54 protein-coding genes and 1 tRNA gene (1 of these 55 running past the window's edge) are annotated in these 55,391 nt (G+C 69.0%); 36 read left to right on the forward strand and 19 right to left on the reverse strand.

The features are described 5' to 3' along the window. From lpxK to CS062_RS13110, 3 genes are all read right to left on the reverse strand, one after another. Positions 1-663, reverse strand: a 663-nt coding sequence (lpxK, locus tag CS062_RS13100; RefSeq protein ID WP_099862073.1) for a tetraacyldisaccharide 4'-kinase, incomplete at its 3' end; no start/stop codon positions are given. A 34-nt stretch (positions 664-697) separates the two neighbouring features. After that, positions 698-1,111: an ExbD/TolR family protein gene (locus tag CS062_RS13105; RefSeq protein ID WP_091732241.1), complete on the reverse strand. Its 414-nt coding sequence runs from the start codon at positions 1,109-1,111 to the stop codon at positions 698-700. After that, complete coding sequence (locus CS062_RS13110) at positions 1,108-1,809, reverse strand: MotA/TolQ/ExbB proton channel family protein (protein WP_099862074.1); 702 nt, start codon at positions 1,807-1,809, stop codon at positions 1,108-1,110. Before CS062_RS13110 ends, CS062_RS13105 begins: the two co-directional genes overlap by 4 nt. A gap of 328 nt (positions 1,810-2,137) precedes the next feature. Here CS062_RS13110 and xseA point away from each other — a divergent pair, with 328 nt between their 5' ends. Together xseA and CS062_RS13120 are read left to right on the forward strand one after the other, a co-directional pair. Then, on the forward strand, positions 2,138-3,502 hold the full coding sequence (xseA, locus tag CS062_RS13115) for an exodeoxyribonuclease VII large subunit (protein ID WP_099862075.1): 1,365 nt from the start codon (positions 2,138-2,140) through the stop codon (positions 3,500-3,502). Positions 3,503-3,616: 114 nt separating this feature from the next. Continuing rightward, positions 3,617-4,201, forward strand: a complete 585-nt coding sequence (locus CS062_RS13120) for a superoxide dismutase (protein WP_099862076.1) — start codon at positions 3,617-3,619, stop codon at positions 4,199-4,201. Positions 4,202-4,298: 97 nt separating this feature from the next. Here CS062_RS13120 and CS062_RS13125 read toward each other — a convergent pair whose 3' ends face one another. After that, on the reverse strand, positions 4,299-4,775 hold the full coding sequence (locus CS062_RS13125; protein WP_099862077.1) for a DUF192 domain-containing protein: 477 nt from the start codon (positions 4,773-4,775) through the stop codon (positions 4,299-4,301). 35 nt (positions 4,776-4,810) lie between these two features. On the opposite strand from CS062_RS13125, the gene CS062_RS13130 reads away from it, so the two are divergent. The 8 genes from CS062_RS13130 to CS062_RS13165 all read left to right on the forward strand — a co-directional run bounded on the left by CS062_RS13130 (position 4,811) and on the right by CS062_RS13165 (position 12,411). Next, entirely contained in the window at positions 4,811-7,195 is a 2,385-nt protein-coding gene (locus CS062_RS13130) for a heavy metal translocating P-type ATPase (RefSeq protein WP_233218040.1), read from the forward strand. A 42-nt stretch (positions 7,196-7,237) separates the two neighbouring features. Continuing rightward, positions 7,238-7,384 carry a cbb3-type cytochrome oxidase assembly protein CcoS gene (gene ccoS, locus CS062_RS13135; RefSeq protein WP_099862078.1) on the forward strand — a complete coding sequence of 49 codons (147 nt, stop codon included), beginning with the start codon at positions 7,238-7,240 and terminating at the stop codon, positions 7,382-7,384. Between the two features lie 76 nt (positions 7,385-7,460). After that, positions 7,461-8,921, forward strand: coding sequence for a cytochrome-c oxidase, cbb3-type subunit I (gene ccoN, locus CS062_RS13140; RefSeq protein WP_099862079.1), 1,461 nt, complete (start codon positions 7,461-7,463; stop codon positions 8,919-8,921). 25 nt (positions 8,922-8,946) lie between these two features. Next, positions 8,947-9,573, forward strand: coding sequence for a cytochrome-c oxidase, cbb3-type subunit II (ccoO, locus tag CS062_RS13145; protein ID WP_099862080.1), 627 nt, complete (start codon positions 8,947-8,949; stop codon positions 9,571-9,573). Between the two features lie 12 nt (positions 9,574-9,585). Next, a complete protein-coding gene (locus CS062_RS13150) occupies positions 9,586-9,762 on the forward strand; it encodes a cbb3-type cytochrome oxidase subunit 3 (RefSeq protein ID WP_199174236.1) in 177 nt (58 codons plus the stop codon). Next, complete coding sequence (gene ccoP / locus CS062_RS13155; protein ID WP_099862081.1) at positions 9,755-10,657, forward strand: cytochrome-c oxidase, cbb3-type subunit III; 903 nt, start codon at positions 9,755-9,757, stop codon at positions 10,655-10,657. Before CS062_RS13150 ends, ccoP begins: the two co-directional genes overlap by 8 nt. After that, on the forward strand, positions 10,644-12,071 hold the full coding sequence (ccoG, locus tag CS062_RS13160) for a cytochrome c oxidase accessory protein CcoG (RefSeq protein ID WP_233218041.1): 1,428 nt from the start codon (positions 10,644-10,646) through the stop codon (positions 12,069-12,071). The genes ccoP and ccoG overlap by 14 nt, the downstream gene beginning before the upstream one ends. Positions 12,072-12,138: 67 nt before the next feature. Beyond that, entirely contained in the window at positions 12,139-12,411 is a 273-nt protein-coding gene (locus tag CS062_RS13165; RefSeq protein WP_233218042.1) for a hypothetical protein, read from the forward strand. 24 nt (positions 12,412-12,435) lie between these two features. Here the strand turns inward: CS062_RS13165 and CS062_RS13170 are convergent, their stop codons facing one another. Beyond that, entirely contained in the window at positions 12,436-13,185 is a 750-nt protein-coding gene (locus tag CS062_RS13170; protein ID WP_099862083.1) for a cyclic nucleotide-binding domain-containing protein, read from the reverse strand. Between the two features lie 108 nt (positions 13,186-13,293). Between CS062_RS13170 and hemN the strand changes: the two genes are divergently transcribed. From hemN to icd, 3 genes are all read left to right on the forward strand, one after another. Further along, a complete protein-coding gene (gene hemN / locus CS062_RS13175; RefSeq protein WP_099862084.1) occupies positions 13,294-14,757 on the forward strand; it encodes an oxygen-independent coproporphyrinogen III oxidase in 1,464 nt (487 codons plus the stop codon). Between the two features lie 19 nt (positions 14,758-14,776). After that, the gene (locus tag CS062_RS13180; RefSeq protein WP_099862085.1) at positions 14,777-15,493 is read left to right on the forward strand and encodes a sulfite exporter TauE/SafE family protein; all 717 of its coding nucleotides are present in this window, start codon (positions 14,777-14,779) and stop codon (positions 15,491-15,493) included. A 107-nt stretch (positions 15,494-15,600) separates the two neighbouring features. Next, complete coding sequence (gene icd, locus CS062_RS13185) at positions 15,601-16,854, forward strand: NADP-dependent isocitrate dehydrogenase (RefSeq protein ID WP_099862086.1); 1,254 nt, start codon at positions 15,601-15,603, stop codon at positions 16,852-16,854. Between the two features lie 163 nt (positions 16,855-17,017). Here icd and CS062_RS13190 read toward each other — a convergent pair whose 3' ends face one another. After that, positions 17,018-17,302 (reverse strand): cold-shock protein, encoded by a 285-nt coding sequence (locus tag CS062_RS13190; RefSeq protein WP_099862087.1) that lies wholly within the window; start codon positions 17,300-17,302, stop codon positions 17,018-17,020. 178 nt (positions 17,303-17,480) lie between these two features. Between CS062_RS13190 and clpS the strand changes: the two genes are divergently transcribed. Next, positions 17,481-17,849: an ATP-dependent Clp protease adapter ClpS gene (gene clpS, locus CS062_RS13195; protein ID WP_099862088.1), complete on the forward strand. Its 369-nt coding sequence runs from the start codon at positions 17,481-17,483 to the stop codon at positions 17,847-17,849. Continuing rightward, entirely contained in the window at positions 17,846-20,167 is a 2,322-nt protein-coding gene (clpA, locus tag CS062_RS13200) for an ATP-dependent Clp protease ATP-binding subunit ClpA (RefSeq protein ID WP_099862089.1), read from the forward strand. The genes clpS and clpA overlap by 4 nt, the downstream gene beginning before the upstream one ends. A gap of 175 nt (positions 20,168-20,342) precedes the next feature. Here clpA and CS062_RS13205 read toward each other — a convergent pair whose 3' ends face one another. The 5 genes from CS062_RS13205 to CS062_RS13225 form a co-directional block, all read right to left on the reverse strand. Continuing rightward, positions 20,343-21,134, reverse strand: coding sequence for a M90 family metallopeptidase (locus tag CS062_RS13205; protein ID WP_099862090.1), 792 nt, complete (start codon positions 21,132-21,134; stop codon positions 20,343-20,345). After that, positions 21,131-21,994 carry a UDP-2,3-diacylglucosamine diphosphatase gene (locus CS062_RS13210; RefSeq protein ID WP_233218043.1) on the reverse strand — a complete coding sequence of 288 codons (864 nt, stop codon included), beginning with the start codon at positions 21,992-21,994 and terminating at the stop codon, positions 21,131-21,133. Before CS062_RS13210 ends, CS062_RS13205 begins: the two co-directional genes overlap by 4 nt. 23 nt (positions 21,995-22,017) lie before the next feature. Further along, positions 22,018-22,521, reverse strand: coding sequence for a peptidylprolyl isomerase (locus tag CS062_RS13215; RefSeq protein WP_091732316.1), 504 nt, complete (start codon positions 22,519-22,521; stop codon positions 22,018-22,020). A gap of 12 nt (positions 22,522-22,533) precedes the next feature. Then, positions 22,534-23,109 (reverse strand): peptidylprolyl isomerase, encoded by a 576-nt coding sequence (locus CS062_RS13220; RefSeq protein ID WP_099862091.1) that lies wholly within the window; start codon positions 23,107-23,109, stop codon positions 22,534-22,536. Between the two features lie 84 nt (positions 23,110-23,193). Continuing rightward, on the reverse strand, positions 23,194-23,679 hold the full coding sequence (locus CS062_RS13225; protein ID WP_158238779.1) for a tetratricopeptide repeat protein: 486 nt from the start codon (positions 23,677-23,679) through the stop codon (positions 23,194-23,196). 240 nt (positions 23,680-23,919) lie between these two features. Between CS062_RS13225 and cysS the strand changes: the two genes are divergently transcribed. From cysS to CS062_RS13260, 7 genes are all read left to right on the forward strand, one after another. Further along, positions 23,920-25,317: a cysteine--tRNA ligase gene (gene cysS, locus CS062_RS13230; protein ID WP_099862093.1), complete on the forward strand. Its 1,398-nt coding sequence runs from the start codon at positions 23,920-23,922 to the stop codon at positions 25,315-25,317. Further along, a complete protein-coding gene (locus tag CS062_RS13235) occupies positions 25,317-25,970 on the forward strand; it encodes a DNA-3-methyladenine glycosylase family protein (protein WP_091732327.1) in 654 nt (217 codons plus the stop codon). The genes cysS and CS062_RS13235 overlap by 1 nt, the downstream gene beginning before the upstream one ends. 2 nt (positions 25,971-25,972) lie before the next feature. Further along, entirely contained in the window at positions 25,973-26,944 is a 972-nt protein-coding gene (locus tag CS062_RS13240) for an acetyl-CoA carboxylase carboxyltransferase subunit alpha (protein ID WP_099862094.1), read from the forward strand. Between the two features lie 43 nt (positions 26,945-26,987). Next, positions 26,988-28,370 (forward strand): tRNA lysidine(34) synthetase TilS, encoded by a 1,383-nt coding sequence (gene tilS / locus CS062_RS13245; RefSeq protein WP_233218044.1) that lies wholly within the window; start codon positions 26,988-26,990, stop codon positions 28,368-28,370. An 87-nt stretch (positions 28,371-28,457) separates the two neighbouring features. Further along, entirely contained in the window at positions 28,458-29,729 is a 1,272-nt protein-coding gene (locus CS062_RS13250) for an aspartate kinase (protein ID WP_099862096.1), read from the forward strand. Between the two features lie 81 nt (positions 29,730-29,810). Continuing rightward, positions 29,811-29,903: transfer RNA gene (locus CS062_RS13255), tRNA-Ser, on the forward strand. A gap of 113 nt (positions 29,904-30,016) precedes the next feature. Next, the gene (locus CS062_RS13260) at positions 30,017-30,658 is read left to right on the forward strand and encodes an FMN-binding negative transcriptional regulator (protein WP_158238780.1); all 642 of its coding nucleotides are present in this window, start codon (positions 30,017-30,019) and stop codon (positions 30,656-30,658) included. A 128-nt stretch (positions 30,659-30,786) separates the two neighbouring features. Here CS062_RS13260 and CS062_RS13265 read toward each other — a convergent pair whose 3' ends face one another. Further along, on the reverse strand, positions 30,787-32,469 hold the full coding sequence (locus CS062_RS13265) for an electron transfer flavoprotein-ubiquinone oxidoreductase (protein ID WP_099862127.1): 1,683 nt from the start codon (positions 32,467-32,469) through the stop codon (positions 30,787-30,789). A gap of 288 nt (positions 32,470-32,757) precedes the next feature. On the opposite strand from CS062_RS13265, the gene CS062_RS13270 reads away from it, so the two are divergent. From CS062_RS13270 to CS062_RS13280, 3 genes are all read left to right on the forward strand, one after another. Next, positions 32,758-33,159, forward strand: a complete 402-nt coding sequence (locus CS062_RS13270) for an OsmC family protein (protein ID WP_099862098.1) — start codon at positions 32,758-32,760, stop codon at positions 33,157-33,159. A 79-nt stretch (positions 33,160-33,238) separates the two neighbouring features. Then, the gene (locus CS062_RS13275) at positions 33,239-34,021 is read left to right on the forward strand and encodes an SDR family oxidoreductase (RefSeq protein WP_091732344.1); all 783 of its coding nucleotides are present in this window, start codon (positions 33,239-33,241) and stop codon (positions 34,019-34,021) included. Positions 34,022-34,063: 42 nt separating this feature from the next. After that, positions 34,064-34,702, forward strand: coding sequence for a YceH family protein (locus CS062_RS13280; RefSeq protein ID WP_099862099.1), 639 nt, complete (start codon positions 34,064-34,066; stop codon positions 34,700-34,702). Between the two features lie 69 nt (positions 34,703-34,771). Here the strand turns inward: CS062_RS13280 and CS062_RS13285 are convergent, their stop codons facing one another. Continuing rightward, the gene (locus CS062_RS13285) at positions 34,772-36,148 is read right to left on the reverse strand and encodes an immunoglobulin domain-containing protein (protein ID WP_099862100.1); all 1,377 of its coding nucleotides are present in this window, start codon (positions 36,146-36,148) and stop codon (positions 34,772-34,774) included. Between the two features lie 325 nt (positions 36,149-36,473). On the opposite strand from CS062_RS13285, the gene CS062_RS13290 reads away from it, so the two are divergent. The 3 genes from CS062_RS13290 to CS062_RS13300 all read left to right on the forward strand — a co-directional run bounded on the left by CS062_RS13290 (position 36,474) and on the right by CS062_RS13300 (position 40,396). Further along, the gene (locus tag CS062_RS13290) at positions 36,474-38,447 is read left to right on the forward strand and encodes an ATP-binding protein (protein WP_099862101.1); all 1,974 of its coding nucleotides are present in this window, start codon (positions 36,474-36,476) and stop codon (positions 38,445-38,447) included. A gap of 105 nt (positions 38,448-38,552) precedes the next feature. Beyond that, positions 38,553-39,368 (forward strand): cyanophycinase, encoded by an 816-nt coding sequence (locus CS062_RS13295; RefSeq protein WP_099862102.1) that lies wholly within the window; start codon positions 38,553-38,555, stop codon positions 39,366-39,368. Further along, a complete protein-coding gene (locus CS062_RS13300; protein WP_099862103.1) occupies positions 39,365-40,396 on the forward strand; it encodes a hypothetical protein in 1,032 nt (343 codons plus the stop codon). The genes CS062_RS13295 and CS062_RS13300 overlap by 4 nt, the downstream gene beginning before the upstream one ends. A gap of 57 nt (positions 40,397-40,453) precedes the next feature. Here CS062_RS13300 and CS062_RS13305 read toward each other — a convergent pair whose 3' ends face one another. Then, positions 40,454-41,626: a patatin-like phospholipase family protein gene (locus tag CS062_RS13305; RefSeq protein ID WP_099862104.1), complete on the reverse strand. Its 1,173-nt coding sequence runs from the start codon at positions 41,624-41,626 to the stop codon at positions 40,454-40,456. Beyond that, complete coding sequence (locus CS062_RS13310) at positions 41,613-41,831, reverse strand: hypothetical protein (protein WP_099862105.1); 219 nt, start codon at positions 41,829-41,831, stop codon at positions 41,613-41,615. Before CS062_RS13310 ends, CS062_RS13305 begins: the two co-directional genes overlap by 14 nt. Before the next feature lie 111 nt (positions 41,832-41,942). Here CS062_RS13310 and CS062_RS13315 point away from each other — a divergent pair, with 111 nt between their 5' ends. Both CS062_RS13315 and CS062_RS13320 read left to right on the forward strand, forming a co-directional pair. After that, positions 41,943-42,182 (forward strand): hypothetical protein, encoded by a 240-nt coding sequence (locus tag CS062_RS13315; protein WP_099862106.1) that lies wholly within the window; start codon positions 41,943-41,945, stop codon positions 42,180-42,182. A gap of 185 nt (positions 42,183-42,367) precedes the next feature. Next, entirely contained in the window at positions 42,368-43,675 is a 1,308-nt protein-coding gene (locus CS062_RS13320; protein WP_158238781.1) for a cyanophycinase, read from the forward strand. 9 nt (positions 43,676-43,684) lie between these two features. On the opposite strand, the gene CS062_RS13325 is transcribed toward CS062_RS13320, so the two are convergent. From CS062_RS13325 to CS062_RS13340, 4 genes are all read right to left on the reverse strand, one after another. Next, the gene (locus tag CS062_RS13325) at positions 43,685-45,607 is read right to left on the reverse strand and encodes a B12-binding domain-containing radical SAM protein (protein ID WP_099862108.1); all 1,923 of its coding nucleotides are present in this window, start codon (positions 45,605-45,607) and stop codon (positions 43,685-43,687) included. Between the two features lie 97 nt (positions 45,608-45,704). Further along, complete coding sequence (locus tag CS062_RS13330; protein ID WP_091732368.1) at positions 45,705-46,046, reverse strand: HU family DNA-binding protein; 342 nt, start codon at positions 46,044-46,046, stop codon at positions 45,705-45,707. A gap of 194 nt (positions 46,047-46,240) precedes the next feature. Continuing rightward, positions 46,241-46,795: a LuxR family transcriptional regulator gene (locus CS062_RS13335; RefSeq protein ID WP_099862109.1), complete on the reverse strand. Its 555-nt coding sequence runs from the start codon at positions 46,793-46,795 to the stop codon at positions 46,241-46,243. 20 nt (positions 46,796-46,815) lie between these two features. Continuing rightward, on the reverse strand, positions 46,816-47,223 hold the full coding sequence (locus CS062_RS13340) for a PaaI family thioesterase (RefSeq protein ID WP_199174237.1): 408 nt from the start codon (positions 47,221-47,223) through the stop codon (positions 46,816-46,818). A 133-nt stretch (positions 47,224-47,356) separates the two neighbouring features. Here CS062_RS13340 and CS062_RS13345 point away from each other — a divergent pair, with 133 nt between their 5' ends. The 6 genes from CS062_RS13345 to CS062_RS13375 all read left to right on the forward strand — a co-directional run. Continuing rightward, the gene (locus tag CS062_RS13345) at positions 47,357-48,058 is read left to right on the forward strand and encodes a CoA transferase subunit A (protein ID WP_099862110.1); all 702 of its coding nucleotides are present in this window, start codon (positions 47,357-47,359) and stop codon (positions 48,056-48,058) included. Between the two features lie 10 nt (positions 48,059-48,068). After that, positions 48,069-48,707: a 3-oxoacid CoA-transferase subunit B gene (locus CS062_RS13350; protein WP_099862111.1), complete on the forward strand. Its 639-nt coding sequence runs from the start codon at positions 48,069-48,071 to the stop codon at positions 48,705-48,707. Positions 48,708-48,882: 175 nt separating this feature from the next. Next, the gene (locus CS062_RS13355) at positions 48,883-50,589 is read left to right on the forward strand and encodes a DUF1800 domain-containing protein (protein ID WP_099862112.1); all 1,707 of its coding nucleotides are present in this window, start codon (positions 48,883-48,885) and stop codon (positions 50,587-50,589) included. A 14-nt stretch (positions 50,590-50,603) separates the two neighbouring features. After that, positions 50,604-51,992, forward strand: coding sequence for a DUF1501 domain-containing protein (locus CS062_RS13360; RefSeq protein WP_099862113.1), 1,389 nt, complete (start codon positions 50,604-50,606; stop codon positions 51,990-51,992). A 616-nt stretch (positions 51,993-52,608) separates the two neighbouring features. Next, complete coding sequence (locus tag CS062_RS13370) at positions 52,609-54,138, forward strand: DUF1800 domain-containing protein (RefSeq protein WP_099862114.1); 1,530 nt, start codon at positions 52,609-52,611, stop codon at positions 54,136-54,138. A 41-nt stretch (positions 54,139-54,179) separates the two neighbouring features. After that, positions 54,180-55,391: the 5' portion of a DUF1501 domain-containing protein gene (locus tag CS062_RS13375; RefSeq protein WP_233218045.1), read on the forward strand. It continues 177 nt past the right edge of the window; the window shows 1,212 of its 1,389 coding nt (coding positions 1-1,212); it begins with the start codon at positions 54,180-54,182; the stop codon falls past the right edge of the window.

Consider the following 55,391-nt stretch of genomic DNA (forward strand, 5'->3'; position numbering starts at 1 on the left):
GACATAGCCGGGCAGGGCGGTGCTGGGGCGGCCCGTGCTGTAGAGCACCAGCGTGTCCGCGCTGGAGCCCGGCGGGGGCGGCAGCGTGCGCGACTGGCGCAGCGGGCCCGCCGGCAGCAGCCGGCCGTTGCCCAGGCCGCGCTCGTCGAAGACGAGGATGCTCAGTTGCCGCGGCAACCGCCAGTGCTGCAGGCCGTCGTCGGAGACCAGCACCTGGATCCAGGGGCAGGCCTCGAGCAGCGCGCGCGCCGCCGCGATGCGGTCGCGACCCACGGCCACCGGCACGCCGGCGCGCAGCTTGATCAGCAGCGGTTCGTCACCGACGTCCTCGGCGCGGTCGCCCTCGGCGATGACGCGAACCTGGGCCTCGTCCGCGCGGCCGTAGCCGCGCGAGATGACACCGGCGCGCAGGTTCATCCGCTGGAGCGTGTCCAGCAGCGCGAGGGTGGTGGGGGTCTTGCCCGCGCCGCCGACGACCCAGTTGCCGACGACGATGACCGGCACCGGCAGCGGCTCGCTGCGCTTCAGGCCGAGCCGGTAGAGCGCCACGCGCAACCGGATCACCGCGCCGTGCAGCGCGGCCAGGGGACGAAGCAGGTGAGCCAGGCGGTCGTCGTCGCGCCAGGCGCGCTGCAGCCGGTCCTCGAGTGCCGGCCGGGTCATGCGCGGGTCCGGCCGACCGCGGCGCCCACGGCGGTCATTGCGGCTTGTTGGCGGCGAAGGTCAGTCGCGTCAGGTTGGCGCGGCGCGCCGCGTCCATCGCGTTGACCACCGCCTGGTGCGGCGTCGCCGCGTCGGCGGAGACGATGACCACCGGCTCCTGCTTGCCTTGCGCAGCTTGCAGCAGCGCGGCGGTCAGCAGGTCGACGCTGCGACCCTCGACCGCATTGCGGTCGATCGCATAGCGACCATCCGCCGAGATCGCCACGATGATCTCGGCCGGCCGGTCCTTGAGCTGCTGGGCGTCCGCCGTCGGCAGCGTCAGCTGCAGTTCGGTGAACTTGGAGTACGTGGTCGACAGCATCAGGAAGATCAGCACGACCAGCAGCACGTCGATGAACGGGATCAGGTTGATCTCCGGTTCCTCGCTCTGGCGACGGCGGAACTTCATGCCTTGGCCTTGCCCGGCGCGGGCGTGGCGACCGGCGGCGGCACGGTCACCGGACCCGAGTTGGCCGCATGCGCGCCGGCGGGCATCGCGCGGTTCACCAGGTGCGTCAGCAGGCGCTCGCTGGCCTGTTCCATGTCCACGACGTAGGCCTCGATGCGGCCGCGGAAGTAGCGGTAGAACATCAGCGACGGGATCGCCACGATCAGGCCGAACGCGGTGTTGTAGAGCGCGATCGAGATGCCGTGCGCCAGCAGGCCGGGGTTGTTGCCGGTGGGACTCTGGCTGCCGAAGATCTCGATCATGCCCACCACCGTGCCCAGCAGGCCCAGGAGCGGCGCGGCCGCGGCGATCGTGCCCAGGGTGTTGAGGTAGCGCTCCATCTGGTGGATCGCATGGCGGCCGGCCAGTTCGAAGACCTGGCGCAGGCGGGCCTCGCCGGCACGCGGATCGGCCTGGGAAGCGCGCAGGCCGGCGGCCAGCACCTGGCCCAGCAGCGAGTTCTCGGCCAGCTTGCCGACGACCTCGCCGCTCGGGATCTGCAGCTGGGTCACGCCCAGCACTTCCTCGATCAGGCTGGGCGGCGCCACCCGGGCGGCGCGCAGGCTCACGACACGCTCGATGATCAGCGCCAGGGCCACGACGGAACACAGCAGCAGCGGCCAGATCGGCCAACCGGCGGCTTGTATGATCGAAAACAAGGCTTTCCCTCCGTTCGGGCATCTCCGGCCCGGCGGCGCATTATGGCGCCACGCCGCCTGCGCTTCGAGCGCCGCGGCCCCTCATCACAAGCCCTTACAAACATCCACCAAACCTGTGGATAACTTTGTGGGCAACTGGTCTCGGAACCGCGCCAGGGCCCGTGGCCAAACGGCAAGGATTGGCCTGCTCCAAAAACAGGCAGGAAAAAGCTTTTGAAAAACAAGCGCTTATCGATATGTGACGCGGGCATGACGGGCAATATGGCCCGCGGAGCCAGCATTGGCGCGGCTGTGGAGTTCCCGACCCGCGCCGTTGCTGGGTTTGCGCATGATTGACGCCCCGAAACCCGCATCGCCACGGATGGTCTGGGGCGTCGCGGCCCTGTTGACGGCCCTTTCCGACGCATTGCAGGCGAGATTCCCCGTCGTGACGGTGCAAGGCGAGCTGTCGGGCTTCACCCGCGCCGCCAGCGGCCACTGCTACTTCAGCCTGAAGGATGCCGACGGGCAGCCGGCGATGTTGCGCTGCGCGATGTTCCGGCGTGCCGCGTCGATGGTCGATTTCGCGCCGCGCGACGGCATGACGGTCGAGTTGAGAGGCCGGCTGGACCTCTACGGGCCGCGGGGCGAACTGCAGTTCATCGTCGAGGCCATGCGTCGTTCGGGCGAAGGCGCGCTGTATGAGCAGTTCCTGCGGCTGAAGGCGAGGCTGGAGGCGCAGGGCTGGTTCGACCCCGACCGCAAGCGCCGCCCGCCGCCCTATGCGCGCCGGATCGGGGTGATCACCTCGACCGGCGGCGCGGCCTTGCACGACGTGCTCACCGCGCTGCGTCGGCGTGCGCCGCATGCGCGGGTGTTCATCTATCCGACCCTGGTGCAGGGCAACGAGGCCCCGCCGGCGATCGTCCGCGCACTGGCCGCGGCGAACGCGCGCGCCGATGCCGAGGTGCTCCTGCTGGTGCGCGGCGGCGGCTCGCTGGAGGACCTCTGGGCCTTCAACGACGAGCGCGTTGTGCAGGCGGTGGCCGAGTCCGCGCTGCCGGTGATCTGCGGTGTCGGGCACGAGACCGACATCACCCTCGCCGACCTGGCGGCCGACCTGCGCGCCCCGACGCCGACCGCCGCCGCGGAACTCGCCACGGTCGCCCGCCAGCAATGCCTGGAGACGCTGGACGCGCTGGAGCGTCAGCTGCGGCGCCGCGTCGAGCAGCGCCTGGATGCGGCGGCGCAGCGGCTGGACCGGCTCGCGCTGCGGCTGGCACGGCCAGGCGACGCACTGGCGCGACAACGTCGGCGACTCGACCTGCTGTCCCAGCGGCTGGGACAGGTCGCGCCACGGACCGTGTCGATGGAGACGCAGCGGCTGCGCCATCTGGAGCAACGCCTGGCCCAGGTCGCCCCGCGTGCCGCCGCCATGGAGCAGCAGCGGCTGCGGCACCTGGCGCAGCGCCTGGACCGCGCCCTGCCGCAGCAGGCGCAGCGCGGCGCGCAACGGCTGGACACGCTGGCGGCGCGGCTGGAAGCGCTCGACCCACGCCAGGTGCTGGCGCGCGGTTATGCCTGGCTGGACGATGGCCAGGGGCGGGCGCTCGGGTCGGTCGACCAGCTCCATGAGGGTCAGGACTTGCGCGCCGTGCTGGCCGACGGCGAGGCCGACCTGCGGGTCGGACGCCTCGTTCGCCGGGTACGCTGAGGGGCGGCCGGCGCCTGGCGGTGGCGGGTACGCGTGCTCCCGGCAGGGGCATGATTTCGCTGCCTACAATCGCCCGCGACATCCGTCCCACCACCAACCCATTAGGAGTCCCTCATGGAACACGTCCTGCCCGAGCTGCCGTACGACAAGAAGGCGCTGGAGCCGCACATCAGCGCCGAGACCTTCGAGTACCACCACGGCAAGCATCACAAGGCCTACGTGGACAACCTGAACAACCTGCAGAAGGGCACCGAGTTCGAGAGCAAGACGCTGGAAGAGATCGTCAAGACCTCGACCGGTCCGATCTACAACAACGCCGCGCAGATCTGGAACCACACCTTCTTCTGGTCCTGCATGAAGCCCAACGGCGGCGGCGCGCCGACCGGCAAGCTGCTCGACGCGATCAATGCCAAGTGGGGCAGCGTCGACGCCTTCAAGGAAGCCTTCCAGAAGAGCGCCGTCGGCAACTTCGGTTCCGGCTGGACCTGGCTGGTGAAGAAGGCCGACGGCAGCGTCGACATCGTCAACACGGGCGCCGCCGGCACCCCGCTGACCACCGCCGACACCGCGCTGCTGACCATCGACGTGTGGGAACACGCCTACTACATCGACTACCGCAACGCGCGTCCGAAGTTCGTCGAGACCTTCCTGAAGAGCCTGGTCAACTGGGACTTCGCGCAAGCCAACTTCGGCAACTGAGGCCGCGGCGTCCGCCCGAGCGGGCGCCGGATGGACCAACGGCCCGGGATCGCTCCCGGGCCGTTGTCGTTTCAGGCGGCCACGCGGCGCCGCGGTGTCACTTGGGCCAGGGGCCGCCGCGCAGCTTCGAGCCGGCCTTCAGGCCGCGCTTGTCGAACCAGCCCTTGTTCATTTCCAGCACGTAGCGCACCGGCTTGGTGGAGCAGTGCGAAGCGTCGGACAGCGGCTGCATCTCGACGATGTTGACGATGGTGCCGTCGTCGGCGACGAACGCGGCCGACAGCGGGATCAGCGTGTTGCGCATCCAGAAGCACTGCTGCGCCGGCTGCTCGAAGACGAAGATCATGCCGGCGTTCGGAGCCATCTCCTTGCGGGCCATCAGGCCGATGGCGCGCTGCTCATCGGTGCGAGCGACCTCGGCATGGATCAGGTGCATGCCAGCGCCGAGTTCCACGACCGGCAGGCCGGTCTGCGGGATCTGCTGTGCGACGGCGGGCGTGGCTGCCGACAGCGCGGAAATCAACAGGGCGGTCGACAGGGCGACAGACGATGCAGCGCGTTTGATATTGAGCATGGCATGACCTCGAGGATGGGCGGATTATCGCGGCCATGTTGCCCGCCCCCGCCGCCTCGGCCGATGCCGGCGCCGTGGGCGCCGACATCGGGCCCGCCAATCGCCCGCGCCGCGACGCGTCGATGACGCCTCTCGTCCGCCCCGACCAGGGCGCACCTCGTTCACCGGGAGACGAAGGGCTCGACGAAGCGCTGCGCTCGATCACGGCGTGGCGTGTCGAGACGAGCGGCGAGCGCATCGCGCGCTCGCGGTTGCGCGTATCGGGCATGCATTGCGCCGCCTGCGCCGGGCTGATCGAGGCCACGCTCCTGGCGCGCCGCGGGGTTCGAGCGGCGCAGGTGAACGCCTCGACCCAGACCCTGGTGCTGGACTGGTCGCCGGCGGCCGTGCCGTTCCAGGCGCTGCGGCAAGCCGTGATGGCCGCGGGTTACGACCTCGCCCCAGATCTCGCCGGTCCCGCGCGCGAGTTGCGCCGGCGGGAGCACCGACAGGCCGTCTGGCGGCTGTTCGTGGCCGGCTTTCTGATGATGCAGGTGATGATGCTGGCGTGGCCGTCCTACGTGGCCGCCCCTGGCGAGATGGCGCCGGACCAGGCCGCGCTGCTGCGCTGGGGCCAGTGGGTGCTGACGCTGCCGGTCATGCTGCTGGCGGCCGGGCCGTTCTTCCGGGCCGCCTGCTCGCAGCTGCGACAGCGCCGGATCGGCATGGATGTGCCGGTGGCCCTGGGACTGGGGGTCGCCTTCGTCGCCGGCAGCGGCGCGACGCTGGATCCTGGCGGCCTCTTCGGGCACGAGGTCTACTTCGACTCGATCACGATGTTCGTGGCCTTCCTGCTGGGCGCGCGCTATCTGGAGCTGCGCGCGCGGCACCGCGCCGCGCAGGCGATCGAGGAGGCCGCCGGCGAGCTGCCGGAGCTGGTCGAGCGCCTGAAGCCCGACGGCACCGTCGAGTCTGTGCCGGTCGGGCAACTGGCGGCGGGCGACATCGTGCGCGTGGCCGCTGGCCAGCGCATCCCGGCTGATGGCACCGTGGAGGCCGGCGTTGGGGCCGCCGACGAGTCCCTGCTGACGGGCGAATCCAGACCGGTCGCGAAGGCGCGTGGCGACGAGGTCCTCGCTGGCAGCCTGAATCTCCACGGCGTGCTGACGCTGCGGGTGCGGCAGGTCGGTGAGGAGACCCGGCTGGCTGCCATCCGCCAGCTGATGGCGCAGGCCTTCCAGGACCGTCCGACGACGCTGCGCATGGCCGACCGGGTAGCGGGATGGTTCCTGGCGATGGTGCTTGTGCTGGCCGGCTTGGCCGCGCTCGCATGGCAACTCATCGACCCCTCCCGGGCGGTGGCCGTGGCGGTGTCCGTGCTGATCGTGACCTGTCCCTGCGCCCTGTCGCTGGCGGCGCCGGCGGCCTGGGTCGCCGCCGCCGGCACATTGGCGCGTCGCGGCTTGCTGCTGTCGCGGCTCGATGCGATCGAGACGCTGGCGGACATCGACACGGTGGTGATGGACAAGACCGGCACGCTGACCGACCCCTCGCCCCGGCTCCGGCGCCAATGGCCCGAGACACTCGACAGCGAGACGCGATCGGCGGCGCTCACGCTCGCAGGCGCATCGCTCCATCCGCTGGCGCGCGCGCTCGCGACAGCGATCGGCGCCGAACGCGACGCCACGCGCCCGGCGGAGACGGCGCGGCACTGGGCGATCGACGAGTTCAGCGGTCGAGGCCTGGAAGCGCTGGCCGACGATGGACGGCGATGGCGGCTCGGCGCGCCGCGCTGGGCGTTGGCCCAGGCCGACGGGGAGGCGTGGCGATCCGGTCTTGCCGATGCGCAGGTCGTGCTGTCCTGTGACGGCATCCCGCGAGCGGGGTGGGACTTCGACGAGGTGCTGCGTGATGACGCGCGAATGGCCGTCGCAGCCTGGCGCGAGCGCGGGCTCGATGTGGAACTCCTGTCCGGGGATGCGCCGGAGCGGGTCGCCGCGATCGCGGCCCGGGTGCACCTCACGCGATGGCGCGGCGGCGCCAGTCCCGAGGAGAAGCTGGCTCATGTGGCGGCCTTGCAGGCCTGCGGCCATCGCGTGCTGATGATCGGCGACGGCATCAACGATGCGCCGGTGCTCGCTCGTGCGCAGGTCTCCGTGGCGATGGGGCAGGGCGCCGACCTCGCCAAGTCGCGCGCGGATGCGCTGCTGGTCTCGGACCGGCTCGGTGCGATCACCGCCGCGCTCAGCCTGGCGCGACGTACCCGCCAGGTGGCGCGCCAGAACCTGGCCTGGTCGGCGCTCTACAACGCGGCTTGCGTGCCGATGGCGCTCGTGGGCTGGCTGCCGCCGTGGGCGGCTGGTCTGGGCATGGCGACGAGCTCGCTGCTGGTGGTGGCCAACGCTGCACGCCTCGGGCGTGACACGGCGATCCGCCGGTGACTCCACCCCGCGCCTTCTCGAACATCGATCCGGAGCCTCGCCATGGACATCCTCTACCTGCTGATTCCGTTCTCGGTCGTGTTGGTCCTGCTGGTGCTGATGGTCTTCGGCTGGGCGGTGCAGGACGGACAACTCGAGTCCCTGGACCGCGAAGGTCAACGAATCCTCGAGGACGACATCAGAGCTTGACCGCCATCAACACGCTCCCGAACCCGGCGCCGAACAATCGCCGCCAATCGCGCGATGAGCGCCTGGAGGAGCCAGCATGGCAAGCAAATCGGAGTCAACAGGAGCGCCCGCCGCCGCGCCCAGCTACGAGGACGGCGTGGTCCGCGCCTTCGCGCTGGCCGCAGTGCTGTGGGGCGTGGTGGGAATGCTGGTCGGCGTGGTCATCGCCGCGCAGCTCGCCTGGCCGGAGCTGAATTTCGGCATCCCCTGGCTCAGCTATGGCCGGCTCAGGCCGTTGCACACCAACGCGGTGATCTTCGCCTTCGGCGGCTGCGTGCTGATGGCCACCGCCTTCCATGTGGTCCAGCGCACCAGCCATGTGAAGCTGTTCGCCCCCGCCCTGGCGTGGTTCACCTTCTGGGGATGGCAGGTCGTCATCGTGCTCGCCGCGATCACGCTGCCGCTGGGCCTGACCACCGGCAAGGAATACGCCGAGCTCGAATGGCCCATCGACGTGCTCATCGCCGTGGTCTGGGTCGCCTACGCGATCGTCTTCTTCGGCACGATCGGCGTTCGTCGGGTGCGCCACATCTACGTGGCCAACTGGTTCTTCGGCGCGTTCATCATCGCGGTGGCGCTGCTGCACATCGTCAACAGCGCCGAGATCCCGGTGTCGCTGACCAAGAGCTACTCCGCCTATGCGGGCGTCCAGGATGCGATGGTGCAGTGGTGGTACGGCCACAACGCGGTCGGCTTCTTCCTGACGGCCGGCTTCCTCGGCCTGATGTACTACTACATCCCCAAGCAGGCGAACCGGCCGGTCTACAGCTACCGGCTGTCGATCGTCCACTTCTGGGCGCTGATCTTCACCTACATGTGGGCGGGTCCCCACCACCTGCACTACACCGCGCTGCCGGACTGGGCGCAGAGCGTCGGCATGCTGTTCTCGCTGGTGCTGCTGGCGCCGAGCTGGGGCGGGATGATCAACGGCGTCATGACGCTCAGCGGCGCCTGGCACAAGCTGCGCGACGACCCGATCCTGAAGTTCCTGATCGTCGCCCTGTCGTTCTACGGCATGTCGACCTTCGAGGGGCCGATGATGTCGATCAAGACCGTCAATGCGCTCTCGCACTACACCGACTGGACCGTCGGCCATGTGCACAGCGGCGCGCTCGGCTGGGTGGGCTTCATCTCGATGGGGGCGCTGTACCACCTGATCCCGCGCATGTATGGCCGCGTCGAGATGTACTCCAAGCGCGCCATCGAGCTGCACTTCTGGATCGCCACGCTGGGCATCGTGCTCTACATCGCCGCGATGTGGATCGCCGGCGTCATGCAGGGCCTGATGTGGCGCGCGGTGAATCCGGATGGCACGCTGACCTGGACCTTCGCGGAGAGCGTCAAGGCGACCTATCCGTTCTACGTGGTCCGACTGCTGGGCGGCCTGATGTACCTGAGCGGGATGTGCCTGATGGCCTGGAACGTCGTGATGACGGTCCGTGTCGGCCGCCCGGCGCGCCATCCCATTCCCGGCGCCGCATTCGCGGCCGCCGCCTGACAGCACGGACCCCAAGGAGCACGTCATGGCCAACGCCCATGCCCCCGCCACCGGTCACGAGCGCATCGAGACCAGCAACTTCCTGATGATCGTGCTGGTGCTGCTGACGGTGATCGTCGGCGGCATCGTCGAGATCGTTCCGCTGTTCTTCCAGCGCTCCACCACGCAAGCCGTCGAGCATCTGAAGCCCTATTCGCCCCTGCAACTCGCCGGCCGCGATGTCTATATCCGCGAGGGTTGCTACAACTGTCACTCGCAGATGATCCGCCCGCTGCGCGCCGAGACGCTGCGCTACGGGCATTACTCGGTCGCTGGCGAGTTCGTCTACGACCACCCCTTCCAGTGGGGGAGCAAGCGCACCGGGCCGGACCTCGCGCGCGTCGGCGGCAAGTACAGCGACGAGTGGCACCGCCTGCACCTGACCAATCCGCGTGACCTGGTGCCTGAGTCCAACATGCCGGCCTACGCGTGGTTGTCGGCCGCGACGCTCGACCCGAAGGAACTCGCGCCCAGGATGCGCGCGCTGCGCGCCGTGGGCGTGCCCTACACCGACGACGAGATCGCCAAGGCGGGCGCCGAGGTGCAGGGCAAGACGGAGATGGATGCCGTCGTCGCCTACCTGCAGGTGCTGGGCACCGCGCTGAAGCCGTGAAGGAGCACCGTCATGCCTGACATCGATGTGAATGTCCTGCGCTCCGCGGTGACCGTGCTGTCGCTGTTGGTGTTCGCCGGCATCGTGGTCTGGGCCTATGCCCGCCGTAACCGGGAACGATTCGAAGACCAGGGGGCGCTCGTCCTGTCGGACGACGATGCCGCGCTCCAAGGAGGTCGTCATGAGTGATTTCGTTTCGAACGGCTGGTCGCTGTTCGTCGCCCTCGCCACGGTGCTGGGACTGGCCCTGTGCCTGGCCTTGCTGATCATCGCCAGCCGCCGCAAGGTGATGGCCGCCGACAACTCGACCGGCCATGTCTGGGACGAGGACATCCGCGAGCTCAACAACCCGCTGCCTCGGTGGTGGATGGTGCTGTTCGTGCTGACGGTGGTCTTCTCGGCCCTCTATCTGGCGCTGTATCCGGGTCTGGGCGGCTATGCCGGACGACTGGGCTGGTCGAGCACCGGCCAGTTCGACGCCGAACAGGCCAAGGCCCGCGAGACCATGCGGGCGATCTACGCCAGGTTCGATGGCCTGCCGGTGGAAACAGTGGCCAGGGATCCTCAGGCGATGGGCATCGGCGAACGCCTGTTCGCCAACAACTGCGCCACCTGCCATGGCTCCGACGCCAAGGGGTCGAAGGGATTCCCGAACCTGACCGACAACGACTGGCTGTATGGCGGCAGCGGCGAAACCCTCGTCGAGACGATCACGCGCGGTCGGGAAGGCACCATGCCGCCGATGGCGGCGGCGGTCGGCAACGGTGAGGACGTCCGCAACCTGGCGCATTACGTGCTGAGCCTGTCGGGCAGTCCGCACAACTCCGTGGCGGCGGCGCTGGGCAAGTCCAGATTCACGGCCTGCGCCGCCTGCCACGGCATGGACGGCCGTGGCAATCAGGCGCTGGGCGCTCCCAACCTCACCGACAAGGTCTGGCTGCATGGCTGGGGTGAGACCGCGATCGTCGCGATGATCAACAACGGCAAGCACAGCCACATGCCCGAGCACGGCTCCCGTCTGAGTCCCGAACAGATCCGCGTGCTGGCGGCCTATGTCTGGGGGCTGTCTCATGAGCGGCCCTGAGCTCAGAACGATCTCGCTGTATGCGTCCGAGGCGAAGGTCTACCCGCGCGCGGTGCACGGATGGTTTGCCTTCTGGCGCTGGACGCTGGTGTGGGCGACACAACTGCTGTTCTATGGGCTGCCCTGGCTGAACTGGAACGGTCGGCAGGCCGTCCTGTTCGACCTGGACGCGCGGCGCTTCCTGATCTTCGACCTGATCCTGTACCCGCAGGACTTCATCTATCTGACCGCCTTGCTGGTCGTGTCCGCTTTCGGGCTGTTCTTCTTCACCGCGGTGGCGGGGCGGCTGTGGTGCGGTTACGCCTGCCCGCAGACCGTCTACACCGAAATCTTCCTGTGGATCGAGCGGCACACCGAGGGTGACCGCGCGGCGCGCATCCGTCTCGACAAGGAGGGGTGGTCGATCCGCAAGCTGGGGCGCAAGACTGCGAAGCACGCCGCATGGCTGGCCGTGTCGCTCTGGACCGGTTTCACCTTCGTCGGCTATTTCGAGCCGATCCGCATGCTCGGCGAGAACGCCATGCTGGCCGCGCTCAGCGGATGGGAAATCTTCTGGATCCTGTTCTACGGATTCGCGACCTACGGCAACGCCGGCTACCTGCGTGAGCAGGTCTGCAAGTACATGTGTCCCTATGCCCGTTTCCAGAGCGCGATGCTGGATCGGGACACCTTGATCATCAGCTATGACGTCGAGCGCGGTGATCCGCGCGGTCCGCGCTCGAAGAAGGCGGACCTGTCCACCGTTGGGCTTGGCGCTTGCGTCGATTGCCAGCAATGCGTGCACGTGTGCCCCACCGGCATCGACATCCGCAAGGGCCTTCAGTACGAGTGCATCGGATGCGCCGCCTGCATCGACGTCTGCAACGACGTGATGGACAAGTTCGGCTATCCGCGCGGCCTCATCCGGTACGCCACGCAGAACGGCATGCAGCACCGCTGGAGCACCGGCCGCCAATGGCGACGCGTGTTGCGGCCTCGGGTGTTGATCTACGGGGCGATCTTGCTGGCGGTGTCGACTGCGCTCGTCTGGAGTCTGGCCGTGCGGCTGCCTTTCAAAGTGGACGTGGTGCGCGATCGCGCGTCGCTGGCGCGGGAGGTCGAGGATGGTGTCGTGGAGAACGTCTATCGCCTTCAAGTCATGAACGCCGCCGAGTCGACCCAGGTGTTCGCGCTGGACGTCGATGGCATCGCCGGCCTGCGGGTCGCGTCTCCCCAGGGGCGATTGACGCTCGCGCCCGCCGAGGCACGCTGGGTCACCGTGTCGCTGCGGCTGCCGCCCGAGCAGGCGCGGCGGCTTGGGCCGGGCGTGCATCCGATGCGGTTCTCGATCCGCCAAGTGGCGACTGCCGGTCAGCACGGGGGAGGCGAGGCGCGAGAGCTGCTCGAGAAGTCCACCTTCGTCGTGCCGCGATGAAGGCGCCCTCTGAAGCCGCCATCCTGTCCGTCCCTCTTCGACGCCTCAACCTTCAGCAGGAATCTCCATGACGATGACACAATTCAACGACCTGGACGCGCCGGCCAGCGGCCCGTGGTGGCGGCATCCGATGATGTGGCTGGTGGTCGGCGGGCCCGGCATGGTTGTGGTGGCGGGGATCGCGACCCTGGTGCTCGCGCTGACGCATCCCGACCCGGTGGTCCAGTCGGCGGGCGCGGTCGATCGGAGCGGCGTCGCGGCCGAATCGGGCGCCGAAGCCGCGATGGCCCCTGCGATGAAGGCGCGCAACCATGCGGCGACCGGTGGCCAGACGCCGTGATCGATGGCCGCGTGCGGAGCACGCTCAGGCTGCGCGCCGGACCAGTTGCAACAGCTGGCGCGGCTTGAGGACGCGCAGTTCGCGCGCCCGCACCTCCAGCACGCCGTCCTCCTGCATCCGCGAGAAGGTGCGACTGACCGTTTCCAGCGTGAGCCCGAGATGGCTCCCGATCTCATCGCGGGTCATGCGCAGCACGACACTCGAAGAGGAGAAGCCGCGCGCTCGCAGCCGACGCATCAGGTTGATCAGGAACGCGGCGACGCGCTGTTCCGCGCGCATCGAGCCCAGCAGCACCATCATGGCCTGGTCCCGCACGAGTTCACGGCTCATCAGGCGATGGAACTGGCGGCGCAAGCGGTCGAACTCGCGGGTGAGATCCTCCAGCCGGCCATAGGGCACGACGCACACCTGCGAATCCTCCAGCGCGACAGCCTGGCTGGCATACGCACCGTCATAGATGCCGTCCAGGCCCAGCAACTCGCCGGCCATGTGGAAGCCCGTGACCTGGTCCCGACCGTCCTCCGCCGACGTCGAGGTCTTGAAGAAGCCGGTGCGGACGATGTAGATCGCCTCGAAGACGTCGCCGGTCTTGAACAGCACCGCTCCGCGTGCCACCGCGTGGCGATCGCTCACCAGGCGCTCGAGCTGGACGACCTCGGCGGCCGGCAGGCCGGTCGGCAGGCAGACCTGACGCAAAGCGCAGGTCGAGCAGCTGACCTTGAAGGGGTCGTGCTGCGCAGAGGGGGGCAGGGGGAGGCGGAGGCGGCTCGACATGAGACGGTCAGGCATGCGAGGAAGCGGCGGATTCTTTGTCGGGGCCTCGGCGCCGGCAATGACATCAATCAATGACGATTCGGCAACAAGGGGTGAGGATCGCCGTCCATGAACCCTGATCCGACCCCGTGGGACCGCAGCATCCCCGATGCCGATCTGCTGCGCCGGTTCGACATTGCCGGACCGCGCTACACCTCCTATCCGACGGCAGACCGCTTCCATGCGGGCATCGACGCCGAACGTCATGGAGAGACGCTCGCGCTGCGCGCGTTCGGCCCGGCGGCGACACAGCCGCTGTCGGTCTATGTCCACATCCCGTTCTGCGAGTCGGTCTGCTACTACTGCGCCTGCAACAAGGTCGTTACCCGGCACCATGAGCGCGCTGCCGCCTATGTCGATGCGCTCGAGACCGAGATCGCGCTGGTTCACCGGCGACTCGGCGTGCGAGCGCTGGTGTCGCAGCTGCATTTCGGCGGTGGCACGCCGACCTTCCTGGCCGATCGCGAGCTGTCGATGCTGATGGCCCTGCTGCATCGCCACTTCCGCCTCGCGGCCGACGCGGAGATTTCCATCGAGGTCGATCCGCGGACGATCGATGTCGCGCGGCTGCGCCACCTGCGCACGCTCGGGTTCAACCGGCTGAGCTTCGGCGTGCAGGACTTCGATCCCGATGTGCAGCGCGCCGTGCATCGCGAGCAGAGCCTGGAGAGCGTCACCGCGCTGGTGGGCGCATCGCGCGACCTGGGATTCCGCTCGATCAATGTCGACCTGATCCACGGCCTGCCGCGGCAGACGCCGGCGTCCTTCGCGCGGACGATCGACCAGGTCGCCGCGTTGCGGCCCGACCGCATCGCGCTCTACGGCTACGCCCACCTGCCGCACCGCTTCAAGCCGCAGCGCCGCATCGACACCGCCGCGCTCCCGCCGGCCTCGGACAAGCTGCGGATGCTGGCCGGCGCCATCGCCGGCTTCATCGCTCGGGGCTACAGCTACATCGGCATGGACCATTTCGCGCTGGCGGACGATCCGCTCGCCATCGCCAAGCGGGAAGGGCGCCTGCATCGCAACTTCCAGGGCTACAGCACGCAGCCGGACTGCGACCTGGTGGCGCTGGGCGTGTCGGCGATCTCGAAGGTGGGGGCCTCGTTCGCGCAGAACGTCAAGACACTGCCCGAGTACTACGCCGCCCTTCGCGGGGGACGCCTGCCGGTCGAGCGGGGTCTGACGCTCGACCAGGACGACCTCGTCCGGCGCGACGCGATCATGGCGCTGATGTGCCAGGGGCGGCTCGAGTTCGATCCGATCGAGCGCTCGCACGGGATCGTCGCCGCGGAGTATTTCGCGCCGGAGCTCGAGCGCCTTCGCCAGCTCTCGGCCGACGGCCTGGTGACGGTCGATTCAAGCGGCGTGCAGGTCACGCCGATGGGGTGGTTCTTCGTTCGGGCGGTGGCGATGGTGTTCGACCGCTACCTGAAGGCGGCGGATCGCACCGCGACGGCGATCGCGATGCCTGGCGCGCATGGGTCCGCCGGCTCAGTGGAAGCGCCGGTGCGCTTCTCGCGGATCCTCTGAGGCGCCAGAGGAGGTCTGGATGCTCACATTCGCCCTGGTGGGCTCGGCGTTTTTCATGGGAGTCGTGGGCTGCGTTCATTGCGCGGCCATGTGCGTCGCCCCTTGCGCGGCGGCGTCTGGTGGAGGGCGCGCCGGTGCGATCGCCTTCCAGGGAGGCCGGCTGCTGAGCTATGCGGCGGGCGGGGCCTTCGCCGCGGCCAGCGTGGGCGGACTGTTGCGGTGGGAGATGGCCTCCGGCGCCCTGCGTCCGCTGTGGCTCCTCGTTCAGCTGGCGGCGCTGATGTTCGGCCTCTTCCTCGCCTGGCGCGCCGAACTGCCGCGGTGGGCCACCCGGCGCTGGACCGGACGAACGCCAACGGCTTCCGTCGTTCCCGTCGGCGCGTTGGCCGGCGGGGGCGTCGCTTTCACGCCCGCGCGGACGACCGGTGCGGGCTTGGCAGGGCTGGCGTGGCTGGCCTGGCCCTGCGGGCTCCTGCAGTCGGCGCTGACGGTGGCTGCCCTGGCCAACGGCCCGTGGCAGGGAGCGGCGGTGATGGCGGCCTTCGCGCTCGGATCGGCACCAGGCCTGATCGCGGGCCCCTGGCTGTTGACCCGCCTGGGCGGAGCTGATCGGGGCGCCGCCGGTGGGTCGGGTGTGCGAATCGCGACCCGGCTGTCCGGGGTCATGCTGGCCGCGGGCGCCTTGTGGGCGCTCGGTCACGGCCTGTGGGCGCAGATCCGCGCGTACTGCGGCTGACGCCCCCGGGCGTGCCCAGGGCCATCAGCCGATTGAAAGTTTCGCTGTCATAGAATCGGCGCTTCCCGTTTGTCCCACCCACCCACGCGATTCGCGGAGACGACTCCATGTACCAGCACATCAAGGTGCCCGAGGGCGGCCAGAAGATCACGGTCAATGCCGACTTCTCGCTCAACGTTCCGAACAACCCGATCATTCCTTACATCGAGGGCGACGGCACCGGCTTCGACATCACCCCGGTGATGATCAAGGTGGTGGACGCGGCTGTGGCGAAGGCCTATGGCGGCGCCAAGAAGATTCACTGGATGGAGATCTACGCCGGCGAGAAGTCGACGAAGGTCTACGGTCCCGACGTGTGGCTGCCGGAAGAGACGCTGCAAGTCCTGAAGGACTACGTCGTCTCGATCAAGGGCCCGCTGACGACGCCGGTCGGCGGCGGCATCCGCTCGCTGAACGTGGCGCTGCGCCAGGAGCTGGACCTGTACGTCTGCCTGCGCCCGGTGCGCTGGTTCAAGGGCGTGCCCTCGCCGGTCAAGGAACCCGAGAAGACTGACATGGTCATCTTCCGCGAGAACTCGGAAGACATCTACGCCGGCATCGAGTTCGAAGCCCAGAGCGACAAGGCCAAGAAGCTGATCAAGTTCCTGCAAGAGGAATTCGGCGTCAAGAAGATCCGCTTCCCGGAAACCTCGGGCATCGGCGTCAAGCCGGTCTCGAAGGAAGGTACGGAGCGCCTGGTCCGCAAGGCCATCCAGTACGCGATCGACAACGACAAGCCCAGCGTCACCATCGTCCACAAGGGCAACATCATGAAGTTCACCGAAGGTGGCTTCCGTGATTGGGCCTACGCCCTGGCGCAGAAGGAGTTCGGCGCCGAACTGATCGACGGCGGCCCGTGGTGCAAGTTCAAGAACCCGAAGACCGGCAAGGACATCGTGGTCAAGGACAGCATCGCCGACGCGTTCCTGCAGCAGATCCTGCTGCGCCCGGCCGAGTACTCGGTCGTCGCGACGCTGAACCTGAACGGGGACTACATCTCCGACGCGCTGGCCGCTCAGGTCGGTGGCATCGGCATCGCCCCGGGCGCGAACCTGAGCGACTCCGTCGCCATGTTCGAAGCCACCCACGGCACCGCCCCGAAGTACGCCGGCAAGGACTATGTGAACCCCGGTTCCGAGATCCTGTCGGCCGAAATGATGCTGCGCCACATGGGCTGGACCGAAGCGGCCGACCTGATCATCTCGTCGATCGAGAAGTCGATCCTGTCGAAGAAGGTCACGTACGACTTCGCCCGTCTGCTGGACGGCGCGACGCAGGTGTCGTGCTCCGGTTTCGGTCAGGTGATGATCGAGAACATGTGAGCCCGGGCCGGCACCAGCCGGTCTTGACCACAGCGACCCCGGCCTGACCCGCCGGGGTTTTGTTTTAGGGGGAGCGCCGGGCGGTGCCCATGCCGTTCCCCAATGCAGAAGGCCCGCTTGCGCGGGCCTTTTCTGCTGGGCGAGTCGGATCAGCGCAACCGGGTCACGCCGCCGCCTGCTGCTGCCCGGCGAGGCTGTCCGCCATCAGCGGGATGCCCACCGGCGCCTCGATCGCGTCGCCGCCGTCCAGCGGGCGGATGTTCTGGGCCAACTGGCCCTTGGGGCCTTGAACCAGTTCATAGCTCACCCTGGAGCCTTGCTTCAGCGTCCGGAAGCCGTCCATCTGAATGGCCGAGAAGTGGGCGAAAACGTCCCCTCCGCCTTGTTCGGGTTCAATAAAGCCAAACCCTTTGGCATCGTTGAACCACTTGACCGTGCCTGTTGCCATCGTTCTTCTCCATCCCGGTGTCTTTCTCGCACCGGGGCGGATTCTCAAATCCGTGTCAAGTCAGTGTCAATTGAGGAACTCCCCGGGGTGCGGCGCCGCGAAGGTGACAAACTCGGGGCATTGACAGGCGTTGGCCTGTCCCCATGTAGGGTGCTCCCGCTGTTTATAGAATCGGTTCATGCCTTTGTTTGCCCAACAGTCCCCCCCGGCGGGTCCGCCTGGCGGCACGCCGCCGCCGGGCACGGAGGAGGGTGGGAATTCCACCACGCTGGAGCGTGTCGCTCAGAAGACGGAGCCGCCGCGCCTGTATCAGGTGCTGATGCTCAATGACGACTTCACGCCGATGGAGTTTGTGGTGATGGTCTTGCAGGAGTATTTCCGCCATGACCTGGATACGGCCACCCAGATCATGTTGAAGATCCATCACGAAGGCCGCGGCGTCTGCGGTGTATTCACCAAGGACGTGGCGGCCACCAAGGTCGAAATGGTGTCGGCGGCCGCACGGCGCGCCGGTCACCCCCTGCAGTGCATTATGGAGGCCGCATGATTGCGCAAGAGCTTGAAGTCAGCCTGCACATGGCGTTTGTCGAGGCACGCCAGCAGCGCCACGAGTTCATCACCGTGGAACACCTGCTGATGGCGCTGCTGGACAACCCGTCCGCGGCCGAGGTGCTGCGCGCCTGCGCAGCCAACATCGAAGACCTGCGCAAGTCGCTTGCGCAGTTCATCAAGGAAAACACCCCCACCGTCGGTGGCACGGACGAGGTCGACACGCAGCCCACGCTGGGATTCCAGCGCGTGATCCAGCGCGCGATCATGCATGTCCAGTCCACCGGCAACGGCAAGAAGGAAGTCACCGGCGCCAACGTGCTGGTGGCGATCTTCGGCGAGAAGGATTCCCACGCCGTCTACTACCTGCACCAGCAGGGCGTGACTCGCCTGGACGTGGTGAACTTCATCGCCCATGGCATCAAGAAGAGCGAGCCCCCCGAGCCACCGAAGGGACCGGAAGGCAACGGTGCCGAGTCCGAGCGCGAGGAAGGCGAGGGCCAGGGCCAGGGTGGCGGCAAGGGCAGCCCGCTCGAGCAGTTCACCCAGAACCTCAACCAGCATGCGCGCGACGGCAAGATCGACCCGCTGATCGGCCGGGAGCTCGAGGTCGAGCGCGTGGTGCAGGTGCTGTGCCGCCGGCGCAAGAACAATCCGTTGCTGGTCGGCGAGGCCGGTGTCGGCAAGACGGCCATCGCCGAAGGCCTGGCCTGGCGCATCACCGAGGGCCAGGTGCCCGACGTGCTGGCCGAGGCGGTGGTCTATTCGCTGGACATGGGCGCGCTGCTCGCGGGCACCAAGTACCGTGGCGATTTCGAGCAGCGCCTGAAGGCGGTGATCAAGCAGCTGAAGGACCAGCCCGGCGCGATCCTGTTCATCGACGAGATCCACACGCTGATCGGCGCCGGCGCGGCGTCGGGCGGCACGCTGGATGCGAGCAACCTGCTGAAGCCGGCGCTGTCCTCGGGCCAGCTGAAGTGCATCGGCGCGACCACCTTCAGCGAGTACCGCGGCATCTTCGAGAAGGACGCGGCGCTGTCGCGGCGCTTCCAGAAGATCGACGTGGTCGAACCCACCGTGGACCAGACCGTCGAAATCCTCAAGGGCCTGAAGTCGCGCTTCGAGGAGCACCACAGCGTCAAGTACGCACTGGGTGCGCTGCAGGCGGCGGCGGAGCTGTCGGCCAAGTACATCAATGACCGTCACTTGCCGGACAAGGCGATCGACGTCATCGATGAAGCCGGCGCCGCGCAGCGCGTGCTGCCCAAGAGCAAGCAGAAGAAGACCATCACCCGCGCCGAGGTGGAGGACATCGTCGCCAAGATCGCGCGCATCCCGCCGGCCTCGGTGTCGTCGGATGATCGCGGCAAGCTCAAGAGCCTGGATCGCGACCTGAAGAGCGTGGTCTTCGGCCAGGATCCGTCCATCGACGCGCTGTCCGCCGCCATCAAGATGGCGCGTTCGGGACTGGGCAAGCCGGACAAGCCGATCGGCTCCTTCCTGTTCAGCGGCCCGACGGGCGTGGGCAAGACCGAGGTCGCCAAGCAGCTCGCCTACATCCTGGGCATCGAGCTGATCCGCTTCGACATGTCCGAGTACATGGAGCGTCATGCGGTCAGCCGCCTGATCGGCGCGCCTCCCGGCTACGTGGGCTTCGACCAGGGCGGGCTGCTGACCGAGGCGATCACGAAGAAGCCGCACGCGGTGCTGCTGCTGGACGAGATCGAGAAGGCGCATCCGGACGTCTTCAATGTGCTGCTGCAGGTGATGGACCACGGCACGCTGACCGACAACAACGGACGCAAGGCCGACTTCCGCAACGTGATCATCATCATGACCACGAACGCGGGCGCGGAGGCGATGACCAAGTCGACGATCGGCTTCACCACCAAGCGGGAGCAGGGCGACGAGATGGCCGACATCAAGCGGCTGTTCACGCCGGAGTTCCGCAACCGCCTGGATGCGATCGTCAACTTCGGCGCGCTCAACGAGGACATCATCCTCCGCGTCGTGGACAAGTTCCTGCTGCAGCTCGAGAGCCAGCTGGCCGAGAAGAAGGTGGAGGTCACCTTCAGCGACGCGCTGCGCAAGCACCTGGCCGCCAAGGGCTTCGATCCGCAGATGGGTGCCCGGCCAATGCAGCGCCTGATCCAGGACACGATCCGGCGCGCGCTGGCGGACGAGTTGCTGTTCGGTCGTCTGGTCGACGGTGGCCGCCTGAGCGTGGATGTCGACGACAAGGGCGAGGTCCAGCTGGACATCACGCCGAGCAAGAAGGACAACAAGCCCAAGGCCGAGCCGGCCACGGCGGACTGAGCGCCGCGCCCTCCCACGAAAGCCCGCTCACGCGGGCTTTTTCATTGCCGCTCGGTGTATCGCATCAAGGGAAACCGGGCCCCGTCTCCGCAGCTTAAGGAGGGAATTTGGCGGCCGTGGCGGCCGCCAAAGGAGGGAGACGGAGGAGACGGGGCCCGGGTTCCCTTGATGGTGCTCAATCGCCGGCCGGGTCCTGCCTGAAGAAACCAGCGAGGAGTCGATACAGCCGCGGCTGCTCGCCGAGCAGCTCCCGAGGTGCCACGAAGAATGCCTCGACCGCGACGGCGAAGAACTCCTCGGGGGCTTCCGCGCCGTAGGGATCGATGAGCGTCGCATGGCCCGCGTCGACCTGGTCGCAGAACCAGTGCCATTCGGCCTCCATCGTCGCGCTCCACTGCAGGCGCACGGTGGGATCGTCGATCGGTGGCGCGCCGTCGGGCTCGCCGTCGCGCATGTCGAGCACATGCGCGAATTCATGGATCACGACGTTGTAGACGGGGTCGTGGCCTTCGACGCGCTCGGTCGCCTCGGGTGCGATCTCGCTCCAGGCCAGCATCAGCGGGCCGCCTTCCATCGCTTCGCCGGCCAGGGTTTCGTCGTATTCGTGGACGACACCGTCCTCGTCCATCGTCTCGCGCGCGGCGACCACCTCGCCCTCGTGCATGACGATGCCGACGAAACCGTCGTACCACGACAGCCCCAGCTTTAGCACCGGCAGGCAGGCCTGCGCGGCCACGGCGACGGCCACCTCGTCGGTGACCTCGAAGCCGCCGGCGCCGTGGAATTCCTTGGATGCCAGGAACAGCGAGCAGAGCCGGCGCAGCTCGGTCCGATCCGCCTCGGAGCGCCTGGCGATGAACGGGTACTGCGCCAGCGTCAGCGCCCACAGTGCGTCGGGGATCGCGAACTGGTCGAGCAACTGGCGCTCGCGGCGTGCGCGCCAGCGCTGGAGCAGGCTGCCGATCACGATGCGCCGACGCCGGCCAGCGGGTCGTGTCGTGTCGACGCCGGCGCGCCCGCGGCGTTCGGGTCGGCCGCTGCCGAGTGCAGCGGGGTGATGCGATGCAGGCCCTGGGCGTCGATCACCAGCACGTCGCCGCGGCCCGGGCCATGGTCGTAATCCCAGTCGGACAGCACGGCGCGCACGAGGCCGTCGCCGAGCTCGTGGATCGCGGGTCGGTGCGTGTGGCCATGGATCAGCGTGTCGCAGCCCGTGTCGCGCAGCCAGGCCCGTGCCGCGCCGTCGTCGACATCCGCCCAGGTCGAGGGATCGCTCTGGTGCATGCGGCTTCGCGCGCGCAGATGTCGCGCCAGCGCGCGACGCGCGAAGAGCGGCATCGCGCGCAGCGCCGCCAGCACTTCGGGGCGCCGTACCACCGCGCGGGCGCGCAAGTAGCCGACATCGCCCAGGCAGAGCTGGTCGCCATGGCTCAACAGCCATGCGCGTCCGAAGGCGTCCAGCCGGGTGGGGTCGGGCAGCAGTTGCATGCCGGCGTCCTCGGCCATCGGCTCGCCGAGCGCGAAGTCGCGGTTGCCGTGCATGAAGAAGAGGGGTTTGCGCGCGGACGCCTCGCGCAGCAGTTCGAGCGCGAACTGCTCGAAGGTGCCGGCCTGCCAGCGCGCGTCATCGCCGATCCAGGCCTCGAAGATGTCTCCCAGCAGGATGACCGCATCCGCGGGCGTCGCCACCAGGTGGGCGCGCAGGCGCGCCAGGGTCGCCGGCATGTCCGGCGACAGGTGCAGGTCGGAGATCAGGTCGATCCGCCGCCAGCCGGGCTCGGCCCGCAGCGTCGCCAGCGGCGACGGCAGTCGGGGCGCGGGCGACACGGGGCAGGCGGCGGAACCGCGACTCACTCGACGGCGACGGCGCGCTCGATGATGACCGCGTCGACCGGCACGTCGTCGTGGAAGCCCGAACGGCTGGTCTTGACCTTCTCGATCTTGTCCACGACGTCCTGGCCGCCGACGACCTTGCCGAACACCGCGTAGCCCCAGCCCGACGGGCTTTCGCTCTTGAAGTTCAGGAAGTCGTTGTCGACGGTGTTGATGAAGAACTGCGCGCTCGCCGAGTGCGGCGCATTGGTGCGCGCCATCGCCACGGTGTACTTGTCGTTCTTCAGGCCGTTGTTGGCCTCGTTCTGGATCGGGGCATCGGTGGGCTTCTGCTTCATGCCTTCCTCGAAGCCGCCGCCCTGGGCCATGAAGCCCTTGATGACGCGATGGAAGATGGTGCCGTCGTAATGGCCCTTGGCCACGTAGGCCAGGAAGTTCTCGACGGTCTTGGGGGCCTTGGCGTCATCCAGCTCGAGGGTGATCAGACCCTGGTTGGTGTGCAGTTCGACTTTCTTGCTCATGTCGGTGACTCCTTATTTCTCGACGGTGGCCTTGTTGATGAGGACGGGCGTGTTCGGCAGGTTCTGGAACGCCGGATTCTTGGGGGACGGCGCGGTCGGCACCGCCCGGATCTTGTCGACGACTTCCATGCCCTCGGACACGTAGCCGAAGACCGCATAGCCGCGGCCGTCGGCGGCGAAGCCCGGGTCCAGGCCCGGGTTGTCGACGACGTTGATGAAGAACTGCGAGGTCGCGGAATTCGGGTCGTTGGTGCGCGCCATCGCGACGCTGCCGCGGATGTTCATCAGGCCGTTGCCGGCCTCCAGCGGAATCGGCGCCCTGGTCGGGCGCTGCTTCAGGTCGGGCGTGTAGCCGCCGGTCTGGACCATGAAGTCGCCGATGACGCGATGGAAGATCACGCCGTTGTAATGGCCGGCCTTCACATAGGCGAGGAAATTGGCGACGGTCTTGGGCGCCTTCTCGGCGTCCAGGGTGATCTTGATGTCGCCGGCGCTGGTGCTCAGCTTGACGACCTGCGCCTGGGCGAGCGATGCCGCCAGGCTCAGCACGGCGGCGCCGGCGGCGAGCAGGAATGGGGATGTCCTCATGGTCCTCGTGTCGGTGGAGTGGCGGGGAGGGCAGTCGGGCGACGCTCGGCGGGGAGTGGCGCGCGGTCGGCGCGCCGCCGCCGTTCATCGCTGCTGGGTGCCCTTGGCGTTGTTGAACGCGGTGACGCGCTGCAGCTTGACCTTCAGCGCGGTGTCGTCGCCGAGCGCCTGCTTGAGCGCGCGTTCATAGGATTGCTGGGCCAGGCGCATGAGCACGTCGCCCATGTTCTCCTGCGCCTGCGCATGGTCCGGTTGCAGGTCCAGCGCGCGGGTCAGCGCCTGGCGGGCCGCCTCGTACTCGCCGCGCGCCGCATGGATGACGGCCAGGTTGTTGTAGGGGTCGGCGAGGTCGGGGAAGTCCTCGGTCAGCCGGGTGAAGATCACCCGGGCCCGCTCCAGTTGCTGGGTCTCCAGCAGCATCGTGCCGAGCGCGAAGCGCAGGCGGGGGTCGTCGGGCGTGGTCTTGAGGCCGGCTTCGGCCGTCTGGATGGCCTGCTCGCGCTTGCCGGCGGCCCACTGGGCCTGGGCCTCGTCGAGCACGGCTGCGTGCGTCAGGGTCGCGCCGGCCATCGCCAGGGCGACGCAGCAGGCTCGGAACAGGGCGGGGAGTCTTGGCATAAAGTCGGGCCGCTATACTGCCGGGCATTCTAGAGCGAGCTTTCGTCTCCCGCTCGTCCCTCGGCCGGCCCTCCGCCCCACCCGCACCGCACCGTCGAATGCGCCGACGCCCAGCGACTCTTCGCTGGCCCGGCGATGGTGTCGTCGGCGTCTGCGCGGGCCTGCCGCGAGGGCGTCCGGCGCGACACACGTATGTCTTCCTTGCGCATCTACAACACGCTGACCCGTCAGCTGCAGCCCTTCCAACCGATCGAGCCGGGCAAGGTCCGCCTGTACGTCTGCGGCATCACCGTCTACGACCTGTGCCACATGGGGCATGCGCGGATGAACCTCGCGTTCGACGTCGTCTATCGCTGGCTTGCCGCCAGCGGCTACGACGTCACCTTCGTGCGCAACATCACCGACATCGAGGACAAGATCATCCGCCGCGCGCTCGAGCGCGGCATCACGATCCGCCAGCTGACCGACGAGATGATCGCGGCCATGCACCGCGACTTCGCGGCGCTGGGCATCGCCACCCCGACCCATGAGCCGCGCGCCACCGACTACGTCCCGCAGATGCTGGACATCATCGGCAAGCTGGAGGCCAAGGGCCTGGCCTACCACGCCGACGGCGGCGACGTGAACTATGCGGTGCGCAAGTTCGAGGGCTACGGCAAGCTCAGCGGCAAGTCGCCCGACCAGCTGCGCGCCGGCGAGCGCGTCGCGGTCGACGACGGCAAGCGCGATCCGCTGGACTTCGTGCTGTGGAAGTCGGCCAAGGCGGACGAGCCGGCCGAGGCCAAATGGGCCAGCCCCTGGGGCGAAGGCCGTCCCGGCTGGCACATCGAGTGCTCGGCGATGAGCTGCGCGCTGCTGGGCGAGCGCTTCGACATCCACGGCGGCGGCATGGACCTGCAGTTCCCGCACCATGAGAACGAGATCGCGCAGAGCGAGGGCGCCTTCGGCCATCCGTTCGTCAACCTCTGGATGCACAACGGCTTCCTGAACATCGACGGCGAGAAGATGTCCAAGAGCCTGGGCAACTTCTTCACCATCCGGGAGGTGCTGGAGAAGTTCGACGGCGAGTCGATCCGCTTCTTCATGCTGCGCACCCAGTACCGCAGCCCGTTCAACTTCAGCGACGTCAGCCTGGACGACGCGCGCACGGCGCTGCGCCGGCTCTACACGGCGCTGGACGCGGTGGCGCCGGCGGCGGTCGTGATCGACTGGACCCAGGGTCCGGCCGCCGCCTTCAAGGCCGCGATGGACGACGACTTCAACACGCCGGGTGCGCTGGCGGTGCTGTTCGAGCTGGCCAATCAGGTCAACCGCGAACGCTCCGCGCAGGACGCCGGCCTGCTCAAGGCGCTCGGCGGCGTGCTGGGCTTGCTGCAGCAGGCGCCCAAGGCTTTCCTGCAGGCGGGGGCCGGCCTGGACGAAGGCGCGATCGAGGCGCAGATCGCCGCGCGCGCCGCGGCCAAGGCCGCTCGCGACTTCGCCGAGGCTGATCGCATCCGCAAGGCGCTGCTCGATCAGGGCATCGAGCTGAAGGATTCCGCCACCGGCACGACCTGGGTTCGCGCGTCGAAGGTGGGAGAGCAGGCCTGATGGCGCGTGTGGCGACCGCCGGGGTGACCCCGGACTACTGGGACGAGGCCTGCAGACACCTGGTCAAGCGCGACCGGGTGATGAAGAAGCTGATTCCGCAATTCGGCGAGGCGCGGCTGCAGAGCCGGGGTGACGCGTTCACCACGCTGGCGCGATCGATCGTCGGCCAGCAGATCTCGGTGAAGGCGGCGCAGAGCGTGTGGGACAAGTTCGCCGAGCTGACCTCGGGGCCGTCCAACCGGATCAAGCCGACAGAGGTGCTGGGACTCGAGAAGGCGGCGCTGCGGGAGGTCGGCCTGTCGGTGCGCAAGGTCGAGTACCTGAGCGACCTGGCGCAGCATTTCGAGTCGGGCCAGGTCCATGTGCGCCAATGGGCGCAGATGGAGGACGAGGCGATCATCGAGGAACTGGTCGCCATCCGCGGCATCGGTCGCTGGACGGCCGAGATGTTCCTGATCTTCCACCTGATGCGCCCGAACGTGCTGCCGCTGGACGACCTGGGACTGCTGAAGGGCATCAGCCAGCACTACTTCAGCGACGAGCCGGTGTCGCGGGCCGAGGCCCGTGAACTGGGCGAAGGCTGGGCCCCGTATCGCTCGGTGGCCACATGGTACATTTGGCGGAGCCTCGATCCGCTACCCGTGGATTACTGAGAATGAGCAAGAAACACTTCCTCGAATTCGAGCAGCCCATCGCCGAGCTCGAAACCAAGATCGACGAACTCCGCTACGTGCAGAGCGAGTCGGCGGTGGACATCTCCGAGGAGATCGACCGCCTGGGCAAGAAGAGCCACCAGCTGACGAAGGACATCTACGCGAATGTCCTGCCGTGGCAGGTGTATCAGGTGGCCCGCCATCCGCAACGTCCGCAGACGCTGGACTACTGCGCCGAAGTCTTCACCGAGTTCCAGGAGCTGCACGGCGACCGCCATTTCGCGGATGACGCCGCGATCGTCGGCGGCCTGGCGCGCTTCAACGGCCAGGCCTGCATGGTCATCGGCCACCAGCGCGGCGCCGACGCCAAGGAGCGCACGCTGCGCAACTTCGGCATGCCGCGCCCGGAGGGCTACCGCAAGGCGCTGCGCCTGATGAAGCTGGCCGAGAAATTCGGTCTGCCGGTCTTCACCTTCATCGACACGATGGGCGCGTACCCCGGCATCGGCGCCGAGGAGCGCGGTCAGTCGGAGGCGATCGGCCGCAACATCTTCGAGATGGCGCAGCTGGAAGTGCCCATCGTCGCGACGGTGATCGGCGAGGGCGGCTCCGGCGGCGCGCTGGCCATCGGCGTGGCCGACCAGGTGCTGATGCTGCAGTTCTCCGCCTACTCGGTGATCTCGCCAGAAGGCTGCGCGTCGATCCTCTGGAAGACCGCCGCCCGTGCGCCCGAAGCCGCCGAGGCACTGGGCATCACCGCGCATCGCCTCAAGGCCCTGGGCCTGATCGACAAGATCGTCAATGAGCCGGTGGGCGGCGCGCACCGCGATCCGAAGCAGATGGCTTCGAACCTGAAGCGCGCCCTTGGCGATGCGCTGCGCCAGGTCTCCGACCTGAAGACCAAGGATCTGCTGGAGCGCCGCTACGAGCGCCTGCAGGCCTATGGTCGATTCAGCGACACCAAGAGCCGCTGATCCCGCCGGTCCCGCCACCCTCGGCGATCCGGCTCCACGCCGCGTGATCGCGGTCGCCTGCAGCGGCGGTCGCGACTCGATGGCGCTTCTCCACGCCACCACTGTCGCGGCCGAATCATTCGGCGCGCGCGTGGTGGCGTTGCACATCCATCATGGCTTGAGCGCCCACGCCGACGCATGGCTCGCTTTGGTGGGCGAGCAGGTGGCCGAGTGGGCCCGCCAAGGGCTGCCGGTCGAACTCGTCCATGAGCGCCTGCTTGACGCGCCGGCCCCTGGCGAAAGCACCGAGGCCTGGGCGCGCGCCGGCCGCTATGAGGCGCTGCAGCGCCTGGCCCGGGCCGTCGACGCTGACCTGCTGCTGCTGGCGCATCACCGCCGCGATCAGGCCGAGACCTTCCTGCTGCAAGCCTTGCGCGGCGCCGGCGTCGCGGGGCTGTCCTCCATGCCGCGGGCGCAATGGCGGGACGGCGTCTGCTGGGCGCGCCCCTGGCTGGACCATCCGCGAGAAGCGATCGAGGCCTATGTCTGCGAGCACGGCTTGCGCTTCGTCGAGGACGACAGCAATGCCGACCCGCGCTTCGCGCGCAACCGGCTGCGTCAGACCCTCTGGCCCGCGCTGATGGCACAAGGCGCAGGCGCGGAAACCGCCTTGGCGCGATCGGCCGCATGGGCGCAGGAAGCGGCCGAACTCCAGCGCGAGGTGGCAGACGACGATCTCGCGCGATGGTCCGATGCGAGTGGCCTGGCGCAGGCGATGCTGACCGCGCTCAGCCCGGCACGCGCGACCAACGCGCTGCGAGCCTGGCTGCATCGCGTCACCGGTCGAACCGCCCCAGCGACGTTGATCCGACGTCTGCTCGACGAAGCGCCCATGGCGATGGTGGCGCGATGGCCGCTGGGCGATGCCGAACTGCATCTCTATCGCGGACGGTTCTTCGTGCAGGCTCGCTCGAAGACGACATCCCCGGAGCGCACGGAGGCGCTGCCGGCCTCGCTCCTCGGGCTGGGCATCGCCACGCCCGTCGCCGGGCCGCGCGAGCGCTTCGACCTCTCGCGACCCGGACGGCATGCGATCCCGTCGTGGAGCGGCGCATTCGATGTCGAGCCCGTGACCACGGGGGGCGTCGCGCTTTCTGCGCTCAGCAATGTCGAGTTGCGCCGGCGCGAAGGCGGCGAGCAGTTCCAGTCCCATGCGAAAGGCCTCGCGCGGGCGCTGAAGAAATGCTGGCAGACCGCGGGAATCCCCGCTGTCCAGAGGGAAGGGCCCCTGGTCTACGCCGACGGGCGCCTGCTCTTCGTGCCCGGCCTGGGCCTGGACGCGCGCTGGCGATCGGACACCGGCGAAGCACAAATGAGGCTGCGATGGGTGCCCGATGCATGCGGATCGCGCATGGGCAGCGACGTTGCGGGCAAGAGCGGGTCTTAGAATCGCCCGCTGTGGTCGCGGTGCACCTCCTTCCCGCGCTAACGCGGACGCCGCCAGGGCGTCCCACCAGCAGTCTCTGACACTCCCATGGCATTGATCGTTCACAAGTACGGCGGCACCTCGATGGGGTCGACCGACCGTATCCGCAATGTCGCCAAGCGCGTCGCCAAATGGGCGCGGGCCGGCCACCAGATGGTGGTGGTCCCCTCGGCGATGAGCGGCGAGACCAACCGCCTGCTCGGCCTGGCCAAGGAACTGTCGCCCGGCAGTTCCTCGCCGTCGCTGATGCGCGAACTCGACATGATCGCCTCCACCGGCGAGCAGGTCTCGGTCGGCCTGCTGGCCATCGCGCTGCAGGCCGAGGGCATGGACGCGGTCAGCTACACCGGCTGGCAGGTCGGCGTCTCGACCGACAACTCGTACACCAAGGCCCGCATCGAGAGCATCGACGACGCGAAGGTCAAGGCCGATCTGGACGCCGGCAAGGTCGTCGTGATCACCGGCTTCCAGGGCGTGGACGAGGACCGCAACATCACGACGCTGGGCCGTGGCGGCTCGGACACGTCGGCGGTGGCGATCGCCGCGGCGATCAAGGCCGACGAATGCCTGATCTACACCGACGTCGACGGCGTCTACACCACCGACCCGCGCGTCGTGCCGGAGGCCCGGCGCATGAGCACCATCAGCTTCGAGGAGATGCTGGAGATGGCGTCGCTCGGCTCCAAGGTGCTGCAGATCCGCTCGGTGGAATTCGCGGGCAAGTACCGGGTGCCGATGCGCGTGCTGAGCAGCTTCACGCCGTGGGACATCGACATCAACGAGGAAGCCAAGTCCGGCACCCTGATCACTTTTGAAGAGGACGAACAAATGGAACAAGCCGTCGTCTCCGGCATTGCATTCAACCGCGACGAGGCCAAGGTGACGCTGCTGGGCGTGCCCGACAAGCCGGGCATCGCGTTCCAGATCCTGGGCCCGGTGGCCGAGGCCAACATCGATGTCGACGTGATCATCCAGAACGTGTCGCAGGACGGGAAGACCGACTTCTCGTTCACCGTGCATCGCAACGACTACCAGCGCGCGATGGAGCTGCTGGAAAAGACCGTCGGCCCCGCGGTGCAGGCCGCCAAGGTGATCGGCGACCAGCGCATCTGCAAGGTGTCCATCGTCGGCATCGGCATGCGCTCGCATGTCGGCGTGGCATCGAAGATGTTCCGCTCGCTGTCGGAAGAGGGCATCAACATCCAGATGATCACGACCAGCGAGATCAAGACCTCGGTCGTCATCGACGAGAAGTACATGGAACTGGCCGTGCGCGCGCTGCATCGCGCGTTCGATCTGGACCAGGACATCGAGGCCTGATCTCGCTGATCGCACAGCGATTCAACCGGAGTTTCGGTTGAGGGCCTGGAAAGCCATGCTATAGTCGCTGCTTCTCCGGTTGGAGACGTGACCGAGTGGCCGAAGGTGCTCCCCTGCTAAGGGAGTATGCGGGCAAAACCTGCATCGAGGGTTCGAATCCCTCCGTCTCCGCCAACCAGATGTGAAACCCCCGCAGCGCAAGTTGCGGGGGTTTTCGCATTCATGGCCGCGTCGTGAGCCCGGAAACTTTCCGCAGTCGCCGGGCGATGTGGCCTACAGTGGGCCGCATGTACACGCCCAAGCATTTCAACCTGCCGGATCTCTCCCATGCGCGGCTGATGATCCAGGAGCATCCGCTTGCCACGCTGATGCTGATCGATCCCACCCACGGCCTGTCCGCGACGCCCGTGCCGATGATCTGGGGCGCGCCGAGCGATGCGTCGAGCGGCGAGGGCTGGTGGCTCGAAGGCCATCTGGCGCGCGCGAATCCGCATGTGGCGGCGTTGATGTCGGGCGAGGTGGGCGAGGTGCTGGTGCAGTTCAACGGTCCCGGCGCGTACATCTCGCCCACCCATTACGACACGCCGCTGTCGGTGCCGACCTGGAACTACCTGACCCTGCAGGTCCATGGTCGCGTGCAGGTCATCGACGACGAGGCCGGCAAGGATGCGCTGCTCAAGCGCCTGATCGCGACGCAGGAACCGGATTACGCCGCGCAATGGCGTGGCCTGCCGGCGGAATTCCAGCGCAAGCTGCTGGGCGCGATCGTCGGCTTCCGAATCCCGGTCGAGCGCTGGACGATGAAGGCCAAGCTCAGCCAGAACCGCAGCGCGGACGAGCGCGCCCGCATCCTGGCGCACCAGGAGCACCACGGCTCTCTGGAGGAACAGATGCTGGCGCGCTGGGTGCGGGAACTCGAACCGCGCTGATCGCCGCGGCGACGTCGTCACGCGGCAGCGCCGCGCCGGAAAGCACAAGGCCCGCTTGAAGCGGGCCTTGTCGCTGGAGGGGGCGCGGGTGAGGGCAAGAGGCGTGGCGGCCTCACGGCCGCCGCCGCTCACATGCTCACATAGTTGGGGCCGCCGCCACCTTCCGGCGTGACCCAGACGATGTTCTGCGTCGGGTCCTTGATGTCGCAGGTCTTGCAGTGCACGCAATTCTGCGCGTTGATCTGCAGTCGCTGCGCGCCGGCATCGCCGACGAACTCGTACACGCCCGCAGGGCAGTAGCGGCTCTCGGGGCCGGCGTACTTCGCCAGGTTGACGTCCACCGGCACGCTGTCGTTCTTCAGCGTCAGGTGCGCCGGCTGGTTCTCCTCATGGTTCGTGTTGGACACGAACACCGACGACAGCCGGTCGAAGGTCAGCTTGCCGTCGGGCTTGGGATAGTCGATCTTCGGCATCTCCGACGCCGGGCGCAGGTAGGCGTGATCGGGCTTGTCGCGATGCAAGGTCCACGGCGGGCTCTTGATGCCGAGCTTGGGCAGCAGCCACTGCTCGATGCCCGTCATCAGCGTGCCGACGGTGTTGCCCTTCTTGAACCAGGTCTTGAAGTTGCGCGATTGGTCGAGTTCCTCGCGCAGCCAGCTGCGCTCGAAGGCGGCGGGATAGGCGCTGAGCTCATCCTGCGCGCGGCCCGCGGCCAGCGCTTCGGCGATCGCCTCGGCGCACAGCATCCCGGACTTGATCGCCGCGTGGCTGCCCTTGATGCGCGCGGCGTTCAGATAACCGGCGTCGTCGCCCACCAGCGCGCCGCCAGGGAAGACCTGCTTGGGCAGGCTCAGCAGCCCGCCGGCCGTGATCGCGCGGGCGCCGTAGCCCAGCCGCTTGCCGCCCTCGATGTGCTTGCGGATCGCGGGGTGCGTCTTCCAGCGCTGCATTTCCTCGAACGGCGACAGCCACGGGTTCTTGTAGTCCAGTCCGACCACGAAGCCCAGCGTCACCTTGTTGCCCTCGAGGTGGTAGAGGAAGCCGCCGCCGTAGGTCTCGCTGTCCATCGGCCAGCCGGCGGTGTGGACCACCAGGCCGGGCTGCGCCTGGCCGGCCGGCACTTCCCACAGCTCCTTGATGCCGATGCCGTAGGTCTGCGGATCCTTGCCGGCGTCGAGCTGGTACTTCGCGATCAGCTGCTTGCCCAGGTGGCCGCGCGCGCCCTCGGCGAAGACGGTGTACTTGCCGTGCAGCTCCATGCCGAGCTGGAAGCCCTCATGCGGCTCGCCGTCCTTGCCGACGCCGACGTTGCCGGTGGCCACGCCCTTGACGCGGCCCTGCTCGTCGTAGACCACCTCGGCGGCGGCGAAGCCGGCGAAGATCTCCACGCCCAGCGCTTCGGCCTGCTGCGCCAGCCACTTGGTGACGTTGCCCAGGGAGATGACGTAGTTGCCGTCGTTGTGGAAGCAGCCCGGGATCAGGAACTGCGGCGTGTCGGTGTGGCCGGTCTCGCTCAGGAACAGCACCTGGTCGCCGGTGACCGGCTGGTTCAGCGGCGCGCCGAGTTCCTTCCAATTGGGGAACAGCTCGGTGATCGCCTTGGGATCCATGACCGCGCCGGACAGGATGTGCGCGCCGGCTTCCGAACCCTTCTCCAGCACGACGACCGAGATCTCCTGGCCCTTCTCGGCCGCGATCTGCTTGAGCCGGATCGCGGTGGCCAGGCCGGCGGGACCGCCGCCGACAACCACCACGTCGTAGTCCATGCTGTCGCGCGGACCGTACTGGGCAACAAGTTCTTCGGAGGTCATGGTCATCCTTGCTCGTTCTAGTAAGAGGCCTGGCCGGGGCCGCGCGGTCGGCGGGCGGGCGCCGGCTCGCGGTCTGGCTGGGGCGGGTTGCGGCGCATTCTAGCCGCGCGATCGAAAAAAAGAACGGTCGTGCTTTTTGTGAACTAGAGAGGAGCGTCGACAGCAGCGCGGGGCGCGCGCTGGGCGGCGGTGGCGCGATCTCGGTCGCGCCGCGCCGACCCGAATGGGGGTGCTGCGCGCGGGAGGCGCGCCGTACCATGCCGGCCTCAATAGCGAGCAGAGGACCTCATGACCATCCACATCCAACGCGACAGGACTGGCCCGATGCGGCAGACGGTGCGCATCCGCGATCACCAGTTCACCGCCGACCAGCCGGTGTCCGGCGGCGGCGAGGACGCCGGGCCGGATCCGCACGAGCTCTACGACTCGGCATTGGGCGCGTGCAAGGCGCTGACGGTGCTCTGGTATGCGCAGCGCAAGGGCCTGCCGCTGGAGGACGTGCTGGTGGAGGTCGAGCGCGACGGCTCCCAGGAGCGGCAGGGGCTGTACCAGCTGAAGGCCACGCTCACCTTCGTCGGCGACCTGACGGACGAGCAGCGCCAGCAGTTGCTCGCGGTCGCCGAGAAATGCCCGGTGCACAAGCTGATGACGCAGGTGACGACCGAGATCCAGACCGTGATGGCAGGCTGAGGTCCGCGCGGCGGGGCTCGCGTGCTATCGTGCCCGGCACCTGTCCGGTCACACGAGAAGTTTTGCGAGAGACCTTGCCATGAGCTACAGCATCGATCTGGAGGGCCGCGTGGCCCTCGTCACGGGCGCGTCCAGCGGCTTGGGCGCGCAGTTCGCGAGAACCTTGGCCAAGTCGGGCGCCTGCGTGGTGCTGGCGGCGCGGCGCGTGGAGCGGCTCAAGGCGCTGCGCGCCGAGATCGAGGCCGGCGGCGGCGACGCGCATGTGGTGCAGCTGGATGTCACCGACATCGACAGCATCAAGGCCGCGGTGGCGCGCGCGGAGACGGAGGTCGGCACGCTCGACATCCTCATCAACAACTCCGGCGTGAGCACGACGCAGAAGCTGGTCGACGTGACGCCGGAGGATTACGACTTCGTGATGGACACCAACGTGCGCGGCGCGTTCTTCGTCGCGCAGGAAGTGGGCAAGCGGATGCTGGCCCGCGCGCGTGGCGCGGCGCCGGGCACCTACACCGGCGGACGCATCGTCAACATCGCGTCGATGGCGGGCCTGCGGGTGCTGTCGCAGATCGGCGTGTATGCGATGAGCAAGGCGGCGGTGGTCCACATGACGCGGGCGATGGCGCTCGAGTGGGGCAAGTTCGACATCAATGTCAACGCGATCTGCCCCGGCTACATCGACACCGAGATCAACCACCACCACTGGCAGACCGAGCAGGGCCGCAAGCTGGTGGAGCTGCTGCCCCGCAAGCGCGTGGGCACGCCGCAGGACCTGGACACGACGCTGCTGATGCTGTGCGCCAAGGAGAGCCGCTTCATCAATGGCGCGATCATCCAGGCGGACGACGGATTCGGCGTTTGAGCCGGACCGGCAAGACCCACGAAGATTGAGAGAAGCGAGCCGATGGCGGTGAGAGAACTGAGCGCGATCGAGGCGCGCGTGCTGGCGGTGCTGGTGGAGAAGGCGTCCACGGTGCCGGACAGCTATCCGATGTCGCTGAACAGCCTGACCCTGGGCGTGAACCAGAAGACCGCGCGCGATCCGGTGATGAACGCCAGCGAGTCCGATGTGGCCGCGGCGCTGGACGAGCTCAAGGCGATGAGCCTGGTCAACGGCGTGAGCGGCAGCCGGGTGGCCCGCTTCGAGCACAACATGAAGCGGGTGTACGGCATCCCCGGTCAGGCCGAGGCGCTGCTGGCGGTGCTGATGCTGCGCGGCCCGCAGACCTCGGCGGAGCTGCGGATCAACTGCGAGCGCCTGCACCGCTTCGCCGACGTCTCGTCGGTGGAAGGCTTCCTGGAGGAACTCGCGGCGCGGGAGCCGGCGCTCGCGCTGAAGCTGCCGAAGGCACCCGGCGCGCGCGAGGCGCGCTGGGGCCATCTGCTGAGCGGCGAGCCGGAGATCCCGGCGGGCGGCAGCGCGTCGCCGGGCGCTTCGTCGTCGGGCAGCGCCCGCGACGAGGAGATCGCCGCGCTGCGCGCCGAAGTCGAGCAGCTCAAGGCGGCGGTGGCGCGCATCCAGGCCGAGCTCGGCATCGCCTGAGGCCGGCTCGGCCGGCGCGCGCCTCGTGCGAACCGCGCGAGCGGCACCAGGGGCGCGCCGGATCCTTCGTCAGATCTTCACCGCGGCCTTCAGGCTGTCGCGCGCGGCCTGGTTCAGGCGGATCTGGTACGTCAGGAAGGTCAACCGGTCGAAGAGCGTGGCGCCCGCGGGGTTCGACACCCATGAGCCGCCACCCAGCGGCGTGCCGTCCTTGATCATCGAGCCGGTGTAGACGTTGCCGCCCAGTTCGAAGTAGATGCGGTACTGGACCGTCGCGCTCAGGGTGCTCGACTGGGGCCGCGGCGACGACGCCACCCAGATCGGCACGCCGCCGACGGTCCGGATCTCGCCGTCGGCCAGGTGGTAGGTGCGGCCATCGCTGCCGGAGCTGAAGCCCGCGCTCAGCACGGCCGTCAGCGTGCTGCCGTCGACGCAGGAAGACACGGCGGGGCCGGCCGTGGCGCCGCGGCAGTCGAAGACGTCGTAGCGGTCGCCGGCGGCCTTCTGCGTGTACTTGAGGTAGCCGGCGCCGGCGGCGAAGGCGGCGGTGCTGTCCAGCACGCCGGGATTGGCGAACACCGCGTTGTAGAAGTGCTTGAACTCGTCCGGCGCGTTGTCCAGCGTGCCGGTCAGGGCCACGGCCTGGTATTCGCTGCGGATCGTCGAGTACGCCACCGTCGTGTTGTCGCTGGCCAGGGTGTCCATGCGCACGTCGCTGCCGACATAGCTCGCGCGCAGGGTGCCGCCGGTGGACGGCACCACCCGCACGGCGCCGTCCTTGAGCACCCGCGTGGCCGGCGGCGTGAGCAGCGTGAGCGTGGCGGTGAGCGAGATCGGATCGCTCTGGCGATAGGTCTGCGGGCCGTTCGTCAGCGGCGACAGCGCCAGCTGGCCGAAGTCGGAGATCACGAAGCTCGAGCCTTTCACCTGCGGGCCGCTGAGCAACAGCGACCACAGCAGGTTGAAGTTGCCGGGCTGCGGGCTGAGGATGGTGCTTTCGAAGGCCTGCTGGTTGGCGCTGAGCTTGAGCGTCAGCTGCGCGGCATTGCTGGTGACGCGGCCGCCCTTGTTGGACACCACGACGGTGTAGCGGTCGCCGTGGTTGGCGTAGGTGGCTGGCGGCGTCGTGTAGGTCGAGGAGGTCGCACCGGCGATGTCGGCGCCATTGCGCTTCCATTGGTAGACGAGATCGCTGCCGGACGCGGTCACGGCGAAGCTGGCGGTGGCGTCGGTCAGCACGGTGGCGTTGGCCGGCTGCGTCTGGAGCGTGGGCGCGGTCCCGGTCGGCGTGCCGGGCGTCGTGGGCGTGCTGGGCGTGCCGGCTGTCGGCGGGTTGTTGGTGCCGGTCAGCGGGGCGCCGGCCTCGCCGCCGCCACCGCCGCAAGCGGCGACCAGGACGGCGACGGCCGCCAGGATGGCGGCGTTCTGATGTCTCGTCGAGACCATGGGATCCTCCCTCGAAAGCAATGCGCAAGCGGAGGTCCGAGGCAACGGCCTCCGCAGTGTTGTGGGCGGCGAGTATAGGAAGGGGCCGTGAGGATTTCGTGAGGGTGTGGCGTGGCGGTTCACATGCGCGCAACAAGACGGCGGGAGACGGTGCATTTGCACGCCTGGGTCGAGAATCGCGGGCCCGCGGAGGCAGGCACCCCGCCTGCTCCTGCAAGGGTCATGAGTTCCCTCGGGAGGCCTCCCGCGCTGCGCGCTGCGCGCGGCGCGTCGGCGAGCCGGCCTGGCGGGTGAACAGGGGGCAGGTCGACGCGAGGGAGAGGCGATGCCATACCGCGGGTTCGTGCAGGAGCAGGCCAGTCCGGCGCAGCGCTGGGCCGTGGCCATCCTTTGCGCGCTGGTGTTGATCTCGGTGGCGGCGGTGGCGCCCTGGGCGGCCCGGCCCTGGCCGCCGCTGGCCCACATCAGCGGCATCTATGGCGCCGCGACCGCGATGATCGACCTGGCCACCTTCTGGCTGCTGATCTCGACGCCGCGGCCGAACCGCTCTCATGTCATCGTGGCCTCGGCCTACCTGTTCGCGAGTCTGATGGCGGTCCTGCATGTGCTGACCTTCCCCGGCGCGCTTTTCGCGGACCGCCCGGTCTTCGGCTCGCCCCACGCGGTCAGCTGGCTGTTCGTCGGCTGGCGGGCGGGCTTCGGTCTGTTCGTCGTCTGGGCCATCCTGGCGGAGACCGAATCCGTCGGTCCCGCCGGCCGCCGGCCGAGCGCCTGGCCGCTGATCGCCGCCGTGCTGGCCGCCGGCGCGTTGGCGATGAGCTCGCAGCTCAGCGACTTCGGCGCCTTGCGGTCGGACGGCCAGCGCCAGCTCCTCAGCCCGGTGAGCCGTGTCGGCGCCTACCTCAGCGTGGCCGCGGCCGTGGTGGCGGTGCTGCTGATCTGGCGCCGCCGGCTGTTCGGCCGGGCGATCTATGTGTGGCTGGCCTTCGTGCTGGTCGCCGAAGGGGCTGGGGTCTGGCTGAGCACCCACAGCGGGCAGCGCTACACGATCGCCTGGTACATGGCCCGCGCCGAAGGCCTGCTGGCGAATAGCGTGATGCTGGGCGTCGTCGCGGTGCATTTCCGCGCGGTGCAGAAGCGCCTGACCGACGCCTACCTGACGCTGCAGCATCGCACCGAGCAGCTGCAGGCGCAGGTCCAGAAGCGGGAGACGGCGGAGGCTCAACTGGCCCGGGCGCAGAAGCTGGACGCGGTGGGGCGCCTGGGCGCCAGCCTGGCGCATGACCTCAACAACATCCTGCAGGTGCTCACCGGCCGACTGGCGATCATCCGGCGACGCGCGGGCGAGTCGGTCGAGCCGGACATCCAGGTGATGCGCCGCAGCGTCAAGAAGGCCGAGGCCCTGACCCGGCAACTGACGCTGCTCTCGGGCCGGCGGCGCAACCAGCCGCGTCCGCTCGAGGTGGGGCCGGTGCTGGGCGAGATGGAGGATGCGCTGCGTTCCCTCGTCGGCGCGCACTGCCTGCTGCATATCAGCGCGGAGGACGGTCTCCCGCGGGTCGCGCTGGACCCGCTCGAGCTGGAGATCGCGGTGACCAACCTGGCGACGAATGCCTGCGACGCGATGAACCTGGGCGGCCGGTTGGACATCCGCGCCCGGCACGCGTCGACGCCGGAACACCCGCAGGCGGTCGCGATCGAGGTGACCGATGAAGGCGAGGGCATCAAGCCGGAGATCCTGGACAAGGTCTTCGAACCCTTCTTCACGACCAAGGTCCGCGGGCATGGCACGGGCCTGGGGCTGGCGCAGGTGCAGGCCTTCGTGAGCGGCAGCGGCGGGACGGTGCAGGTGCGCAGCGATGTCGGGCGCGGCACCACGGTGACCATGGTCTTCCCCGCGACGACCGCGGCGGCGGACCGGCAGGACGCCACCGGCGCGGAACGACCGCCGCTGGAGGGGAAGGTCGTGCTGATCGTGGAGGACAACGCCGACGTGCGGGACGCCTCCAGTCAACTGCTCCTGGCCGAAGGGCTGGCGGTGCGGGTGGTGGAGGACGCGCATCAGGCGCTGGCCCTGCTGGACGCCGGCTTCGCCGCGGACTGCGTCGTCTCGGACATCGTGATGCCGGGGTCCATGGACGGCGTGGCGCTGGTGCGGATGCTGAAGGCGCGCTTCCCCGCGATCCGGACGGTGCTGGTGACCGGCTACAGCGACATCGCCGAGCGGGCGCGGGAGGAGGGCTTCACCGTGCTTCGCAAGCCCTACGACCTCGCCTCGCTGATGGAGGCCTTGTCGTAGGCCGTTGGCGGCGATGTCTCGCGAGGCATCGGGCACTGGCCTTGCTCTGCAGAAGGGGCGGCGTCTGACGGCGCCCGACGCCTCGACTCCAACCCATCGACCACCATGCAAGACAGACATCCCAGCCACGGCCGCGGCCTGCTCGTCCCCATCGGGGGCAACGAAGACAAGACGGACCAGCGCCGGGTGCTCAAGGCTGCGGTGCGGGCGATGGTCCCGCCCCCCGGCGACGAGCCGCCGCGCGTCGTGGTGTTGACCGCCGCGAGTGGTGAGCCGGAGCGTCAATGGCGCAGCTACTGCCCGGCCTTCGAGGCGCTGGGACTGCGGGTCGACTGGCTGGACCTGCGGTCGCACGGCGATGCGCAGGACGAGCACGCGACTGCGGTCCTGGCCAGTGCCCAGCTGCTGTTCATCACCGGCGGCGACCAGATGCGTCTGATGCGTGTCCTCGACGGCAGCGCCTGCCATCGCGCGATCCTGGACCGGCATCGGCACCACGGCCTGGCCATCGCCGGGACCAGCGCCGGCGCGTCGGTGATGGGCGCCCGCATGCCGGGCGGGACCGACGAGGAGCATGAGGAGCCCCATGCGCTGTTCGGCCCCGCGCCGCCAGCGCCGCACGGCCTGGCCCTGCTGGAGGGCGCGGTGATCGACCAGCACTTCACCCAGCGCCACCGGTTGGCTCGACTGCTCGACCTGGTCAGCCATGGCGACGGCGCCTGGGGCCTCGGGATCGACGAGGACACCGCGGCGGTGATCTCGCCGGACGGCGGACTCAGCGTCGTCGGACGAGGCGCGGTCACGCTCATCGACTGTCGCCGCGCCCGCCGCAGCGGCGAGGGCGGGGCCCATGTCAGCCTGGATGGCGTGGCGTTCCAGCGCGCGGTCTCGGGCGTCTCCCTCCGATGGAGAACGGGATGAGCGCCGACCGCACGAATGCCGCGCCTGAAGGTCCGCCCTTCGGCGACGCGGCGTCGGCGCCCTGGCGGGTCCCGTCCGCCGAGTTCGGCCCCGCCCGCATGGAATGGCCCGGGGGGAGCGTCGAGGTCGCGCGGATCCGGCTTCGCGACGCCGCTCTGGCTTGGCCGGCCGATGGCGGCCTGCCGAGCGGCACCGCCGCCGAGGTCGAGGTGTCGACCTTGAGCCTCGACGCCCACCTGCCATTGCCCGAGGCGCCGGCCGAAGTGCAGCATGCCGTGCCGTCGTCGGGCGGCGCCGACGGCTGGCGCCTGGAGCCCCTCGAGCGCCTGGACGGTGCGGTGCATGCGGTGATCACCGACGCCGCCTTGCTGTTCGACGCCCGGGTGACGGTGCCCGTCTCCGCCGGCGAGGTCAACTTCAACCAGGCCAGCGTCGAGCACATCGGCCCGGACTCCCGCATGGGCATCAGCCGGATGGGCTTGTATGTCGATGCGCCCGGCGGGCGGACGTATCTGCTGCAATTCGCGACGCCGCCCCATGCCGGCGTCCGCTACGAGCAACGCAGCGCCCTGTTGGGCCACTGGACCACCGACCGCGGCCAGGTCTCGCTGCGACCCTTCCTGGAGTCGATGCTGGCGCAGATGGCGCGGACGGGGCCGAGAGCCGCCGGTGGATTCACCGCCCAGGCGCGCACCCTGTTCGCCCGCACTGCGATGCGCGGCGAACTGCGCCCGGGCGACGGCGTGATCGACCTCGGTCCGCTGCAGGCTCGGCTGGTCGGACGCGCCGACGGGCGCAACACCGCGCTGCTCGACAGCGCCGCGGTGGGGCGGGGCCTGAGTGTGTCGATCGACGACGTCGCCCTGGCGGACTTGCGGCTCCGGCTGGGAGGACGCGAGCTCAGCGCCGGCAGCGCGAGCGCCCGGCTGCGGCTGCGGGTCCATGTCCTCGATGACGGCCTCGCCATTGCGCTGTCGCTCGGTACGCTGATCCTGCGCGATGTCCGCCTGCTGCCCGCGCCGGCCTGACCCCGGCCAATCGCGAGGGGGCTTGGACCACCGACTGCGACGCGGTCGTCCTGACGCTCAAGCCGGAGAGGGCCGGTTGCGGTAGATCGCCAGGCCGTCCGCCGCCTCCGAATGCCGGCCCGCGCTGCGATGGTCGAGCAGTTGCGTCATGTCGGCGTGCCCGCAACGCCATCGCTCGCGCAAGGACCGCTCCGAGAAGTCGAGCGTCTTTGCGCCCGTGGCTTGCAACGGCGCCTGATAGGACGCCAGCAGCAGGTCGACCGGGCCCTGGCTGTCGGCCGCCGGCCCACCGGCGAGCGCGGCGTGGCGCAGATGGCGTTCTCGCCGCAGCGCCGCGAGCGTGCGCTCCGTCTGGGCGGCGAAGGCCAGGTCCTGAGCGCGGTGCAGGCTGTCGTCGAGCGACCGAGTCGGCGGACCGCGCAGGCAGAACGGATCGACGGCGATGACGGTGCGGCGCCCGGACGCCTCGAACAGCGCGTGGTCCAGCGGTACGTTGGCCACCAGCCCGGCGTCCACGATCTGGCGCCCGCCGATGCGCATCGGCGGAAATGCCGGCGGCAGGCTGGTCGCGGCGACGAGGTGCTCCGGGCTGATGCCGCCCGCGCGGCTGTCGAAGCGGACCGGCTCGCCGGTCTCCACGTCGACGGCGTGCACCAGCAGACGCGGTCCCTCCCGGTTCAGCAGATCGAAATTGATGAAGCGCTGCAGCGTCTCGATCAGCGGTCGGGGATCGAAGAGGCCGTTGTCCGGCGGCATGAAGGGCAGCAACGAGAACAGCCCGGGCCATCGCGGCCGGAAGAAGCCGGGTCGCCCCGTGAGCAGGCTGCCGAGCGCATGCAGGGCGTTGCTCGTCGTCCTGAAGGCCGTCGGGCCGAAGGTCGGCAGCCGCGCGGCGGACAAGGCCTGTCCGTCGAACGCGATCGGCAGCATCGGAATATCGCCGGAGCTGGCGGCCTCCCAGTAGCCTCTCAGGCGGGCCAGGCGGTCTTCCGGGCGATTCCCGGCCACGATGGCGCCCACGGTGGCGCCCACCGACACGCCGTACAGCACGTCCGGCTCGATGCCACCCTCGATCAATGCTTCCATCGCGCCGCCGGCATAGGCGCCCAGGGCGCTGCCGCCGCCCAGGCAGACGTAAGTCGCGGCGGGGCGCGCCGGCGTGCCGGCGACCTCGACCGACGAGGCGGCGTCCGCCGATGGGAACGCCAACGGCGGTTCAACGGGTCCCATCGCGGCGCCGGTGTTGCCACAGCCAGTACGTCACCCCGGCCTTCGCCGCGACGGTCACCGCCTTGCGGACCGCGTCGGTGGGGTTGTGCCGCAACTCGGCGCGGCCGCCCCTCTGGACGATGGCGTCGTGCGGATGCTCGGTCGCCGGCGTCGGCTTATGGACCTGGCGGTCTCGGTAGGGGCGGTGGTACGCCGTCGCGAGCATGGGCTTCTCCTGGAGGCAGGGCCGTGGATGGGGAACAAGGACCTGGTGGCAACGTCCATTCCAGAGCAGCGATGAGGGGATTGCGGCGAAGCGCGTAGCATCGCGGGCTCCATGAAACGCACCCTCTTCGGCCTCGCGCTCTCGGCGCTTGTCACGCTCTTCTTCCTCTGGCTGATCACGCGCGGCTTCAGCCAGTTGATGGCCTTGCTGAGCGGATTGCGGCAGCCCGGCCAGGGCGGCGGCGCTGTCCCGCTGCTGGTCGTCGGTCTGGCGGTCTTCGTGCCGCTGCTGATCTACCGCATCCGCAAGGCGCGCAGGTCGCACGCGGCCAAGCGCAACGCCGACCGCTGACCCGGCGGAAGCCCCCGCGAGAACGACCCGCCGCGTGATCCCAAACCCTTGCCGCCCTTGAGGATTTTTCGCGGCGGCGGCCCTGTGTCCGAGGGGGCGACGCGTCGAGGGCATAGGCCCGCGTCCCCCCAGGTTGAATGCCCGGCCTGCTTCCCATCCGGCGAGCGATGTGGAAGATGGGCGGCATGGATGCCTTCCGTCTGATCACGCTCCGGCTGCGCGTGCTGTTCGCCTTGGCGGCGCTGCTCGGCGCCGGTACCGCCGCGGCCCAGACCGCCATCGTCATCGGTGGCGCGCTGCGCATGGACAACGACGCCGTCTGGCAGCGCATCGTCGACGAGGCCGGCGGTCCCGGCCAGGCGCGCTTTGCCGTGCTCGCCACGGCCGCGGCGAATCCGGAACTGTCCGCCCGACTGATCATCGACGTGCTCAAGCGCCACGGCGCGCAGGCCGAGCACATCCCGGTCGCTCCACGGCTCGAGGGCATCGACCTTCAGCGCAACCTCAACGACCCGGCGCTGATCGGCAAGATCCGCGCGTCCAATGCCGTCTTCTTTTCCGGCGGCGCGCAGGGCTTCATCGTCGACACCTTGCAGCCCGGCGGCCGCCGCACCGAGATGCTCGACGCCATCTGGGACGTCTACCGCCGCGGCGGCGTCGTGGCGGGCACCAGCGCGGGCGCGGCGATCATGAGCCGGGTGATGTTCCGCGACGCGCTCAACGTGATGGAGGTGATGCGCGGCACGCTGCGGGAGGGCCATGAGATCGACCGCGGCCTGGGCTTCGTCGGCGACGAGCTCTTCGTCGACCAGCACTTCCTCAAGCGCGGCCGCATCGGCCGCATGCTGCCGCTGATGCTGGCCAAGGGCTACCGCTTCGGCCTGGGCGTGGAGGAGAACAGTGCCGCCGTCGTGCGCGGCGATCGCATCGATGTCATCGGAGGACGCGGTGCGCTGCTGGTGGACCTGCGCGACGCGCGCAGCGATCCGGCGCTGGGCATGTTCAACCTCCGCGGCGCGCGGCTCAGCTATCTCGACAACGGCGATCGCCACGACCTGCGCAGTGGGGTCACCCGTCCGGCGGCCCGCAAGATCGCCGCTGGCGCGCCGGTGCCGATCCGCGCCTCGGCGCGGGGGCAGTCGATGCCGTCGCGCGGGCCGGTCGACACCTTCCAGCCGGACATCCTCGGCGACAACCGCATCGTGCAGGCGATGAGCGAGCTGCTGCAGTCGCCCGCCACCGAGGTGCGCGCGATGGCGGCGCGCATCCGGCCCGATGCCACCGAGCCACGCGACCGCACCGGCTTCGTCTTCCGGCTCTATCGCGGCGCGGACACGCAGGGCTGGATCGATGTCGACGGCAACGCGCACGACGTCACGCTGCTCGACGTCCGCCTGGACATCCGTCCGGTGCGGCTGCCCGATCCCAACGCGACCGCGCCGGCGTCGACCGTGCCCGGCGCGATGCTGGTGGCACCCGCGGGCCTGCGCTAGCGCGTCCCGTCAGGCGCCCAGCGCCTGCGCGATGAAGTGCTTCTGCACCTTGGGCTTGGGCACGCGCACGCTGAACCAGCGCCGCACGTCCTGCTCCAGCCCGATGCCGTGCATGAAGTTGTAGAGCGCCTTCTTCAGCGCGTCGCCCATCGCGTCGTGGTCGGTGCCGGTCGGGTCGATGAAACCCACGTCGTTCTTCGCGAACGGCGACGGCGGCAGCGGCAGCAGTTCCACGCCAAAGGCCTTCGGGTCCTTGCCCACCGGCGAATGCACCGTGCAGGCGAAGCGGTGGAAGAAGCCGCTCTGGATGCAGCCGTTCTCGAAGAGCTGGCGCACGTACTCGAGCGCGTCGACCGTGTCCTGCACCGTCTGCGTCGGGAAGCCGTACATCAGATAGGCGTGGACCAGGATGCCGGACTCGGTGAAGGCGCGCGTCACCCGCGCCACCTGCTCGACCGACACGCCCTTCTGCATCAGCTGCAGCAGCCGGTCCGAGGCCACCTCCAGCCCGCCGCTGATCGCGATGCAGCCGCTGTCCGCCAGCAGCTGGCAGAGCTCGGGGGTGAAGGTCTTCTCGAAGCGCACATTGCCCCACCAGCTGATGGACACCTGCCGCGCGATGAGTTCCTGCGCCAGCGCCTTGAGCACCTTGGGCGGCGCGGCCTCGTCGACGAAGTGGAAGCCGGTCTGGCCGGTCTCCGCGACGATCGCCTCGATGCGGTCCACCAGCGTCTTGGCCGAGGCCGCCTCGTAGCGCGAGATGTAGTCCAGCGTGATGTCGCAGAAGCTGCACTTCTTCCAGTAGCAGCCGTGCGCGATGGTCAGCTTGTTCCAGCGGCCGTCGCTCCACAGCCGGTTCATCGGGTTGAGCATGTCCAGCAGCGACAGGTAGTCGTGCAGCGGCAGGCCGTCCCAGGTCGGGGTGCCGACGTCCTCGAAAGGCACGTCGGGCTCGACGAAGTTGATGTAGCGGACCTGGCCCGCCAGCTCGCCGGTTTCCTCGCGGATGAAGCAGCGCACCAGGCGCTGCTGGCCGCGCCTGCCGGCGATGTGCTCGAGCAGCGCCAGCAGCGGTCGCTCGCCGGCGTCCAGCGTCACGAAGTCGACGTAGTCGAAGAGTCGCGGCTCGGTCAGCTCGCGCAGCTCGGTGTTGACGAAGCCGCCGCCGAGCAGGATCTTGATGCCCGGCCGCTCGCGCCGGATCGTCTGGCCGATGCGCAGTGCCGCGTAGACCGCGCCGGGGAAGGGCACCGACAGCAGCACCACGTCGGGCCGCTCGGCATCGACCGCATCCAGGGTCAACTCGCGCAGCAGCTCGTCGACGAGATTGGGCGGCGCGTCCAGCGCGTCCCGCAGCGGGTCGAAGGTCGGCTGGCTGGTCGCCAGCTGCTCGGCATAGCGGACGAACTCGAAGCGCGGATCCACCGATTCGCGCAGCACATCGGCCAGGTCGTTCAGGTAGAGCGTGGCCAGGTGCCGGGCGCGGTCCTGCAGGCCCAGCGCGCCGAAGGCCCAGGCGAGCGGATCCTCGCCTTCCTCGGACACATAGACGTCCAGCGTCTGGAAGCGGGCGCCCTCGGGCAGGAAGGTCCGCGTGTTGATGCGGTGCGCCAGTGTCGGATCGCGGCCCTGCAGGAAGGCGATCACCGGCGCGATCGTGGCCAGGTAGCGATCGAAGCCGTCGTCGAAGTGGCGCGAGGCCATGCCGCGGTCCGGCAGCGGGATCGCCTGCACGGCGGCGCGCACGCGCCGCAGGCCGTCGCGGGAGAAGAGCTTGAGCACCAGCGCCAGCGCCAGGTCGCGCTGCGCCGCGGGGATGCCGCGCGAACGCAGGAAGCCCGTCAGGTACGCGGTGGACGGGTAGGGCGTGTTGAGCTGCGTCATCGGCGGGATGAGCGACAGCACGCGGAGGGCGGGCGCGGCGGCGGACATGGGCGGAACTGTAGAAGCAAAAAAACAAACCCGGCATCGGCCGGGTTTGTTCGGGACCGCGGGGAGGCCCCCGCGATCGGCACGTACCAGAAGTGGATTACTTCTTGGCGGCCTTCTTGGCGGGCTTGGCAGCCGGCTTGGCGGCGGCCTTGCGAGCGGCGGCCTTCGGGTCCACGGCGGCCTTGAAGCCAGCGCCCGGGGTGAACTTCGGCAGCTTGGCAGCAGCGATCTTGATCTTGTCGCCGGTGCTGGGGTTCACGCCGGTGCGCGCGGCGCGGGCGTGTTGCTTGAAGGAGCCGAAGCCGGGGATGGAGACGGCGCCGCCCTTCTTCACCGTGGTGACCACGGCGTCCAGCAGCGTTTCCAGGATGCGGCCGGCTTCGGCCTTGGTCAGTTCGTGCTTGGAAGCCAGGTGTTCGATCAGTTCGGTCTTGTTCATTCGTTGACTCTGCAAGTTAAGGCCCGGCACGAGCCGGACGGCGCGTATTGTGCGCGAGAAATCCGGCCCGCATCCCCGGGTTGCCCCGCAAATCACCGATGAAATCGCACATCCGGGGTCACGTCTTGCGCGATGGTCCTGTCCATCGGCATTCCCGGCGTCAGGCCTTGCCCGGGAATTTGTCACAGCACGCTTCAGGAGACGAGCAGCCGGTGCACCAGGTCGGGCGTGCTGGCCGCGCCGTACTTCTTCATCAGGCGGGCGCGGTAGACGTCGACGGTGCGCGGGCTCACGCCCAGCCGCTTGCCGATCAGCTTGCTGGTCAGGCCCTCGATCAGCAGCGCGGCGATCTCGCGTTCGCGCGCGGTCAGGTCGGCCTTGAGCTGGCGTGTCGCCGACAGGTCCTCGAAGCTCCAGATGCCGCTGGCATGGGGCCGCGCCGGGTCGAGCGCGCGGCCCGACACATGGCACCAGAACAGCTCGCCCGCGCGCGGTCCGCCGACGCGCTTCATCACGCGCTCGTCGGCGTAATAGCCGGAGGCATCGAGGCTGGCGATGATGCGCTCGCCGGTGCGCTCGAACTCCACCGGGCTCGGGTACAGCAGCGCGAAGCTGTGCTCGATCAGCTGCTCGCGCTGCGCGCCGAAGATCTCCAGCACCTGGCGGTTGCAGTCCTTGATCAGGCGGTTCTCGGACAGGACCAGCCCGATCGGGGCCTGGTCGAAGGCGGTGCGGTAGTCCAGGCTCATGGTGGCAGTCGGCGCGCGGGTCACAGCAGCGCGTAGGTGGTCGTGGACTGCACCGCGAGCCGGCCCTGCTCGTCGAGCAGGTCGATCTGCCCGAATGCCAGGTTCTTGCCGCGGCGCAGCAGGCGGGCCTCGATCGTGCAACGTGCGCCGGAGACGGGGCGGAGGAAGGTCGATTGCAGCTGCACCGTCGTCATCGGGCGGAACTCGCCGAGCTCGCGCATCATCAGCAGCACCATGGCCGTGTCCGCCGCCGCCATCGAGGCCTGGCCGCACATCACGCCGCCCACATGCACCAGCTCCGGCGCCACCGGCATCGTCAAGCGCAGCAGGCCGTCCTCCGCATGGACCGGCTCCAGACCGAGCGCGACGATCCAGGGGGCGAAGATCTTCGGGATCTGCGCGCGCAGTTCGTCCAGGGGCTGGGTCATCGGGGCTTCCTTCGAGGGGCGGTGGCGGGGATGATGCTTAATCAATTCTACGTAGCGATACCTAATGTCTTACGTAGCAGAATCGTCGGCTGGTTCTGAACCCCGTGGATCAACGGCAAGCAGGAGACATCGGATGAACAAGCTTTTCGCCAGTGCCCATGCGGCATTGGACGGCATCGTGAAGGACGGCCAGCTGCTGGCGGTCGGCGGTTTCGGCCTGTGCGGCATTCCCGAGGCCCTGATCGCCGCGCTGCGCGACAGCGGCGCCAAGGGGCTGACCGTCATCAGCAACAACGCGGGCGTGGACGGCTTCGGCCTGGGCCAGCTGCTCGAGACGCGGCAGATCAGCAAGATGATCTCGAGCTACGTCGGCGAGAACAAGGAATTCGAGCGCCAGTACCTGGCGGGCGAGCTGCAGCTGGAGTTCACGCCGCAGGGCACGCTGGCCGAGAAGCTGCGCGCCGGCGGCGCCGGCATCCCGGCCTTCTTCACCCGCACCGGCGTGGGCACGATGGTGGCGGAGGGCAAGGAGATCCGCGAGTTCGACGGCCACCAGTACGTGATGGAGCGCGCGCTCAATCCGGATGTCGCGCTGGTCAAGGCGCACATCGCCGACAAGAGCGGCAACCTCGTCTTCCGGCGCACCGCGCGCAACTTCAATCCGGCCTGCGCGATGGCGGGCAAGGTCACGGTGGTGGAGGTGGAGCAGATCGTCGAGGTGGGCGAGCTCGATCCCGACAGCATCCACCTGCCCGGGATCTATGTGCACCGCATCGTGCACAACCCGAATCCCGAGAAGCGCATCGAGAAGCGCACCACCCGACCCGCCGCCTGAGGAGACCGACATGCCCTGGACCCAAGACCAGATGGCGGCACGCGCCGCGCAGGAGCTGGAAGACGGCTTCTATGTGAATCTCGGCATCGGCATTCCGACGCTGGTGGCCAATTTCGTGCCGGCCGACAAGGAGGTGTGGCTGCAAAGCGAGAACGGCATGCTCGGCATCGGCCCGTTCCCGACCGACGACGAGGTCGATGCCGACCTGATCAACGCCGGCAAGCAGACGGTGACGACCATCCCCGGCTCGTCGATCTTCGGCAGCCACGACAGCTTCGCGATGATCCGCGGCGGCAAGATCAACCTGAGCATCCTGGGCGCGATGCAGGTCAGCGAGCGCGGCGACCTGGCCAACTGGATGATCCCCGGCAAGATGGTCAAGGGGATGGGCGGCGCGATGGACCTGGTGGCCGGCGTGCCGCGCGTGATCGTGCTGATGGAGCATGTCGCCCGCAAGAAGGACGGCACCGAGGACCTGAAGATCATCCCGACCTGCACCCTGCCGCTGACCGGCGTGGGCGTGGTGAACCGCATCATCACCGACCTGGCCGTCATGGACGTCACTCCGCAGGGCCTGAAGCTGGTGGAGCTGGCGCCGGAGGTCACCCGGGACTTCGTGCAGAGCAAGACCGGGGTGACGCTGCTGTAAGTCGCAGCCGCTCTCATTGTTTCCGCGCCGTATCCGAGACCGACAAACTCCGCGCGTGCAGAAGTCACGCGGCAACAGCCTGTTGCCGCGTCTTTCACCTGTTGTACGAATGACGGTGTATTGACGGCGCCATCTCGCCACCATCCCGCATCCGCTGCTTCGGGCTGATGCCGAGATGACTGCCGCCGCTCATACCCCCTTCGCTCCGACCGACGACCAACCCGTCGTCGATGAGACGTCGACCTCCGGGACCTCGGCCGCGCTTGCGGCGGCGGCCGCGGCGGCCCTGCTGGCCGCCTGCGGCGGTGGCGGCGGCGAGACCGGCGACGGCGGCCCCGACAGCGATCCGCAGAACAGCGTCCCGCCCACCGACGCAGAAGCCGCGCGCTTCCTCGCCCAGGCCGGCTTCGCGGCCAGCGCCACCGACATCGCCGCGGTCAAGTCCTCCGGCTACGGCCGCTGGCTGGACCAGCAGTTCGCCGCGCCCCGCACCCAGAAGCATTACGACTGGCTGGTCGCCAAGGGCTACAACGCCGAGTCCTTCCGCAACAGCCTGTCCGGCGTCGACGCCACGCTGTGGCGCAAGCTGATCGGCTCGCCCGACCAGTTGCGTCAGCGCGTGGTGCTGGCGTGGTCGGAGATCTTCGTCGTGTCGATGACCGGCCTGCCGGTGAGCTGGGCCAACATGGCCACCGCCGGCTACGTCGACATGCTGGAGGAACGCTGCTTCGGCAGCTTCCGCGCGCTGCTCGAAGGCGTGACCCTGTCCCCTGCGATGGGCGTGTTCCTGGCGATGCGCGGCAACCGCAAGGAAGATCCCCGCACCGGCCGCCAGCCCGACGAAAACTATGCCCGCGAGGTGATGCAGCTGTTCACCATCGGCCTGAACCAGCTCAATCCGGACGGCACGCCCAAGACCAGCAACGGCAAGACGATCGACACCTACACGCTGCAGCAGATCACCGATCTGGCGCGGGTGTTCACCGGCTGGGACTTCGACACCACCGACGCCGGCGGCGCCGATCCGAGCTACATGACGCGGCCGATGAAGCACACGGCCAGCCGCTTCTCCACCGGCACGAAGAAGGTGCTGGACGTCACCATCCCCGAGACCGCCGACGGACCCGCCGCGATGAAGCAGGCGCTGGACACGCTGGTCGCGCACCCCAATGTCGGGCCGTTCATCGGCCGCCAGCTGATCCAGCGCCTGGTGGCTTCCAATCCCAGCCCCGCCTATGTGCAGCGCATCGCCGCGGTCTTCGACAATAACGGCAAGGGCGAGCGCGGCGACCTGCGCGCGGTGATCCGCGCGATCCTGCTCGACAGCGAGGCCCGCCAGCCGTCGACGGCGCCCGGCGGCGGCAAGCTGCGCGAGCCGATCCTGCGCCTGATCCAGTGGGCCCGCACCGTCAACCTGAACTCGCCCGGCGACCTCTGGGCGATCGGCGACACCAGCAACCCGGCCTCGCGCCTGGGGCAGAGCCCGCTGCGCAGCGGCTCGGTCTTCAACTTCTTCCGGCCCGGCTATGTGCCGCCGAATTCCCAGCTGGGCGCCAACAACGTCACCGCGCCGGAGTTCCAGCTCTGCAACGAGAGCACCGTCGCCGGCTACCTGAACTTCATGCAGAGCCTGATCGGCAACGGCATCGGCGACATGAAGCCCGACTACACGGCCGACCTCGCGCTGGCCGCGGACGCCACGGCGCTGGTGCAGCGCCAGGCCCTGCTGATGGCGGGCGGCGACCTGTCCGCCACGACGATCACCACCATCGCCACGGCCGTCGCCACGATCAAGGCGGACACCGACGCCGGCAAGCTCAACCGCGTCAAGGCCTCCTGGCTGATGGTGCTGGCGGCGCCGGAATACCAAGTGCAGAAGTGAGCGGAGCGACAGCCATGCCCCACATCTCGAAACTGGCCTCGCTGCGTCGCCGCGAGTTCCTCCAGCGCGCCTCGGCGCTGTCCGTCGCCGGCACCGCCGCGCCCTGGGCGCTGCAGCTGGCCGCGATCAACGAGGCCGCCGCCGCCGTCACGCCCGGCGACTACAAGGCCATCGTCTGCCTCTTCATGTATGGCGGCAACGACTACGGCAACACCCTGGTGCCGTACGACGCCGCGAGCTACCAGGCCTACGCCACCATCCGCCAGTCGCTGGCGACACCGCGCGACCAGCTCGCCGCCACCGCGTTGACGCCGACCACGGCGCTGCCGGACGGCCGCCAGATGGCCCTGGCGCCGACGATGACCCGGCTCAAGCCGGTCTTCGACGCGGGCCGCCTGGCGGTGATGCTCAACATCGGCCCGCTGATGCAGCCGACCACGCTGGCCCAGTACAAGGCCGGCAACGTGCCGCTGCCACCCAAGCTGTTCTCGCACAACGACCAGTCCAGCCTCTGGCAATCGTCCCGGCCCGAGGGCGCGACCTCCGGCTGGGGCGGCCGGGTGGCCGACCAGTTCCTGGGCAGCAATGGCAATGCGACCTTCACCTGCATCAACGTCTCCGGCAATGCGGTGTTCATGTCGGGCGGCCAGGCGGTGCAGTACCAGATGAGCAGCGGCGGCGCCGTCGCCATCAATGGCGCGACGCGGGCGCTGTTCGGCTCCGCGGCCTGCTCGGAAGCGCTGCGCGGGCTGGTCACCGCCGAGCGCCAGCACTGGATGGAGCAGGAGCTCAACCGCGTCACCGCGCGCTCGATCAGCGCGCAGGGCACGATCTCCACCGCGCTGGCCAACACGACGCTGCAGACACCGTTCGACACGGGCGGCCTCGCGGCGCAGCTGCAGACGGTGGCGCGGCTGATCGGTGCCCGCTCGGCGCTGGGCGCGCAGCGGCAGGTCTACTTCGTGTCGATCGGCGGCTTCGATCTGCACGACAACCTGATGGCGCAGCACCCTGGCCTGCTGGGCACCGTCGCCAATGCGATGGCCAGCTTCGACGCGGCGCTCGGCGAGCTGGGCGTCGCGCAGAACGTCACCACCTTCACCGCCTCGGACTTCGGCCGCACGCTGAGCTCCAACGGCGACGGCTCCGACCACGGCTGGGGCAGCCACCACCTCGTCATGGGCGGCGCGGTCAAGGGCGGACGCTTCTACGGCCAGCTGCCCTCGGTGAGCGTGAACGGGCCGGACGACGTCGGCCAGGGCCGCCTGCTGCCGACGACCTCGGTCGACCAACTGGCCGCGACGCTGGCGATGTGGATGGGCGTGCCGGCCACCGACCTGCCGGGCATCCTCCCGGGGATCGTGAACTTCAACCAGAAAGACCTCGGTCTCTTCGCGGCCTGAAACCGGCGTCGATCGGCGGAACTGGTCGGTTTGTCGCGGCCAATTACAGGGCCGCGCCACCGGCCTCGAGGGCCGGAAGGCCCCGCGTCGCGAACATGCCGGCGCCGCCGGGAGGCGCGCCGTGACAAGTCGCACGAAGCGGTGGCCCGCGCCGCCTCGGCGAGCGGCCGATCGGGCCCCCGGTCGTCGACAGGGCCGATGGTCACGGGGATCGCGCCCGGCTGTCGAGGTCGAAAGCCACGGTAACCCGAGACGTTGCCGAGCCTTTCCGCTGTTGCGGTTTGGCGGCTGATTCGAGCGGGCGGACTCTCTAGAGTGCCGGACGTCAGCAGTACCGACGCCCACCGCCATGTTCCGATTCCCCTGGTCTTCCGCAGCCGCCACGGCTGCCGCCGCTGCCCTGAGCGCCTGCGGCGGCGGGGGAGGCGGCGGCGATACGCCGGCCGCGCCCAACGGCGCCGCCCCCGCGCCGGACGGCACCCCCGCGCCCGCGCCGAGCCCGGCACCGGCGCCGGCGCCGGCCCCCGCTCCCGTCGACAGTCCGGCACCGAGCCCCGCGCCGACCCCGGCGCCTGCTCCCCAGCCCGGGCCGGCGCCCGCACCCGCGGCCGCCGTCATGCTGCCCTTGCCCAGCGACGCGCAAGCCGCGCGCTTCCTGGCGCAGGCCGGCTTCGGCGCGAGCGAGGCGGACATCGCCACGCTCAAGTCGATCGGCTACTCGTCCTGGCTGGACCTGCAGTTCCTGGCGCCGCGCACCGAGTCGCACTGGGACTGGCTGAGCCGCAACGGCTTCGCCGCCGAGGCGAACAAGTACGCCTACTTCGATGGCCTGCCCAACAGCGTCTGGCGCAAGTTCATCAGCTCGCCGGACCAGCTGCGCCAGCGCATGGTGCTGGCGCTGTCGGAGATCTTCGTCGTCTCGGCGGTGGGCAACACGCTGCCCTGGCGCACGATGATGATGGGCGCCTACGCGGACGTGCTGGAGGAACACGCCTTCGGCACCTTCCGCGGGTTGCTGGAGGCGGTGACGCTGTCGCCGGCGATGGGCGCGTTCCTGGCCATGCGCGGCAGCAAGAAGGAGGACGGCAAGGGCCGCCAGCCCGACGAGAACTTCGCCCGCGAGGTGATGCAGCTCTTCACCATCGGCCTGGTGCAGCTGAATCTGGACGGCTCGGTCCAGATGGCCGGCGGCCGCCCGGTCGAGACCTACGACCTGACGACGGTGACGCAGCTCGCGCGCGCCTTCACCGGCTGGAACTTCGACACGAGCGCGCCCGCTGGCGCCGATGCCGGCTTCATGCGCCGGCCGATGGTGCACAACGCGGCCTACTTCTCGGACGGCGCGAAGACGGTGCTGGGCAGCACCATCTCCGCCGGAGCCGACGGCCCCGCGGCGCTGCGCCAGGCGTTGGACATCCTCGCCAACCATCCGAACGTCGGCCCGTTCTTCGGCCGGCAGCTGATCCAGCGCTTCGTCTGCTCGAACCCGAGCGCCGCCTATGTGCAGCGCGTCGCCCAGGCCTTCAACGACAACGGCCGAGGCGTGCGCGGCGACCTCAAGGCGGTGCTGCGCGCGGTGCTGCTCGATCCCGAGGCGCGCCTGATCGAGCCCGGCGCGAGCCATTCCGGCAAGCTGCGCGAGCCGGTGCTGCGCTTCGTGCAGGTGGCGCGCGCGGTCCAGCTGAGCTCGGCCGGCCTGTGGACCATCCCCGAGACCAGCGACCCCGAGACGCGCCTGGGCCAGAGCCCGTTCTTCAGCCCCTCCGTCTTCAACTTCTACCGGCCGGGCTATGTGCCGCCGAATTCGCCGATGACGGCCGCCGGCACCACCGCGCCCGAGTTCCAGCTGCTCAACGAGGTGACGGTCACCGGCTACCTGAACTTCATGCAGACGCTACTGACGACCGGGCAGGGCGATGCCAAGCCGGACCTGTCGGCCGACATGGCGCTCTCGGCCGATCCGCGCGCGATGGTGGCGCGCCAGGCGCTGCTGCTGGGCGGCGGCGCCATCTCCGACGCGACGCAGCAGCGCATCGCCGCAGCGGTGGCCACGATCGCCGGCACCACCGACGACGGCAAGCTCAACCGGGCCCGCGCCGGCTGGATGCTGCTGCTCGCCTGTCCCGAATACCAGATCCAGAAATGACCGTGTCGCGCTCCGCGCGCGACCTTCACCGGAGACTTCCCGTGGCCCATGTGTCCAAGCTGTCCGCGCTGCATCGGCGCGAATTCCTCAAGCGCGCCTCGGTCGTGTCCGTGGCCGGCGCGGCCGCGCCCTGGGCGCTTCAGCTCGCCGCGATCGGCGATGCGGCGGCGGCCACCGGCGGCGGCGACTACAAGGCGCTGGTGTGCGTGTTCCTGCACGGCGGCAATGACCACGGCAACACGGTGATCCCGTACGACACCGTCAACCACCAGGCCTACACGGCGATCCGCCCGACGCTGGCGATCGGACGTGACGCGCTGGCCGCGACCGCGCTTGCGCCCACGGTGGCGCTGCCGGATGGTCGCCAGATGGCGCTGGCGCCGGGGCTGTCGGCGATCAAGCCGGTCTTCGATGGCGGCCGTCTGGCGGTGATGCTGAACATCGGCACGCTGATGGCGCCGATGACGCTGGCGCAGTACCGCTCGGGCGCGGTGCCGGCGCCGCCCAAGCTTTTCTCCCACAACGACCAGGCCAGTCTTTGGCAGTCGTCCAGCGTCGAAGGCGCGCGCACCGGCTGGGGCGGCCGGATGGCCGACCTGATGCTCTCGGCCAATGGCCGTGCCGGGCTGACCTGCATCAATGTCTCGGGCAATGCCGTGTTCCAGGCCGGCGAGGAGGCCTTCCAGTACCTGACCGGGCCAGGCGGCAAGAAGCCGATCACCGGCATCGGCAGCCAGATGTTCGGGTCGAGCTCCTGCGCGAAGCTGCTCAAGTCGCTGATCACCGAGGAACGGACGCATCCGATGGAGGTCGAGCTCAACCGGGTGACGGCACGCTCGATCGAACTGCAGTCGACGCTGAGCACCGCGCTGGCCGGCGGTGCCACGATCACCACGGCTTTCGGGACCGATTCGCTGGCGCGCCAGCTCAAGACGGTGGCGAACCTGATCGCGGCGCGCGCATCGCTGGGAATGACGCGCCAGGTCTATTTCGTCTCGATGGGCGGCTTCGACCTGCACGATGGCCTGACCACGCGGCACCCGCTGCTGATGCAGCAGCTCGGCGGCGCGCTGGGCAGCTTCGACGCGGCGCTGCGCGAGCTGGGCATGGCGGAGCAGGTCACCACCTTCACCGCCTCCGATTTCGGCCGCACGCTGAGCAGCAACGGCGACGGCACCGACCACGGCTGGGGCGCGCACCACTTCGTGATGGGCGGCGCGGTGCGGGGCGGGCGCTTCTACGGCACCGCGCCG

Origin of the sequence: Roseateles chitinivorans, assembly GCF_002761755.1 — a bacterium.
Lineage (GTDB): Bacteria > Pseudomonadota > Gammaproteobacteria > Burkholderiales > Burkholderiaceae_C > Roseateles > Roseateles chitinivorans.

Bases quoted from the DNA above. Each gene is read 5' to 3' on its own strand.
- CS062_RS13260 (WP_158238780.1), top strand. From the start codon at position 30,017: ATGTACACGCCCAAGCATTTCAACCTGCCGGATCTCTCCCATGCGCGG.
- CS062_RS13125 (WP_099862077.1), bottom strand. From the start codon at position 4,775: ATGCTCAATATCAAACGCGCTGCATCGTCTGTCGCCCTGTCGACCGCC.
- CS062_RS13105 (WP_091732241.1), bottom strand. From the start codon at position 1,111: ATGAAGTTCCGCCGTCGCCAGAGCGAGGAACCGGAGATCAACCTGATC.
- CS062_RS13235 (WP_091732327.1), top strand. From the start codon at position 25,317: ATGGCGCGTGTGGCGACCGCCGGGGTGACCCCGGACTACTGGGACGAG.
- CS062_RS13240 (WP_099862094.1), top strand. From the start codon at position 25,973: ATGAGCAAGAAACACTTCCTCGAATTCGAGCAGCCCATCGCCGAGCTC.
- CS062_RS13130 (WP_233218040.1), top strand. From the start codon at position 4,811: ATGTTGCCCGCCCCCGCCGCCTCGGCCGATGCCGGCGCCGTGGGCGCC.
- clpS (WP_099862088.1), top strand. From the start codon at position 17,481: ATGCCTTTGTTTGCCCAACAGTCCCCCCCGGCGGGTCCGCCTGGCGGC.
- ccoS (WP_099862078.1), top strand. From the start codon at position 7,238: ATGGACATCCTCTACCTGCTGATTCCGTTCTCGGTCGTGTTGGTCCTG.
- CS062_RS13275 (WP_091732344.1), top strand. From the start codon at position 33,239: ATGAGCTACAGCATCGATCTGGAGGGCCGCGTGGCCCTCGTCACGGGC.
- ccoG (WP_233218041.1), top strand. From the start codon at position 10,644: ATGAGCGGCCCTGAGCTCAGAACGATCTCGCTGTATGCGTCCGAGGCG.
- CS062_RS13220 (WP_099862091.1), bottom strand. From the start codon at position 23,109: ATGAGGACATCCCCATTCCTGCTCGCCGCCGGCGCCGCCGTGCTGAGC.
- CS062_RS13330 (WP_091732368.1), bottom strand. From the start codon at position 46,046: ATGAACAAGACCGAACTGATCGAACACCTGGCTTCCAAGCACGAACTG.
- CS062_RS13270 (WP_099862098.1), top strand. From the start codon at position 32,758: ATGACCATCCACATCCAACGCGACAGGACTGGCCCGATGCGGCAGACG.
- CS062_RS13320 (WP_158238781.1), top strand. From the start codon at position 42,368: ATGGATGCCTTCCGTCTGATCACGCTCCGGCTGCGCGTGCTGTTCGCC.
- CS062_RS13250 (WP_099862096.1), top strand. From the start codon at position 28,458: ATGGCATTGATCGTTCACAAGTACGGCGGCACCTCGATGGGGTCGACC.
- CS062_RS13120 (WP_099862076.1), top strand. From the start codon at position 3,617: ATGGAACACGTCCTGCCCGAGCTGCCGTACGACAAGAAGGCGCTGGAG.
- CS062_RS13305 (WP_099862104.1), bottom strand. From the start codon at position 41,626: ATGGGACCCGTTGAACCGCCGTTGGCGTTCCCATCGGCGGACGCCGCC.
- ccoP (WP_099862081.1), top strand. From the start codon at position 9,755: ATGAGTGATTTCGTTTCGAACGGCTGGTCGCTGTTCGTCGCCCTCGCC.
- CS062_RS13265 (WP_099862127.1), bottom strand. From the start codon at position 32,469: ATGACCTCCGAAGAACTTGTTGCCCAGTACGGTCCGCGCGACAGCATG.
- CS062_RS13285 (WP_099862100.1), bottom strand. From the start codon at position 36,148: ATGGTCTCGACGAGACATCAGAACGCCGCCATCCTGGCGGCCGTCGCC.
- clpA (WP_099862089.1), top strand. From the start codon at position 17,846: ATGATTGCGCAAGAGCTTGAAGTCAGCCTGCACATGGCGTTTGTCGAG.
- CS062_RS13295 (WP_099862102.1), top strand. From the start codon at position 38,553: ATGCAAGACAGACATCCCAGCCACGGCCGCGGCCTGCTCGTCCCCATC.
- CS062_RS13360 (WP_099862113.1), top strand. From the start codon at position 50,604: ATGCCCCACATCTCGAAACTGGCCTCGCTGCGTCGCCGCGAGTTCCTC.
- CS062_RS13215 (WP_091732316.1), bottom strand. From the start codon at position 22,521: ATGAGCAAGAAAGTCGAACTGCACACCAACCAGGGTCTGATCACCCTC.
- CS062_RS13290 (WP_099862101.1), top strand. From the start codon at position 36,474: ATGCCATACCGCGGGTTCGTGCAGGAGCAGGCCAGTCCGGCGCAGCGC.
- CS062_RS13315 (WP_099862106.1), top strand. From the start codon at position 41,943: ATGAAACGCACCCTCTTCGGCCTCGCGCTCTCGGCGCTTGTCACGCTC.
- CS062_RS13350 (WP_099862111.1), top strand. From the start codon at position 48,069: ATGCCCTGGACCCAAGACCAGATGGCGGCACGCGCCGCGCAGGAGCTG.
- cysS (WP_099862093.1), top strand. From the start codon at position 23,920: ATGTCTTCCTTGCGCATCTACAACACGCTGACCCGTCAGCTGCAGCCC.
- icd (WP_099862086.1), top strand. From the start codon at position 15,601: ATGTACCAGCACATCAAGGTGCCCGAGGGCGGCCAGAAGATCACGGTC.
- CS062_RS13170 (WP_099862083.1), bottom strand. From the start codon at position 13,185: ATGTCGAGCCGCCTCCGCCTCCCCCTGCCCCCCTCTGCGCAGCACGAC.
- ccoN (WP_099862079.1), top strand. From the start codon at position 7,461: ATGGCAAGCAAATCGGAGTCAACAGGAGCGCCCGCCGCCGCGCCCAGC.
- hemN (WP_099862084.1), top strand. From the start codon at position 13,294: ATGAACCCTGATCCGACCCCGTGGGACCGCAGCATCCCCGATGCCGAT.
- CS062_RS13280 (WP_099862099.1), top strand. From the start codon at position 34,064: ATGGCGGTGAGAGAACTGAGCGCGATCGAGGCGCGCGTGCTGGCGGTG.
- CS062_RS13335 (WP_099862109.1), bottom strand. From the start codon at position 46,795: ATGAGCCTGGACTACCGCACCGCCTTCGACCAGGCCCCGATCGGGCTG.
- CS062_RS13325 (WP_099862108.1), bottom strand. From the start codon at position 45,607: ATGTCCGCCGCCGCGCCCGCCCTCCGCGTGCTGTCGCTCATCCCGCCG.
- CS062_RS13310 (WP_099862105.1), bottom strand. From the start codon at position 41,831: ATGCTCGCGACGGCGTACCACCGCCCCTACCGAGACCGCCAGGTCCAT.
- ccoO (WP_099862080.1), top strand. From the start codon at position 8,947: ATGGCCAACGCCCATGCCCCCGCCACCGGTCACGAGCGCATCGAGACC.
- CS062_RS13225 (WP_158238779.1), bottom strand. From the start codon at position 23,679: ATGGCCGGCGCGACCCTGACGCACGCAGCCGTGCTCGACGAGGCCCAG.
- xseA (WP_099862075.1), top strand. From the start codon at position 2,138: ATGATTGACGCCCCGAAACCCGCATCGCCACGGATGGTCTGGGGCGTC.
- CS062_RS13355 (WP_099862112.1), top strand. From the start codon at position 48,883: ATGACTGCCGCCGCTCATACCCCCTTCGCTCCGACCGACGACCAACCC.
- CS062_RS13190 (WP_099862087.1), bottom strand. From the start codon at position 17,302: ATGGCAACAGGCACGGTCAAGTGGTTCAACGATGCCAAAGGGTTTGGC.
- CS062_RS13165 (WP_233218042.1), top strand. From the start codon at position 12,139: ATGACGATGACACAATTCAACGACCTGGACGCGCCGGCCAGCGGCCCG.
- CS062_RS13300 (WP_099862103.1), top strand. From the start codon at position 39,365: ATGAGCGCCGACCGCACGAATGCCGCGCCTGAAGGTCCGCCCTTCGGC.
- CS062_RS13180 (WP_099862085.1), top strand. From the start codon at position 14,777: ATGCTCACATTCGCCCTGGTGGGCTCGGCGTTTTTCATGGGAGTCGTG.
- CS062_RS13340 (WP_199174237.1), bottom strand. From the start codon at position 47,223: ATGACCCAGCCCCTGGACGAACTGCGCGCGCAGATCCCGAAGATCTTC.
- CS062_RS13150 (WP_199174236.1), top strand. From the start codon at position 9,586: ATGCCTGACATCGATGTGAATGTCCTGCGCTCCGCGGTGACCGTGCTG.
- CS062_RS13370 (WP_099862114.1), top strand. From the start codon at position 52,609: ATGCTGCCCTTGCCCAGCGACGCGCAAGCCGCGCGCTTCCTGGCGCAG.
- CS062_RS13345 (WP_099862110.1), top strand. From the start codon at position 47,357: ATGAACAAGCTTTTCGCCAGTGCCCATGCGGCATTGGACGGCATCGTG.